A 57,671-nucleotide genomic window follows, 5' to 3' on the forward strand; every position below is an offset into this window, starting at 1 on the left:
AGCGCATGGCCACCGGAGCGTGACCGAGACGCCCGGCGCAGTGCCCCAGGCCTCTTCCCGCACGTGACGGGCCGAATGGTGATTCCCGGTGCGCGTAGGCTTGACCGTTGTGACCAGCCATGACCTGTCCGCCGAACTCCGTGACCTGGACGCCACGCTCCAGACCGTCGAGTCGGTGCTCGACCTCGACTCGCTCAACCGGGAGAAGACCGAGCTTGAGGCGTTCGCCGCCGAGCCCGGCCTCTGGGACGACCCCGAGAAGGCCCAGAAGGTCACGTCACGCCTCTCCCACGTGCAGGGCGAGCTCAGTCGTGTCGGCGCCCTGCGCAGCCGCATCGACGACGCCGGCGTCCTGCTCGAACTGGCCGCCGACGAGAGCGACGAGGGCACGCTGACCGAGGCGCGCGACGAGATCGCGAACCTGCGCAAGCTCGTCGACGAGCTGGAGGTCCGCACGCTCCTGTCGGGTCCATACGACGAGCGCGAGGCGCTCGTGACGGTCCGCTCGGGTGCGGGTGGGGCCGACGCCAGCGACTTCGCCGAGCAGCTGATGCGCATGTACCTGCGCTGGGCCGAGCGGCACAAGTACGCCACGGAGGTCTACGACGTGTCCTACGCCGAGGAGGCGGGGATCAAGTCGGCGACCTTCGCGATCAAGGCGCCCTACGTGTACGGGACCCTCTCCGTGGAGCAGGGCACGCACCGGATGGTGCGGATCTCGAAGTACGACAACCAGGGCCGCCGCCAGACCGCCTTCGCGGCGGTGGAGGTCGTGCCGGTCGTCGAGACCACCGACCAGATCGAGATCCCCGACGACGAGATCCGCGTCGACGTCTACCGCGCCTCCGGTCCCGGTGGCCAGGGCGTCAACACCACCGACTCCGCCGTGCGGCTCACCCACATTCCGACCGGCCTGGTCGTGACGTGCCAGAACGAGCGCAGCCAGCTCCAGAACAAGGCCAGCGCGATGGCCGTCCTCATGGCCAAACTCCTCCAGCGCAAGCGCGCCGAGGAGGAGGCCGAGATCAACGAGCTGCGAGGTGACGTGACCGCCTCGTGGGGCGACCAGATGCGCACCTACGTGCAGCACCCGTACCAGATGGTCAAGGACCTGCGGACCGGCTGGGAGACCAACCAGCCCGACGTCGTCCTCGACGGCGACATCGACGGCCTCATCGAGGCCGGGATCCGCTGGCGCAAGCAGCGCCAGGCCGACGCGGCCGCCGAGGCCCAGGCCGCCTAGACGACGACGGGGGAGGCGCGCGCACGCCTCCCCCGCCCCGTCAGTGCGCTAGCCCGCCGCGATCCGCAGGCAGGTGATCGCCGCGGCGCCCGACCACGCCTGCGGCCGGCAGGCCGCCGGGTAGGGGACCGGGCGGGCGTACTCCTCGCGGGAGACGCCCGAGTGCAGTTCGGGCATGCGGAAGCCGAAGCCCTCGGCGGCGTGCAGGAGGCCGTCGACGACGACCGCCGCCTCCTCGTGCCGTCCGGCGCGGGCCATGCCGTGGGCGATGATCGCCGAGTCGTGGGCCCACACCGCGCCGCCGTGATAGCCGAGGGGCCAGTAGCCGGCGGCGCCCGTCGAGAGGGTCCGCACGCCGTAGCCGGAGCTCATCGAGGGGCCGGTGAGCAGCGCGGCGATCCCCGCCTCGGCCTCGGTGTCGACGATGCCGGTCCCGAGGAGGTGCCCGATGTTGCTGGTCAGCGTGTCGACGGCGTTCCCGTCGCGGTCGAGGGCGATCGCCGGGTAGGTGCCCTCGGGGGTCGTGACCCAGAAGGCGTCGTTGAAGCGTCCGCGCAGGCCCGCGGCCCACGCGCGCCACTCCCCGGCGCCGTCCTCGCCCAGTTCGTCGAGCAGGTCCGCCGCGCCGACGGCCGCCTCGTAGGCGTAGCCCTGGGCCTCGCAGAGCGCGATCGGGCCTTTCGCGAGCCGTCCGTCGCGCCACTGGATCGAGTCGCCGGAGTCCTTCCACCCCTGGTTGGACAGGCCCTTGCCGGTGCGGTCGATGTAGGAGAGGAAACCGTCCTCCCCGACCGAGTCGGCGATCCACGCCAGGGCCGCGCGCAGGTTCGGGACGAGCTCGGCGAGTTCCGCCCGGGCCGTCCCCGCACGCCAGGCGTCGACGAGGAGGCACACCCACAGCGCGGTCGCGTCGACCGTCCCGTAGTAGAGCGGCGGGAGGGTGATGCCCTCACCGGGCATGGTGAACGTCGCCGCGCGCAGCTCGTGCGGGATCTTGCCCGGCTGCTCCTCGGTCGTGGCGTCGTCGCGGGTGCCCTGGAGGCGCGCGAGGACGCGCAGGGTCGAGGCGGCGATGGACACGTCGACGGGCAGCAGCATGCGCGCCGCCCAGATCGAGTCGCGGCCGAAGAGCGTGAGGAACCACGGCGCCCCCGCCGCGAGGAACATGTCCTCGGGCCGGTCGGGGAAGGCCAGCCGCAGCGCGTCGAGGTCGTCGAGGGCGACCTCGGCCCAGCGCGCGAGCCGCTCGTCGGCGCCCACGGTCGACACCGCCCAGCCCGACGGGCGCGACGCCGACCGCACCACCAGGCTCGGGTCCCGCATCGCGATCGACCACATCAGCGTCGCCGAGCCCCGGGGCGCGACCGACACCGGCCACTCCAGGTACAGCGCGTCGCCCTCGGTCCGCCACTCCCCGGCCTCGGCGGCCAGCTCGAAGGAGGCCGCGTCGCCTTTCACGGTCACGCGCGGGCCCTCGACGAGCGCCTCCCAGCCGGCCCCGGAGCCCAGGCCCGACTTGACGTCCTGGAGCGCCCGGAAGTCCGGTTCGACGCGCAGCCGCAGCAGTCCGCCGACCTCCCGTTCGACGACCGAGGAGACCGTGACGGTCTCGCTCATCCGCCCGGCCCGCACGACCCGCGTGCGCGACAGGCTGACGTGCGGGTCGGGCAGGGTGTCGTCGACGCTGCGCACGACCGCTTCGAACACGACCGTCTTGGCGCCGCGCTCGCTCACCGCGATCGTCTCCGGCCGCTCGCCGGCGATCTCGATCTGGAGGCCGCGGGCGAAGCGCCGGTCGCCGTGGAAGAGGCCGTCGACGGCCGCGGTCATCTCGCCGTCGGCGCGCGACCAGGCCTGTGTGGGGGCGTGGAGCGCGATGACGGCGTCGTGCAGGAAGGGCTGGCGGCCGGGGGTCATTCCTTGACGGCTCCTTCGCTTCGGTTCATGATGCGTCGCTGGAAGATGAAGAACAGGACCGCGACCGGGATCGTCATGAGAGCGGCGGCCGCGAGTTTGATCGGGTACTGCGTGCCCTGGCTGAGCTGACCGGAGGCCAGCGAGGCCACGCCCTTGGTGAGGGTCGTCAGTTCGGGCGACTGGGTGGCCACGATGAAGTGGCTCAGCTCGTTCCACGAGCCCTGGAAGGACAGGATGATGATCGTGATCAGCGCCGGGCGGGCCATCGGCAGCACGATCGACCAGAAGACCCGGAAGGTCCCGGCCCCGTCGATGCGCGCCTGTTCCTCTACGGCCGTGGGGATCGACTCGAAGAAGTTCTTCATGATGAACACCCCGGCGGCGTCCACCAGCAGCGGCAGGATCATGCCCGCGTAGGAGTTGTAGATCCCGAGCTGGTTGAGCACGAGGAACTTCGGGATCAGCAGCACGACCGTCGGCACGGCCATCACGCCGACGATCAGCGCGAAGACCAGGCCGCGCCCGCGGAAGCGCAGGCGCGCCAGGGCGTAACCGGCGAGGGAGTCGAAGAAGACCCGTCCGAGGGTCACCGCGATCGTCACGATCGCCGAGTTGGCGAACCACAGCGGGAAGTCGCTGTGCAGGAAAAGGCGCTCGTAGGCGGCGACGGTGAAGGTCTGCGGGAGCAGGGAAACGGCGTTCCCGGCGGCTTCGGCGTCGGTCTTGAACGACGTCGAGACCTGCACCAGGAAGGGGAAGACGTAGATCACGGCGAGGGCGGCGAGCAGTGCGTACAGTCCCGCCGGGGCGAGCCACCGGGCGCGTCTCACGACCGTCCCCCCTTTTCGCGGAGGAGCAGGCGCTGGAGCAGGGTGAAGAAGACGATGATCAGGAAGAGGATGAAGGAGATCGCCGCGCCCTGTCCCCATTTCTGGTCGGCGAAGGCGGCCTGGTACGACAGGTAGGCGGGCGTCATCGTCGTCTTGCCGGGTGCGCCCTGGGTGCCGGTGTAGATTTGGTCGAAGACCTGCCAGCAGCCGATCAGGCCGAGCGTGAGCACGGTGAACAGGGTCGGGCGCAGCTGCGGCAGCGTGATGCGCCGGAAGCGCTGCCAGGCGTTGGCGCCGTCCATCATCCCGGCCTCGCCGAGTTCGGGCCCGATGTTCTGCAGGGCCGCGATGAACAGCAGCATGAAGGTGCCGCTCGTGGTGAAGATCGCCATGAGGATGAAGGCGCTCATCCCGACCGACGGGCCCGCGAGCCAGTCCCACCAGGACACGCCGAGGACGTCGGAGCCGGTCATCGTGGCCGGGCCGGAGTCGACCCCGAAGACCGAGAGTCCGATGTGGACGATGCCGCGCGGGTCGTTGAACCAGTTCGGGCCGCCGATCCCGACCCACGACAGCACCTCGTTGACCACTCCGGTGGTGGAGAACAGGAACAGCCACAGGACGGTGATCGCGACAGAACTGGTCACCGAGGGGAAGTAGAACGCGGTCCGGAAGACTCCGCGCCCGCGCAGGATCGCGCGATTGACCAGGACCGCGAGGAACAGCGCGAGGGCGGTCTGGAGCGGCACGACCAGCAGGACGTACCAGCCGACGTTGCGCATCGAGATGCCGAGGTTCCGCGTCGCCAGCCCGCCCTCGGTGAGGATCTCGCCGTAGTTGCCGAGCCCGATGAAGCCGACTCCCGGGGCGAGCGGGCTGCCGCGCCCCGACCAGTCGGAGAAGCTCACCCACAGCGCCATCAGCACCGGGACCAGCAGGAACAGTCCGAGGATGACCACGACCGGCAGCGTGAACAGCCACCCGGCGGTCCCCTCACCGCGCCGGGAACCGCGTGTGCGGCGTTTCCCGGCGCGGCGGGGCGCCCGTTCGGCGAGGGTCATCTCAGCCTCCGACCACCGGCGCAAGGTTTCCCTGGACCGTGGTCAGGATCTGCTTGGGGTCGCCCGACTTCAGCGACTCCAGTTGCGCGTTGAAGTCGTTGATCACGTCGGTCGCGCCGACGTCGGTCGGCAGGCCCTGCGCGTAGGCGGCGCCGTCGAGGAAGGCGACGAGCGCGGGGTTGTCGGTGCGCCACCGGTCGGCCGCCGACTGGATCGACGGCATCGGGCCGAAGGCCTTGGAGAAGGCCAGCTGCTGCTCGGTGCCCGTGAGGTGCTCGACGAGTTCCAGTGCGGCCTTCTGGTTGGGGCTGTCGGCGGCCATGCCCCAGCAGTTCGTGTACTGGAGGGTGGCCTGCCCGGCGGGCCCGGCCGGCAACTGCGCGACCCGGTACTTCACGTCGGGGAAGTCGGCCGACAGGGCGCCGGTGATCCAGTTGCCCTCGATCGCCATCGCCGCCAGTTCCTTGCCGAAGGCCTCGCCGCCCCAGCCCGCGCCGAGGTCGGCGGAGTAGGCGAAGGTGCCGTCGGTCAGGTGCTTCTTGACGTATTCGAGCCCGGCGAGGTTCTCCGGGGAATCGGCGACGGCCTGGGTGCCGTCGGCGCTGACGAGTCGCCCGCCGGCCTGGGCCGTGAAGGCGCCGACGCGCTGGTACTGGGCGTCGAAGGCGAGGCCGGCGCGGTCACCCTTCGTCAGTTTCGCCGCTGCCGCGTCGAGCTGTTCCCAGGTGGTGGGGATGTCGGCGTCGGTGAGTCCGGCCTCGGCCCACATGTCGGTGTTGATGACCAGCGCGAGGGTGGAGAAGTCCTTCGGGGCACAGTAGAACTTCCCGTCCACGGTGAAATTCCGCACCAGGGAGGGGTGGAAGTCGCCCTTGTTGGTCAACTGGTCGCCGTAGGCCTCGATGGAGCCGTTGGCGGCGTAGGCGGCGATCTGGTCGGGCGAGAGGTAGAACAGGTCGGGCGGCGAACCGGCCGCGAAGCCCTGCGAGAGTTCCTGGTTGAGGTTGGTCGCGGGGGTGGCGGTGACCTGCACGCCCGACTGCGCCGACCAGGCCGCCACCGCGTCCTGGACGGCCTTGGTCTCGGCGTCGCCGCTGGAGCCGAAGAGGATGGTCAGCGGGTCGCTCGACGAGGTCAGCGCGTCGGCGGAGGAGGCGTCGTCGGGGCTTTCCTCGAATCCCTGTCCGCAGCCCGCCAGCAGGAGCGTCGCGGCGAGGGCCGCGCCTCCCGCCGCGAGCGCGGCCCGTGCGGTGGGTTTCACGCTGCATCTCCTTTGACGAGGTGATTTGAACGATCAAATTTTAACGATCAAAATGATAGGCTCCGGCAAAGCGGCATGTCAAGGACGTGAGGGGGCGACGGTGGCCGAGCAGCGCGTGGCGACGATCGAGGACGTGGCACGGGAGGCGGGGGTCTCCCGCCAGACGGTGAGCAACGTCGTCAACCGGCCCGGCATCGTCAAGGAGGCGACCCGGCGGAAGGTCCTCGTCGCGATCGAGGAACTGGGCTACGCGCCCAACGCCGTCGCCCGCCGCCTGCGGCAGCGCCGGAGCTCCACGATCGGCGTCAAGCTCGACGCCTACTCCGGCGGCATCTCCGGCGTCGTCCTCGACCGCTTCGTGCACGCCCTCACCGAGCACGCCTCCTCGCGTGGCCTGCGCGTCCTCGTCTACGCCGCCCGCACCCTCGCCGACGAGCTCGGCTACATCAACGGCCTCGCCGACGGCGGTGAGGTCGACGCGATCATCCTGACCGGCACCGCCCTCGGCGACCCGCGCGCCGAACGTCTCCGCGAGCGCGGCATGCCCTTCGCGGCCTTCGGCCGTCCGTGGGGCGCCGGGGACGCCGACCATCCGTGGGTCGACATAGACGGCGCCGCCGGGACGCGGGCCGCGACCGAGCACCTCCTCGCCCGCGCCGGGGAGCACGTCGCGTTCCTCGGCTGGCCTCCCGACTCCGGGACCGGCGATGACCGCGAGCGCGGCTGGCGTGCCGCCATGGGCGACCGGGCGGCACCCCGACTGGCCACATTGGACGGTGTGAACGAGGGGCGGCGGCTGGTCCGCGAACTGCTGGAGCGCGGGGAGACCCCCGTCGACGGTATCGTGTGCGCCAGCGACGCCCTCGCCATCGGCGCCCACCTGGCCGCCGTCCGCGCGGGCCGCCCGGATCTGCAGATCGTCGGCTTCGACAACACCGCCGCCGCCGAGGCGATCGGCATCTCCAGCGTCGAGCAGCTGCCCGAGCGGGTCGCCGAGGGGATCCTGGAGCTGCTGATGGGCAGCGAGGGCACCGAGATCCGCCGCGGCCCGGCGCCGCAGACCGCCGGGCTGCTGGTGGAGCCGCGGCTGATCGTGCGCTGACCCGCTACTTTTCTTCCATGTCACCGGTCGCCCTCGGCGTGGACTTCGGCACGTCCCACACGGTCGCGGTGTGGCGCAGGGACGACGGTCCCGCCGTGCCGCTGCTCTTCGACGGTTCGCCGCTGCTGCCGTCGGGCGTCTACGCCGACACCGTCGACGGCCTGCGCGCCGGCCGGGCCGCGGCCAACGCCGCGCGCGTCGACCCCGCGCGCTTCGAACCGAACCCGAAACGTCGCGTCGACGACGGTTCCCTGCTGCTGGGCGAGGACGAGTTCGCCGTCGTCGACGTGATCGCGGCCGTCCTCACACGGGTCCGCGCGGAGGCCGTACGGGTCGCGGGCGCGGTCGACGCGGTCGTGCTGACCCACCCGGCGGCGTGGGGTCCGCGCCGGCGCCTGGTGCTGGAGGACGCCGCCGAGAACGCCGGACTCGCCGGCGCCACGCTGCTGCCCGAGCCGGTCGCGGCCGCCCGCTACTTCACGACCGTGCTGGGCCGGCGGATCTCGGCCGGGCAGGCCGTGGTCGTGTTCGACCTGGGCGGCGGGACCTTCGACGCGAGCGTCGTGACGGCCGGTGGCGGCGGCTTCGAGGTCGCCGCCGTCGACGGCCTGGAGAGCCTGGGCGGTGTGGACGTCGACCAGGCGCTCATCGAGCTGCTCGCGCGGGTGCACGGCGAGCGCGAGGGCTGGTCGCGGCTGATGTCGCCGGAGTCGCCGCGCGAGCGCGCGGCCCGCAGGCTGTTCACCGAGGACGTGCGCATGGCCAAGGAGGCCCTGTCGACCGACTCGCGCGCCGAGCTTCCGATACCGCTGCTGGACGTGCCGGCGATGCTGACGCGCGAGGAGCTGGAGGCGGTGACCGGGCGGCTCCTGGAGGGCGCGGTCGCGACGACGCGGGCCGTGGTCCGCGCGGCGAAGCTGACGCCGGAGCGGATCGCGGGCGTGTTCCTGGTCGGCGGCGCCAGCCGGATGCCGCTCGTCGCGACGATGCTGCACCGGGCCCTGGGCGTCGCGCCGACCGTCATCGAGCAGCCGGAGCTGGTCGTCGCGCAGGGCGCGGCGGTCTCGGTTCCGGTGGCCGCGCCGGTCGTCGCGCCCCCGCCGGCACCCGCTCCGGTGCGCCCGCCGCCCGTCGCTCCCCGGAAGCCGAAGCGGCGGCTCGACTGGCGGTGGCGCGCGGCGATCGCGCTGGCGATCCTGCTGGCGGCCTCGATCCTGGTCACCCAGCTGACCAAGGTGAACTAGCGCTCGTCGACGACCCGGCGCATCTTCCCCGCCGAACGCTCCACCCCGCCCACCGCGACGATCCGCACCGCCGCCGTGACCCCGATCGTGCCCTTGATCCGTTCGGCCAGCCGCCGCCCGGCCTCCTCGGCGGCGTCCACAGTGGAGTCGGTGGCGGGCTCGGCCGTGACGGTCAGCGTGTCCAGCGGGCCCCGCTTCCCGAGCACGCACTGGAAATGCGGCGACAGCTCCGCCTCGGCCAGCAGCAACTCCTCGATCTGCGTCGGGAACACGTTGACGCCCCGCACGATCAGCATGTCGTCGGTGCGCCCGGTGATCTTCTCCATCCGCCGCATGGTCCGGGCGGTGCCCGGCAGGAGGCGCGTGAGGTCGCCGGTCCGGTAGCGGATCACCGGCATCGCCCGCTTGGTGAGGCTGGTGAAGACCAGTTCGCCGAGCTCGCCGTCGGGGAGGAGCGCGCCGGTGCCGGGGTCGACGACCTCCGGGTAGAAGTGGTCCTCCCAGACGTGCAGGCCGTCCTTGGTCTCCAGGCACTCCTGCGCCACGCCCGGCCCGATGACCTCGGAGAGGCCGTAGATGTCGACGGCGTGGATGTCGAGCCGCTCCTCAAGGGTCTCGCGCAGGCGGCCCGTCCACGGTTCGGCGCCGAAGACACCGACCTTCAGCGAGGTCGCGGCCGGGTCGATGCCCTGGCGTTCCATCTCGTCGGCGATGGCGAGCATGTAGGTCGGTGTGACGGTGATGATCTCGGGCCCGAAGTCGGCGATGAGGCGCACCTGCCGCTCGGTCAGGCCCCCCGACACCGGGACGACCGTGCAGCCGAGGTGCTCGGCGCCCGCGTGGACGCCGAGCCCGCCGGTGAAAAGGCCGTAGCCGTAGGCGTTGTGCAGGATCTGGCCCGGCCGCGCCCCGGCGGCCCGCAGGCTCCGGGCCATGACCTCGGCCCACGTCCGCAGGTCACCGGCGGTGTAGCCGACGACGGTCGGGCGTCCCGTCGTGCCCGAGGAGGCGTGGATGCGGGCGACCCGCTCGCGCGGGACCGCGAACATGCCGAAGGGATAGTTGCGCCGCAGATCCTCCTTGGTGGTGAAGGGAAGCCGCGACAGTTCGCCGATGCCCCCGACGTCGCCCGGCTCGACGCCCGCGGCCGCGAACGCGGCCCGGTAGTGCGGGCTGTGGTCGTGGGCGTGCCGGATCGTCTCGCGCAGGCGGGCGTCCTGAAGGGCGCGCAGCTCGTCGGCGGAGGCGGTCTCGATCGGGTCGAGCGCGGCGGGCGGGGGCTGGTAGCTCGGCATGGCTCCGATGATCGTCCCGCCCGGCGCGGATGTCCACGGGTTCGGTCAGGCGCTCTCGCGGAGTTCGGCGGTGTGCTCGACCATCCTGGTCAGCGGGGTGACCCCGGGCTTCCCGGTGAGTTTCGGTACCTCACGCGAGCCGGCCGGGCGCATGTCGTAGAGGTAGGAACCTCTCGGGACCTTGCCGTTGTCGATCAGGTAGAGCAGGTGCCCGGCGCCGACCCCGGCGTACCGGACCCCGCGCACGGCCGCCGGGGCGATCGTGCGCGCGAAGCGCATGTTCCGCCAGAGGGCGAAGGTCTCGCCCTGGGCCTCGGGCCCCGTGCGGCTCCGGCCGAGCAGCAGCGTCCGCTCGGTGGCGTCGAGCACGGGATCGTCCCCGATGCGTTCGTACATGACCTCGATGACGTCTTCGAGCACGGATGTCAAGCCCCCCAGCAACAGCGGGTTGGAACGCGCGTCGACCTTGTCGCCGAGGTATCCGCCGAAGTTGAGGGTCGCGACGAAGGGGTCGATCGAGGCGTCGTAGGCCATGACGTTGCCGGCGGCCCGGTTCTCGGCATCCGAGAGCTTCGGTTTCGGCGCGGTCGCGGCCCCGCCGGGCGGAACCGTCTCCACGTTGGCGTCGAGGTCCCTGACGTAGGCCCACGCGATCCGCAGCGCGTACTGGGCGGCGAACCCGAGGGCGCTGCCCCGGCGCATCTCGACCTGCCTCCCCTTGAGATACGCCAAGGTCATGGGAAGCGGGACCGCCATCTTCGGGAACAGCGCGTCGGCGCCGAAGTCGTGCATGCGGGCGGCGTCGATGTCGAGCCTCTGCCTCGCCCCCGCGGTTTCGAGGACGCAGGTCGCGAACACCTTCGAGTTCGTGGCCAGCTTCTCGACGAAGAAGGACTCGTCGATGAAGGAGCGCGTGCCGACCTTCCCCACGACGTCGAGGAGGCGCACGTGGTCGTGCTGCTCGCCGAAGATGTTGAGACCTTGCGGGCTGAAGCGCGCCCACACCCGCCCGAGCGTGCCGGGAACGCTGATCGAGCCCAGATGGTCGGTGTCGCCCTTGACGTGCCGGGCGAGTTCGGCGAGGTTGTCGAAGTCGCGGACCCGGTCGTCGTCGAACATGTGGGCCGGGGCCGTGACCTCGCCTTTCTCCTTGCGAACACCGCTGATGAAGATCATGGCCGACCTCCGGTCGGGAGAGGGAAGAGGCCTTCACGTTAAGCGGGCGGCATTCCGCAATGAACGTCCACAAGGGACGCGAAAAGGGCAGACCCGTCCCGGATCTCGACCCACGCTCTTTACCTCGGCGAAACCGGCGGCAACACGTCACGCACCTAGAGTCACGCCATCTTCGACGACATCGATCCCTTCATCGGCACCGCCGCGACCGCCCTGCCACCGGCGCGAGGGCTCGCGGCCACCTGGTGGTGGCCGAAAGCACAGATCGGCAACACCCACCCCGGTGCGACCTCACCGCTCGGCATGGTCTCGGCCTGCGCCTACTCCGGCGCCTACCCGACCGGCTACGGCCGCTACGCCAAGAACACCGAGGGCCTGCCCGAGGAGCTCTTCGGCCACTCCCAGGCCTCCGGCTTCACCCACTTCCAGCAGTCGGGCACCGGCGCGATCCGCAAGTACTACAACTACCTGCGCGTCACCCCCATGCTCCAGCCCCTCGACGCCCTCGGTGACGCCTGGCCCCTGCACGACGAGACCGCCGAACCCGGCTACTACGCCGCCACCCTCGGCACCGGGATCCGCTGCGAGACAACCGTCGGCGAGAAGGTCGCCGTCCACCGCCTCACCTTCCCCGAACACCACAACGCCCGCGTCGTCGTCGACCTGTCCTGCGGCGGTCTCGCCATCGACCAGGGCCGCACGGTCCCCCTGCGCGCGCACGTCGAGAGCACCGGCGACGCCGCCCACGGCACCGTCGTCGTCGAAGGCGTCCCCCTGTCCTTCCACATCGAACTCGCCGAACCCGGCTGGCGCCAGATGCTCTGGTACGACCGCCGCCTCATCGAAGGCGGCACCCGCCTCGACTTCGACCGCATCCGCCAGACCACCCTGCGCCCCTTCGGGCTGCTCTTCCACGGCCCGGCGCGCACCGGACGGCCCGTCGAACTCCGCATCGGCTTCTCCCTGCGCGGACCGGCACAGGCCCGCGACAACCTCCACCGCGAAAGCGGCGGCTTCGACGCCGTCCGCGCCTCGACGGCCGAACGCTGGCGCGACCACCTCGGCCGCGTCACCGTCGAAGGCGGCACCCCCGCCCGCCGCCGCGTCTTCGCCACCGCCCTCTACCACTCCCTCGTCAAACCCTGCTTCGCCGACGACGAAAGCCCCTTCTGGCCCTCCTCGGGCCCCTTCGCCTTCGACATCTGCACCATGTGGGACATCTACAAGACCCAGCTCCCGCTGCTCGCCGCGATCGTCCCCGGCCGGGCCGCCGACCTGCTCGAATTCCTCATCCGCGTCTGCGAGGAGGAAGGCAACCTCCCCATCGGATACCGCATGGCCCGCGGTGCCGACCGCTTCTTCCGGCAGGCCAGCGCCCTGGCCCACACCGCGCTCGCCGACGCCCAGGCCCTCGGCCTCGGCGACCTCGACTGGAACTGGGCCCTGGTGCACATGGAGGCCGACCTGCACCGGCTCTACGGCGAGGACTTCTACGAGCACGGCGTCGTGCACCCCATCTCCCACACCCTCGACCTCGCCTACGCCCACCACTGCACGGCCTCCGTCGCCCGCGCGCTCAACGACGGGAAACTCGCCTACGACCTCGCCGCCCGCGCCCACCTGTGGACGAACGCCTTCGACCCGGCGACCGGGCTGCTGCGCGACTCCTCGTTCTACGAGGGCGGCAAGTGGAACTACTCCTTCCGTCTGCTCCACGACATGGCCGGCCGGATCGCGATGGCCAGCGGCGACGCGGCCTACGTCGCGATGCTCGACGCGTTCTTCGGCTACGGCGCCTCACCGGTGACGCAACCGGGGAAACGGCCCGACCCGGCGGAGATGGCGATCGGGTACGCCCTCAACCGCTTCGAGGGCCTCAACAACGAACCCGACATGGAAGCGCCCTGGTCCTACCACTACGCCGGCCGTCCCGATCGCACCGCCGAGATCGTCCACGCGGCCCTGACCTGGCAGTTCGGCACCGGACCGGGCGGGCTGCCGGGCAACGACGATTCCGGCGGGCTGAGCAGCTGGTACGTGTGGGCCTCGCTCGGGCTGTTCCCGGTCGCCGGGCAGAACCTGTTCCTGCTCAACGCGCCCGCCTTCGAGCGCGCCGTGATCGCCGTCGGCGAGCGTGAGTTCGTCGTCGAGACCAGCGGGCACCGGCCGTCGCCGATCGGTTCCGACGACCCCGAGGCCGATCCGCCGCCGCGGTACGTGCGGTCGGCGCGCTTCAACGGCAAGGCCCTCGACGTCGCCCACCTGCGTGCCACCGACGTGCACGCGGGCGGGCGCCTGCATCTCGAACTCGGGCCCGAGCCCTCGGCCTGGGGGCGCAAGGTCCGTCCACCGTCACTGTCCGACCCGCACGGGACCGGAGCCCGCACATGAGCAGACCCGACCGCCGCCTCGTCATCGTCGTCCGCGCCGATCCGGTGATCTGCGGCCATTCCGGTGAGGCCCGCAACCTCGCCGAGGTGGCCCTGACCCGCGGTTTCGACGACGTGCGGCTGCTGACCTGGCCGATCCCCGCGCTGCGGGCGGCGGGGCTGCCGCTGAAGCCGCTCGACCGGATCTCGCCGTACAGCACGGGGATCACCGTCGAGCGGCCCGAGCCCGTCGGGGACTACCGCGTCCCCGACGGCCGCTACATCGCCGGGCTGACCGGGCGGCTGGTGGAGCTGCTGGCCGGGGCCGCGTCTGTGGTGTGCCTGTCGCTGTACCTGGCGCCGCACACGGCGGTGGTCGGCGAGGCCGTCGCGGCCGCACGGGCGGCGGGGTACGCGACGGACGTGCGGACCATGGCCAAGGCCGTCGGGTCGGACGTCACGAACGTGATCCGCTCCTGCCTGCGGGAAGGGCGCTTCGGGGCGGCGGTCGCGCTGCTCGCGGGCTTCCTGGCCAACGACGACGTGCTCGCGGTGTCGGAGTACACCCGCCGCGAGATCGTCGCGGCGGCCGAGGCCGTCGACGCGCACTGCGGGACGCGGCTGGCGGTGGAATGCCGCGCGCGCGTGGTCGTGAGCTATCCGCCGATCGACACCGCCGCGTACCTCGATCTCGACCCGGCGCGGGTCGACGCGGTCCTCGCGCGCCGGGGGCTGGAGCGCGACGGGTACGTGCTGTTCCTGTCCCGGGTGGCGCGCGCGAAAGGCGTGTTCGACCTGGTCGAGGCCTTCGCGCGAGGGCGGGCGCGGTCGCGGGTCAAGCTGGTCGTCGCGGGGAACGGTCCGGCGCTGGAGGAGGTCAGGGCACTGGCCGGGGGAGACGGGCGCGTGGTGTTCCTGTCCGATGTGGACGACGAGGAGAAGCCACTGCTCATGCGCGGCTGTGCCGCCTTCGCGCTGCCGACGAGGCCGGAACCGGACTTCGTGGAGACCTTCGGGATCGCGCTGAGCGAGAAGATGCTGGCCGGCGGCGGGCCGGTGATCACGACGATCACCGGCGGTACCGGTGAGGCCGTCGGCGAGACGGCCGTGATCGTCGAGGCGGGCGACGTCGGCGGACTCGCGGCCGCGATCGACCGGGTCGTGCTGGAGCTGTCGCCGGGCGAGCGCGCGGACATGGCGTCGCGGGCGAGGCGACACGCGCTGGCCTTCGATCGCACGCGTGTGTTCGACGAGCTCTTTCAGTCCTCCGAGCGCGTCAGCGGCGCCTGGTTCACCAGCGCCTGAAGCGCGGCGACGTGTCCGTCGAAGGCCGCCCGCCCCTCGGGGGTGAGGGAGACGAGCGTGCGGCGGCGCCGGCCCGCGCCGTGCTTCTCGATGCGCGCGTAACCGGCGTCGACGAGGGTCGAGACCTGTTTGGACAGTGCCGAGTCGCTGAGTTTCAGGGTGTCGCGCAGCAGGACGAACTCCGCCCACTCCGTCGCGGCCAGCATGGACATCAGCGCCAGCCGCGTCGGCGGGTGGATCAGCTCGTCGAAGCCGTGCGGTGTGGTCATGAGCGCCGTCGCCGGAACGCCGCACGGTTGACGGCCTCACTGGTCAGCGCCATGACGGCGACCGCGACGCCACCGAGGATCGTGTGCCCGAAGGGCACGTCGAGCCGCTCGATCAGCCGCACCGCGCCGAAGGCCCCACCCGCGGCCACCACCATCGCCACCCCCAAGACGAGCCAGGTCCGGCCGGTCATCCGCGAACGGTGGACGACGGCGCGACCTCTACGTCCGGCCAGGGTAAAACACACCAGCGCGACGGCCATGGCGCCCACGACGGCGACCAGTCCGAGCGCCTCGGAAAGCCGCACGTCGAGCGACGCGATCGCCGCCCACGCCGCCGCCGCGCCGGCGGCGTCCCAGCCCCGATGCCGTCCGCGCGTCGCGGCCTCCACGACCTCGTCCTGGTGCCTGCCGATCGCGTCGAGGCGCGCCTTGGCGTCGTCGATGTGGGACATGGAGGGCTCCTTCGGTTTGACTTGCCTGGGAGGAAAGTTAGCACTGACTTTCCTCCCGGGCAAGTCAAAAGGAGGACGCGGGTGCGGCGAATGCGGGTTCGCCGGTCGCGGGTGCCGGTGTCGCGGGGCTTCCCGTCGCACCCTTTCCGATCACCGCCCCGAATGATCCCTTCCGCCATTCCCGGGCCAAATCCACGCTAATCCAAAGAATCTTGGCGCACCCCTTGAATTCGCCGTTGTGAGCCGCCATTCTACTAAGCAGTAACGCTTTGACTGGAAGCGCTTTTTTCATACGCGCCCGCTGGTCAAGACCTATCCGCGATCCCCCTGCGGATAACCCGGCACAAGCAGGAGGTGGCTCACTCGTGAGCCTGAGGCTGAGAAGATTCCTCTATTTAGCGGTCACCACGGCGGTGACCCTGGCGGCGTCCGCCGGCCTGGCGGCACCCGCGAACGCACAAGCACCACTCGCCGACGACCAGGTGAAAGTCGACATCCTCGGCGACTCCTACAACTCCGGCGAAGGCATGCGGGGCACCTACTTCGACCCGGAGGACCGGCGGCACCGCTCGCCCTTCGCCTCCGGTTCGCAGGCGCTCCAACGGCTCCAGGACGCCAACCCCGACATCGACATCGACGGCCAGATCGGCGCCTCCTCGGGAGCGACCACGCGCGACGTGTTCGAGACCCAGGAAGACGCCGACGGCAACCCGGTCAACCCGCCCCAGAACTCACTCGTCCGGCCCGACGCCGACGCGGTGATCATGGGCTTCGGCGGCAACGACGCGCAGTTCGCGCAGGTGCTCACCGAGGCGTGGCGGTCGGCGACCCAAGGGCAGAGTTCACCGCGTTTCGACCGCTTCATGGAGGGCCTCGAACCCCTCATGGACACCGACCTGTCGGCCGAGGAGTACCAGCGGCAGGCCGAGTCGACGCCCGGCGGCCAGGCCCCGACCATCGTCGCCCGGCTGCTCCAGGCCATGCGCGAGATCCAGGCGAAGGCCCCCGGCGCCAAGCTCGTCGTCCCGAACTACCCGCTCCCGGTGAACCCGGAGGCGACGTCGTTCTGGAGCCGTTTCAGCGAGTACGAGCTGCAGCGCTTCCGCGAGTTCGGCACCCAGCTGAACCGGGCGATCGCGAAGTCGGTGGAACTCTGCGGCTGCGCGACCGTCGCCGACATGGCGGGCGCGCTGGACGGCCGCGAGGCCTACACCGACGACCCGGCGATCAACGACCTGAACGCCGCGCTCACCGGCCGCCACGACCAATGGAACTCCAACGAACCGTTCCACCCCAACGTCGAGGGCGGCGGGCTCATGTCCGACGCGATCGCGGGCGCCCTGGCCGAGGCCCTCGGGCTGAAGCCGCCGGACGAGGGCGGCGCCACGCCGACCCCGTTCAACGAGCTCCGCGAGGCCCCCGACCCGGAAGGCTTCGAACCGTTGACCCGCGGCCAGCGGAACGACGACGACGAGGACGCCTCCGAGCAGGACGGCAAGAAGGACGACTCGGACGCCAAGGACGACGGCAAGGGCAAGGGCGACGGGAAGGGCGAAGGCGACGGTACGCCGTCGGCGGACCCGATCAGCGCCGACCCGGACGACACCCCCGGCACCTCCGACCCCGGAACGGCCGATCCCGGCACCGAGAATCCGGACCCCGGCACGCCGGATCCAGGTACGGCCGATCCGGGCACGCCGGACCCCGGCACCTCCGACCCCGGCACCGGCACCCCGGACACGTCCACCCCGGACACCTCCGACCCGGTCACCGTCGTCCCGGACTCGCCTCCGTCCGACACCCCCTCCCACGAGGGCGGCGACGGCGGAGACCCGGCGCAGGACCCGACGACCGCACCGTCGGACCCGGCCCCGCCGGACACCCCGCCGTCGAACGACCTCGGCGGGAACCCCTTCGGCGGAGGCTCCGGCGACGGCACCCCGGCGAACTCGTCCGGCTCGCCCGACGACCGCGACAACGGCTCCGACGGCTCGCCGAACAACGACCCCGGCACCCCGGCGAACTCGTCCGGCTCGCCCGACGACCGTGACGGCACCTCCGGCGACACCCCGGGCGGCGGTTTCGGCGACGGCGGATCCCCCGGTTCGGACACCGGCTCGGACGGCGGCGCCCCCGCCAACTCGTCCGGCTCGCCCGACGACCGGGACAGCACGTCGGGAGACTCGTCGGACACCACCTCCGGGGACTCCCCGGGCGGCCCCTCCGGCGGTGGCTTCGACGGCGGTTCCGACAGTGGCGCCCCGGCCAACTCCTCGGGTTCCCCCGACGACCGTGACGGCACTTCCGGAGACACCCCCGGCGGCGGCTACGGCGACGACGGCGGCGCCCCCGCCAACTCGTCCGGCTCGCCCGACGACCGCGACGGCACCTCCGGGGACACCCCCGGCGGCGGCTACTCCGACAGCTACGGCGAGGGCGACGGAAGCTGCGCCTGCTGGTAGACCTCCCTTCCCCCACCCCACCCGCCCGGCCTCCCCTCGGCCGGGCGGGTGTTTCCAGGTCGGCGCGGCACCTCCCGCGAGTGTTAGGTTTGCGCTCCCGAGCGCCCGTCCTGGCGCCCGCACCCCGCGAGAAAAGTGCCCATGAGACCACGCCTGCCCGCGTGCGCGTCCGCCCTCGTGCTGGCCGCCACGTCCTGTGTCCTGCTCACCGCCCAGCCCGCCGCGGCCGAGGACCCGGTCTTCCCCGGTCCCGAGATCTCCACGCTGCTGCCCGCCGGCTCCTTCACCGACCTGGCCGTCGACGACGCCCACCAGCAGGCGTTCATCGCCTTGAAGGAGCCCTCGGCCCTCGTCGTCGCCGGTCTCGACGGCTCGATCCGGCGGACCGTCACCGGCCTCAACAACCCGTCCGACCTGACCGTCAGCCCGGACGGTTCGACCCTCTACGTCATCGAGGAGCGCGCCAAGACCCTCGCGCTGGTCGACACGAGGACCTACACCGTCAGCCGTGTCGCGCTCCCCGCCGACCACTGCCCCGTCGCGGGCACCTTCACCGGCGGGAAACTCTGGTACTCCTACCGCTTCTGTGCCCAGGCCTACGACCCGGCGACCGGCACGTCCGGCGGGACCCCGTTCCGCTCCGAACCCGGTGAGATCCGCGCGCTCCCCGACCGTCCCGACCGCCTCTTCCAGATGGGCGAGACCTCCACGGGCGGCCTCTTCCACGTCTACGACGTCTCCGGTGAGACCCCCGTCGAGGTCGCCGGGGGCGGCAAGGGGCGCCCGTTCTGCGACGACGCCGCCCTCATCGGCGGCGGCGAGCAGGTCGTCGTCGCCGGCTGCTCCATCGAGGACGGCCACCTCGTGTACAACACCGCCGACCTCACCGAGGCCGCGCGTATCCCGTACCACGACATCGCCACCGCGCTCGCCGTCAGCGCCGACGGCCGCTTCCTCGCCGACGTCGGCGACGGGTACAGCCACCCCTACGGCTCCCGCGTCCACATCGCCGAGATCGCCGAGGGCTCGCCGGGCACGCCCGTGCGTGAGTACGGCTACGAGTTCTACACCGAGGTCGTGCCCGAAGGCGTGTCCTTCACCGCCGGCGGTGACCTCCTCGCCGTGACCGAGGACTGGGCCGCCGACCGTCGCCTGTCCCTGCACGTCTTCCAGCGGGCGACCAGGTTCGACTCCTCGATCACCCTCAACGTGCCCGGCGGCGTCGACTTCCGCGGCACGGTCGCCGCCACCGGAACCCTGAACAAGGGCCCCGGCCCGACCACGCTGACGCTGAGCCGCAAGGACCGCACCGGAACCCACGACATGGGCACCGTCCCGGTCGCCGCCGACGGCACCTTCGCCTTCAGCCACACCCCCGGCCTGACCGGCCCGGTGACCTACACGCTCGCCTACGCGGGCGACGACGCCCACCAGGCCGCGACCCTGAGCAGGACCGTCTTCATGCGGCCCCTGCCCTTCGACGTCAACGCCGACGGCTACGCCGAGACGGTCGTGGGCGCCCCGGGCGAGAACCTCGGCGACGACACCGACACCGGCCAGCTGCACGTGCTGCCCGGGACCGCGTCCGGCACGACCGGAAGCGGCAGCAAGGCCTACCACCAGGACACCGCCGGTGTCCCCGGCGACAACGAGGACGGCGACGGGTTCGCCTCGACGACCGCCAGCGGCGACTTCAACGGCGACGGCTACGCCGACGTCGCCGTGTCGGCGCCGAAGGAGAATCTCGGCTCGACGCGCGACGCCGGAGAGGTCTTCGTGTTCTACGGCTCGGCGAGCGGGCTGCGCACCAACGGCGTGAGCGGCCTGTACCCGACGACGTCGAACAGCAAGGACATGCTCTTCGGCTACGCGCTCGCCGTCGGCGACTTCGACGGCGACGGCCGCGACGACCTCGCCGCCGCCGGTCCCGGCCGCTACTCCGGTGAGCTGTGGGTCTATCCGGGCTCGTCGAGCGGCCTGTCGCGCACCCGGTCGAGCCACTTCGTGCAGGGCGAGAACGGCATGCCCGGTGAGGCGCACAGCTACGACCTGTTCGGCTACGCGCTCGCCGCCGGCGACGTGAACGGCGACACCCGCGACGAGCTGGCGATCGGTGAGGTCTACGACTGGGAGGACAAGGACTGGTCGACGGGTTCGGTGACGGTCATGTACGGCACCGCCAAAGGCCTGTCCGTTGAAGGGGCGCAGCGGCTGTCGAAGGAGACGCCGGGCGTGCCCGGGGGTGCCGCGTCCTTCAACGAGGACAAGGGCGACGTCTCCGACCAGTTCGGCAACTCCGTCGCCCTCGCCGACTTCAGCGGCGACGGCCGCGCCGACCTCGCGGTCGCGGCGGCCGGAGCCCCGGTCACCGTCGACGGAGTGCGCAAGGCCGACGCCGGAACCGTCACGATCCTGTACTCGAACGGTTCCCGGATCGCCACGACCGGCGCCGTCCAGCTGACGCAGTCCACCGGCGGGATCCCGGGCGGGCCCGGCGCCAACGACTTCTTCGGCGCGACGATCACGGCCGGCGACGCGAACAACGACGGCCGCGCCGAACTCGTCGTCTACAGCCCCGGCGACGACCTCGTCACCATCATCCCGGGCGCCACCGGTGGCCTGAACTTCGCCGGTTCCCGCTTCGTCACGCAGGAAACCCCAGGCATCCCCGGCGGCACCGAGTCCGAGGACGGCTGGGGTTACAGCCTTCGTTTCGCCGACGTGAAAGGCAGCGGATTCCTCGCCCTGCTCGTCGGCGCCGACGGCGAGAACAGCGGCCGCGGGACGGTCACGGTCCTGCCCGGGACCGCTTCGGGCCCGAGCGGTTCGGGGGCGAGGCTCTTCGACCAGGACTCGCCCGGCGTCCCCGGAAGCGCGGAGAACGGCGACCACTTCGGTTCCTTCTTCTAACCGCACGACAGGCGACGGCCCGTCCACCGCGAGGTGGGCGGGCCGTCGTGCGTACTACCGCCGCCACCACCCCCACCACGCGCGCAGCCGCTCGCGGAAGCGATACGCGAGGGCCAGCGCCCCCACCACGAACGGCACCGAGGCCGGCCACAGTGAGCTGAGGGACAGCAGCGCGACCAGCGCCTCGAAGCCGATGAGCGACGCCGCGGCGAGGTAGGCGGTCGCGGCACCGAGCCGCAGGCGCTCGGTGAGGCGGAAGACGACGGTCGTGACGCGGGTACGAAGGCGTTGCCGGGACATGGAGGCTCTTCTCGTTCGGCGGGACTGATCGGGTCGATCGCCTCGCGTGAACGGAGCAGGCGTGAAAGCGGCGGCGTTCAGGCGAAGGCGTGAACACCGGCCGAGGGCGCGCGGGCGCGCACCGTCCCGGGCGTGCCCGGAGCCACGGGCACGCGGACCTCGGGAGAGCCGCCGGAGAGCCTGGGGCCCGGCGGGCCGTGCGCCGGCGACGACAGCGCCCGCAGCACCGCGCGGACCAGCCCCCGCAACGCCGGGACGAGCACGGTCGCGCTCGCCAGGACGAGCAGCAGGACCAGCGCCGGAACCGGCGGATGCGCCTCGAAGCCGACGGCGAAGACCACGAGCAGGTAGCGCGCGACCATGACAAGTTGGACCGTCACGCCGCACCTCCCGTCGTCTCGTCTCCTGTCGAGGGTAGCGGCGGGTCGCCCGGGCGACCCGGGGTCCGGCCCGCGAGCGCGAAATGGCCGCGTGGCCGATGGCCGGTTCCTGAACGGGCTGTGAACAATCCTTTCGGCCCAACGGAGAACCCGCGTACAGGAGAAGAACTCGTGCCCGACGAGAAGAAACCAGCCGACGACAGCACCGTCGACCGGCGGCGCATGCTGCGCCGCGCCGGAGCGGTGATGGCCGGCGTCGCCGGTGCGACCGTGGCCGGTGCCGCGACGGCCACCCCGGCGGCCGCGGCCCCCGGCGAGGCGGTCCTCCAGGGAGCCGCCAACGACGCCAAGACCGCCGCCACGTCACTGACGACGGCGAAGGCCGACGATGCCGCGCTGACCCTGGCGAACACCGGAACCAACGGCGCGAGCGGCGGCCCGTCGCTGGCGCTGGCACCGAGCACGGCGACCGTCATGTCGGAGAACGCCCCCGCCGGCAGCATGATGCTCGGCGCCAACGGCATGACGATGATCGCGCCCCCGGACGGCGCCGGCGGCGCCCTGCCCAACCACTACCTCTACGACTCCTTCAACTCGACGTTCACCGTCCCGGTCAACGTCTTCCGGACCGTCGACAGCCGTGTCGAGAAGGGCAACCGGCGGCGCCTCTTCGGGGCCTCCTCCAGCTCTTTCGACAGCGCGGGCCGGCTCAAGGCGGGCAAGACCGTGCACCTCGACATCGGTGACCTGGTGTCGTTCTCGCTCGGCGCCTTCGTCAACGTGGTGACCTTCGGGCAGCTCGACGGTGGCTTCATCACCGTCTGGCCCTACGGCACGCCCCGGCCGGTTCCGGCGAGCGTCCAGTTCTACAAGGGTGTCAGCGTCCGCAACACCACGCTCACCCCGGTCGGTTATGACGACGTCCGCACCGACGCGCTGAGCATCTACGTCACCGCCACGACCCACTTCACCATCGACATCCTCGGCGTGGTCATCAACCACTGGGCCTCGCTCAGTGGTTCGCCGATGAGCGCCACCGCCGCGCCCGCCGAGGCGAAGGCCGCCACCGAGGGCGAGTCGCTCGCCGCCCGCCGGCAGGCCGCCTTCGGCGAGAAGATCGCCGAGTGGAGCCGTCAGCGGGGCTGAAAGCCTCGCCGTGACAGGTATGCGGCCCCGGCGCTCATCGGCGCCGGGGCCGTTCGGCGCGATGCCGCCCACATCGACCAGCACCAGGAGAAGCCCAGGCCCGTGCGAACACGCCGCTACGCCACGGCCGCCTGCGTCGCGGCCTCCGGCACCACGGCCCCGAAACTCAGCGCCGGCACCGCGAGCTCACGGCTCGACATCGACCGCGACGGCAAGGACGAGATCGTCGTCGGCGCCTGGCGCGAGACGGGCGGCTACAGCGTCGTCGTCACCTACTCCGGACTGCCGCAACGCGACTACCTCTCCACGCCGATCAGGTCGGGAACCCGGCCCAACTTCGGTGACACGATGACCTCGGCGACTTCGACGCCGACGGATACGCCGACCTCGCCGTCGCCAACCCCGGCGAGCGCGACGCCGCGGGGGTGGCCTTCGGCGGCGCGGTGTGGATCTTCCACGGCGGGGCCACGGGCCTCGACATCGCGAACCCGCGGCACTTCAACCAGGACACCGAGGGCGTCCCGGGGGACATGGCCGGCTACGACAGGTTCGGCGCCTCGCTGGCCGCCGGCGACCTCAACGGCGACGGCTGGGACGACCTCGCGGTCGGCGCGTCCGGTGAAGCGGTCGGGGGCGCCGGGGCGGCCGGCTCGGTCACCGTCCTTACGGAGGTGCGACGGGCCTGACGGTCGCCGGCGCCCAGCTGCTGTCCCAAGGCATCGCGGGCATGCCGAGCCGTCCGGAGAAGAACGACCAGTTCGGCCGCGCCGTGGCCGTCGGCGACATGACCGGCGACGGTCGCGCCGACGTGCTCACCGGTGCCATCGGGTACGAGGTGCGGGGCATCGCCGACGCCGGAGCCGTGCTGCTCCTGCCCGGGTCCGCCCAGGGCCTGACGGGTGCCGGATCGGTCATGCTGACCCAGAACGGCCCCGGGGCGCCGGACAACCCGCTGAACATCCTCGGCCCCGCCGAGACCCTGGACTACTTCGGGCAGTCGACGGCGATCCTCGACCTCGACGGCGTCGGCTCCCTCGACATGCTCGTCGCGAGCAGCTTCGACGGCGCCACCGGGCAGATGGCCGAACTGGATCCCGTCTACGTCACCATGCGTCCCCGGGGCACCAAGCTCGTCGGCCTGGTCCCGGTGCGCGTGTGGACGGGACGAGACCTTGGCGCGTACTCCGCCGGGCACACCCTCCTGCACCGCTGAACCCCTTGGGGGACACCGCATCCGGTGTCCCCCACCACTCGCCCTTTACCTCAACCGAGGTTCGGTTCCTAGGTTGAGCACATGACCACAACGCAGCACGACACCGAACTCGCGGCCATTGCCCAGGTCGTGGCCGCCGTCGAGCACGCCCAGAACAACGAACTGCCCGAGGACTTCGTCGCGCTCTTCCGTGCGGACGCCGTCTGGACCACCGGCGGCGGCGAGCGCCTGTTCGGCCGCGACGCCATCGGCGCGTTCACCCGGCGGGTCCTTCCCGGCGGCATGGCCGGCGCGACCGTGACCTTCGAGGTGGAGCACGTCTTGTTCATCCGTCCCGACGTCGCCGCCGTCAAGGTCCTGCAGACCTACCGGACCGCGGAGGGAGCCGACGTCGGCACGCCGCTGTTCGTCATGTCCAAAGAGGACGGACGCTGGCTGCTGACCGCCTGCCAGAACACCGGCGTGACCGGCTGAGCCCTAGCCGAGGAACTCCGCGACCCGCGCGGCGAACTCGTCCTCGGACAGCACCGTGACGCCCAGCTCCTCGGCCTTGGTGACCTTCGATCCGGCGTTCTCCCCGGCGACGAGGATCGTCGTCTTCTTCGACACGCTCCCCGAGGACGTGCCGCCCGCGTCCTCGATCAGCGCGCGCATGTCGTTGCGGTTGCGCCCGGCGAGCGGCCCGTTCATGCCGCCGGTGACGACCACGACCTCGCCGTTGAGCGGACCGTCGGCGGCGCCCTCGGCGACCGGCTCGACCATGTTCACCCCGGCCGCCGCCAGCTTCTCGATGACCGGACCGGCCGCCGCGATGTGCTCGGCGATCTTCGGCGCGTTCGCCGCCGGGAGCTTCGGGACGCGGGCGAGTGCGTCGGCGTCGGCGGCCCGGATCGCATCCATGGTCCCGAAGTAGCGCGCGATCTCGCGGGAGAGCGTGCGGCCGGTACGGACGATGCCCAGCGAACAGAAGACCCGGCTCAGCGGCTTCTCCTTCGCCGCCTCGATCTGCGTGAGGAGCGTGTCGGCGCGCTTCTCACTGCGCGCGGCGGCCGCGAGCTGCTCGCGGGTCAGGGTGAAGATGTCGCCGACGTCGGCGACGTCACCGGCCTCGACGAGCGCCTCCAGGAAGGTGTGCCCGAGGCCGTCGATGTCGAGCTGGTCGCGGCCAACGGCGTAGGACAGTGCGGCCAGCAGCCCGCAACCGCCGCTCGCGCCGCCGGCGCACTCCCAGCGCTCGCCGGAGGTGTCGATGGGGCCGCCGCACTTCGGGCACGCCGTCGGCAGCTCGATGGCGACGGCGTCGGGCCCGCGCAACGCCAGGACGGGCGCCTCGATGCGGGGGATGACGTCGCCGGCCTTGTAGACGTTGACGGTGTCGTTGATCATGAGGTCGTTCTTGGTGATGAACGCCGGGTTGTGCAGCGTGGCGTAGGTGACGACGCTGCCGTCGACCTCGACCGGTTCGAGGACCGCGCGCGGGGCGATGACGCCGGTGCGGCCGACGTTCCACTCCACGGCCAGGAGTTTCGTCTGGCGCTCGACCGGTGGCAGCTTGTAGGCGATGCCCCAATGCGGGTGGCGCGTGGCCAGGCCCGCGGTCTTCTGCTCGGCGAGGGCGTCGGCCTTGATGACGACGCCGTCGATCCCGAAGGGCAGCGAGCCGCGCAGCGCGGTGACCTCCTCGACGCGCGCCTGCACCTCCTCGATCGTGGCGTGCACGCGCAGGCCGGCGCCGTCGACGCTCGCCGTGGTCTGGACGCCCAGCGCGGCGATCTCGTCCATCACCGCCGAGTGCGAGGCGCCGGTGAGGACGCCGGAGTCGTCGAGGGCGACGGCGCCGTAGGCGAAGAAGGTCGTCGGGATGGCGTAGGAGCGCGACTTCATGCCGCGCAGCGAACCCGCCGTCCCGTTGCGCGGGTTGGAGAAGACCTTGGCCTTGTTCGCCAGTCGCAGCTCGTTCGCCGTCTCGAACTGCGCGGCCGTCAGCAGGACCTCCCCGCGAACCTCGACCGTGACCGGCCGCGCCAGCCGCTCCGGAAGCCCCACGACGGTCCCGATAGCCGCCGAGAGGTCCTCGCCGACCCGCCCGTCGCCGCGCCCGACCAGCTGCACCAGGCGCCCGTCGCGATAACGAGCCGCGATCGCCATCCCGTCGAGCTTCGGCTCGACGGCGAAGCCCCCGGCCACCGGCCCGTCGAGACGGCGCTCCAGCGAAGCCCCCCACTTCACGAGCTCCTCGGCACTGAACACGTTGTCGAGGGAGAGCATCGGGACGGTGTGTGCCACATCCCCGACCGGCGCCGCGCCCCCACCCACCTTCCCCACCGGCGAGTCAGCGCGGACGTGCGAGGGATGGGCCAGCTCATACGCGACGAGCCCACGCAACAGCCCATCGAAAGTCGCGTCGTCAAGAGCACTGTCCCCCTCCCCGTAATAGGCCGCCGAAGCAGCCAACGCGGTGTCGACACCCGCGTCATACTCGGCCCGGGACGAAATGGCAGCAACGGAAGCGATCGTCATACCCACATGATCCCGCATGGGTACGACACTTCCCGCCTGCACAAACACCGCGGACACGCAGACCACGACAGTCTCAGAAGCAGGAAATGCGAACAGGACTCCAGGGGTCAAACAGGCGTAAAATGATACTCGCTACCAAGCCCGACCACCCCCAGGTGCGCTCATCCGCGCACAACCGGGCCTCTAGCTCAATGGCAGAGCTGCGGACTTTTAAGCTCCGGCGCAGGATCCGAGCCCGGTTGGCACATGCACTACGTCATGGCCGATGATCCGGGTTCGTGGCGAACGGTGTCCGATCACCTCAAGATGCGCTTCTAATCAACCTTGACTAGATGTTTCCTCCGCGTGTACTCTGGCCAAGTAATCAAACTTGACTAGCGTCGACCAATCCGTTCGCAACGCCGAGAGAAGGAATCGAACCCATGGGAAAGCTCGCGATCGAGACGAGAGGGCTGAGCGGAGGCGGGCGCGTGTCGGCGACGAAGCTCCTGGTGCTCGGTATCGTGCACCTCTCCGGCGGCGCGCATGGCTACCAGGTGCGGTCCGAACTGCAGAGCTGGGGTGCGGAGAGTTGGGCCAAGATCAAGCCCGGCTCGATTTATCACGCGCTGAAGAAGGCGGCGGCTGATGGCCTCCTCACCGAACACGCCGAGCCGGGCAACTCCGGGCCGGAGCGCGTTCTGTACCGCGCGACAACCCGGGGACGTGACGAGATGGTCGAACTGGTCCGCGACGGTCTGCGGCGGACCCACGACCCGGACATGCTCAACGCGTCCATCGCCATGTTGCCCATGCTGACCAGGACAGATGCCATCGCGCACATTAACGAGCGGGTCGCGCGCCTGGAAGCGGAGCTCGTAGTGCAGGCCAAGTGGCGGGAGCACCCCAATCGGGACACCCCCGAGCACGTCCGCGATCAGGCCGAACTGTGGGCGGGACACGCACGCACCGAACTGGAGTGGGCGAAGAGCCTGAGCAGACGACTGTCTGAGGGCGCCTACGTCATGGCCGATGATCCGGGTTCGTGGCGAACGGTCCACGATCACCTCAATATGCACTCCTAATCAACCTTGACCAGATGTTTCCTCCGCATGCACTCCGACCAAGTAGTCAAACTTGACTAGCGTCGACCAATCCGTTCGCAACACCGAGAGAAGGAATGGAACCCATGGGAAAGCTCGCGATCGAGACGAGAGGGTTGAAGAAGAGCTTCGGTGCGACCCACGCGGTCGCCGGTGTGGACCTGGCCGTGAGTGCCGGGGGCGTGTACGGCGTGCTCGGTCCGAACGGGGCGGGCAAGACCACCACGATCCGCATGCTGGCCACGCTCCTGCGCCCCGACGCCGGAGAGGCGCAAGTGCTCGGCCACGACGTCGTGCGTGACGCCCAGGCGGTGCGGAGCAGGGTGGGCCTCACCGGACAGTTCGCGTCGGTCGACGAAGACCTCACCGGGGTGGAGAACCTGTTGCTGCTCGCCAGGCTGCTCGGCTACTCACGCCGCCGAGGCAGGGAGCGGGCGACCGACCTGCTCGACGCGTTCGGTCTTGCCGAGGCCGCCGAGCGGCAGGTGAAGAAGTACTCCGGCGGGATGCGCAGACGTATCGACATCGCAGCGAGCCTGGTCGTCCCCCCGGAACTGATCTTCCTCGACGAGCCGACCACCGGGCTCGACCCGCGCAGCAGGAACCAGGTGTGGGAGATCGTCAGGGTCATGGTGGCCGAGGGCACCACCGTGCTGCTCACCACGCAGTACCTCGACGAAGCCGACCAGCTGGCCGACCGCATCGCCGTGATCGACCACGGAAAGGTCATCGCCGAGGGTTCGAGCGGCCAGCTCAAGGCATCGGTCGGTGCCGGCTCGCTGCATGTACGCCTACGTGTGCCCGAGCAGCGGGCCGAGGCCGAACGGGTCCTCGCCGGCGTCCTCGACGTGCCGATCGAGCTCTCCGCCGACCCGGTCGCGCTGTCCGCGGGGATCTCCGACCCCGAGCGGGTCGCCCGCGCCCTGGCCGAGCTGTCCCGCGGGGGCATCGACGTCACCGAGTTCGCGCTCGGCCAGCCGAGCCTGGACGAGGTGTTTCTCGCCCTGACCGGTCACCCGGCCGAGGAGCCACCCGAGGAGGATGCCGCATGAATACCACGTCCGCGGAGCAGGCGTCGGTGCTGGTCACCGAGGACGCGCTGCGCAGTGTGCTGTTGGCCGGCGAGCGGCCGGCTCGGCCTGGCCCGGTGCTCACCTCGTTGACATTCGGCTGGCGCGCTCTGCTGAAGATCAAACACGTCCCGGAGCAGCTCGTCGACGTGACCATGTTCCCGATCATGTTCACGCTGATGTTCACCTACCTGTTCGGTGGCGCGCTCGCCGGGTCGACGCAGGAGTACCTGCGGTTCCTGCTGCCCGGCATCCTGGTGCAGGCGAACGTCATGATCACCATGAACACCGGCATAACGCTGAACACCGACATCCAGAAGGGGGTGTTCGACAGGTTCAGGTCACTTCCGGTGTGGCGACCGTCGCCGCTGGTCGGCGCCCTGCTCGGCGATGTGATGCGCTACTCGATCGGGTCGGTGATCGTGATCGCGCTCGGATTGGTCCTGGGGTTCCGGCCGGAGGGTGGCGCCGTCGGGGTGGTGCTCTCGGTGGTGCTGTTGCTGGTGTTCTCGTTCTGCCTGTCGTGGCTGTGGACGATGCTCAGCCTGATCCTGCGCACGCCGAATTCGGTGGCTGGGGTCAGCATGATGGTGATGTTCCCGCTGACGTTCGTGAGCAACATCTTCGTGGACCCGAAGACGATGCCCGGGTGGTTGCAGGCGGTCGTCGAGGTCAACCCGATCACCCACCTGGCGACCGTGGTACGCGGCCTGATGCACGGCTCGGTGCCGGCCGGGGAAATCGGCTGGGTGCTCGTCTCGTCCGTACTTCTCGTCGCGGTCTTCGGTCCCATCGCCATGGTTCTCTACCGCAACAAGAAGTAGATGCCGCTACCGCGAGCACTTGGTCGAATCAACTCCGACAACCCGGCCAACTCGGCCAACGCCATCACCGATACCAGGCCCGGACACGACAAGGAGAGCCGAATGAGCACCATCCCCAAGAACAACTCGGAAACCGTTGCGCACACGCCCGGGCGGGCGAGCAGCATCGGGGTCTGGATTCTGCAAGTCGTGCTGGCGGCGATCATCGCCGGCGGCGGAATCTCGAAGCTCGCCGGCGACCCGGTCATGGTGGACATGTTCGCCGACATCGGGGCCGGCCAGTGGCTCCGGTACCTGGTCGGAGCGCTGGAGGTCGCGGGAGGGGTCGGGCTTCTGATCCCGGCGCTGGCGGGCCTGGCCAGTCTGGGGTTGGCGGCGTTGCTGACCGGTGCTGTCATCACCGATCAGTTCGTGCTCAAGCAGAGCCCTTGGCTGCCGCTCGCCCTTCTCGTCGTGGCGGCCGTGATCGCAAGGGTGCGGTGGTCGCGCACCGAGGCCGTCGTCGGCACGCTGCTCAGGCGCTGAGACAAACCTCTCGAACGGAGATGTGAGATGAACGAGATGGCCTTTCGCGTGACATCAACCGATGGCACCACCATCGCCTACGACAGGGAAGGAAGCGGTCCGGCCGTCATTCTGGTGGGCGGGGCACTCGACGAGGGGGTGGAGAACGCTCCCTTGGCGCCGGCTCTCGCCGAGCACTTCACGGTCTACAACTATGCCCGTCGGGGACGCGGCGCGAGCGGCTTCACCGAGCCGTACGCCGTGGAAAGGGAGATCGAGGACCTGGATGCGTTGATCGCGGAGGCGGGCGGCTCGGCACACCTGTTCGGGGCGTCCTCAGGCGGCGCGCTGGCGCTGGAGGCCGCCGCGGCCGGGTCGGCCATCGACACGATCGCCGTCTGGGAGGTGCCCTACGCGGTCGGGGACGACATACGCCCGCGATTCGAGGAGTACATCGCGGACACCCGACGCGCCTTCGACGCCGGGCGAGACGAGGAGGTTCTCGAACTGTTCATGCGCATGACCGGCGCCTCCGACGACAACATCGCGGCCAGGAAAGCGGCAGGCAAGCAGACGGCGCATTGGGCGCATTCGGTCGCCCTCGCGCCCACGCTGGTCCACGACAGCGTCTTCCTCAATCGCTACCAATTGCCGGCCGATCGACTGGCAACGGTCACCCAACCGGTCCTGGTCACCACCGGAGGGCCGATCACGGTCCCTTATATGGCAGGCCTGCCCTCGGACTTCTTCGACCGCGCAGCCGACGAGCTTGCAGACCTACTACCCCGCGCTCAACGGGAGATCTTCGAAGGGCCGGATCACGTCGTCGACCCCCAGACCGTCGGCCCGCTGTTGCTACGGTTCTTCAGCACCGAACACTGAGGGGCCCGCGAGGTGTTGTGGGAATACCGATGAGGCACCGCGCAAGTAAATCTTCGTCGCGCCAGGGACACGGGGCGGACATACTCGCTGCTCATCGGCTCCGTCGTCGGTCATACCCCGCACTCCGGGCCGACTCAGTACGGCCCACCGAAGCCCTGCGCAGCACATGACCAGGCACCTCGGTAGGGCCAGTCATTCCGGGCTGTGGTCGCATGCGGTCACCGTTTCGCTCTGGGATGTCCAACCGCGCGCTGCAGCGCAAGCACGGCGAAGCGGATCTTCGATCGACCTTGACGAACATGACGGGGCCGGGTGGTGTCGTACTGGATGGTCCGCGTAGACGTCGCCACCCGACGCCGTGAGATTCGCGTCGAGGTCTGACGGGAACCTGCCAACGCGTTCATCCCGCAAGAGCACCTCCCGGGCCGCGAGGCCGAGGTTGACTTCGGCGACGTCGCCATTTGCCTGCGCGGCGAGCTCGTAACCTGTACTCACTTCGGGCCCCGTTTGTTGATCATGTTGGGTGAAGGAGGCGTTTGCAGAGCAGGTCGAGTCCGGCTCGTCCATACGTCTGTTGCTTGAGCATCTTGGTGGGGCTGACGATAACTTCGACGGCGCCCATCGCTCTGACGGTCGGGCGGGCTGCGTTCGACCATCCACAATGGACTTGCGATGGCTCGAAAACGGCTCGGTGGGCGCCCGGACAGCCCGGCACAAGCCGTCACGGCCCGGTATATCCCGAACTCCGCGAACCCCTGACCCGATCTGTGCGTCTCGTGTGCCTGACCTGTGCCGCGGCCCGAAACGGCCACAGAAAACAGGACTTCGCAGGGTAAATAGACACGAAAGCATACTCGGTACCGCCGTCCCGGACCCCCAGGTATGCTCATCGCGCGTGTGCCTGAGGCACGCGCGGGCCTCTAGCTCAATGGCAGAGCTGCGGACTTTTAATCCGTAGGTTCAGGGTTCGAGTCCCTGGGGGCCCACCAAGTTGACCTGCACGTACTCACCTACGTCGTCTCCTGTGTAGACGATGGGTGCCTTGCGGCTTCGTCGGCTTCTCTTCGCCTTGCGGTGTGGTTTGGCCGTTTGGTCATTGCTGTGGCCGTGCCGACTTCGGTCTCGGTGTTCTCAGTGGCTAGTGAGCGCTGCTCACGTAGGCCCCCGCGCAGGTTCGCCACGACCGGTTGCCACACCCGCCGACCGGTGGCTCGGGCGGTGTCGAGGATCAGCCGAGCGGTCGCGGCAGCGGCCTTGTGCGGAGCCTGAGGCAGGATCGAGGTGTAGGTGTCGGCGGGTCAGGACAATGCTGGCGTGGCCGAGCTGATCCTGAACGATCTTGAGGTCCCGCCGGCGCTGTGCGCCAGGCTCGCAGCTCCGTGCCGCAGGTCATGGAGCCGGATCGACGGTAGGTCGTACCGGTCGGAGGGGAGCCGGAACCTGCTGGTCAGGTAGCCCGGGGGATTCGATCGGCCATCTGGGCGGGTGAGCACAAACCCTGTTCCATGCCACGTGTCGCCTGCCGCGAGGCGTTCACGCTCCTGGTACCCGGCGTGTTCGCGCAGAAGTGCGATGGTGTGGCGGTCAAGAGCAATGGTTCGCTGGCTGGCGCGGCTCTTGGGCGGACTGACGTAGATCACTCGACCGAGTCTCGCCAACTGCTGGGTGATCGACAGCTGCCGGCGTTCGAGATCGACATCCGTCCACCGCAGCCCAGCAGCTTCACCTCGACGCAGACCACCGAAGGCAATCAGGGACCACAGCACGTATTGCCGATCATGTTGCATGCTCTCAAGAAACAGCGCGAGCTGCGCCGCGGTCCACACCGCAACCGCCGGGCGCTCACCAGTCCTCCGCCAAGCATCGACTCGGCCGGGCGTCCAGACCACCGCGTGTGAGCGGGTGCGGGTTCGCGAGCTCAACGCGCCGGGCCGGGTTGTCCGTGATCAGGCTCTCCCGGATGGCGCCGTTGAGAACGGCTCGCGGAGTCGCGCAGACACGCTGCAAGGTCGAAGCCGCGCACAGCCTGCCGTATCGGTTGGTTCGAGTACCCAGTTCGGCGAACATCGCCGTCACGTGTTGACACGTCAGTTCGGCGAGACTGATCCTGTCAAGGTAGGGCGCCATGAGGTCGATGTGCTGGGCTGTAGGACCGCGCCGTGGTAAGGCAGATCGTCTTGCGGCGGACATGCGAACCGCGGCCAGCGCGTTACGCTCCACGAGCACCCGGTGGCCTGGGCTTGGGATTGCGCCAGCAGCTCTTCCTTCGCGGAGATCGCCGCGGCACGCGAAGCGAAACCGCCGCGGCGAACACGATCCCTTCCACAACATGGCTGAGCTCGTCGAAGGCGGAGAAGGCACCCTCGCCGACATCGCCCGGGCACTGGTCGAGGACATCCGCAAGAACCTAAGCGTCGACTGGCTCTCCCGGGAACCTGTCGGGGCCAAGCTCCGCACCCGCATCCGCCGCCTCCTCGCCCGCTACGACTACCCACCCGAGGAAGAACGCCAGGCCGTCGACCTGGTCATCAAGCAGATGGAGACCTTCGCCAACGAATGGGCCCTGCTTCGAACTAGTCCACTTCGCTGGGCATCGTTTGCTCGTTGCCGCCAGCCCAGCTGGGCGCCAGATGCGCCGCGATCGCTATATCTGCCCAGTACAGCGGGCGTGGAGGTGGCACTGCTGTGATCGATGGAAAGGGTAAGGACCTGAGATAAACCGGGACACGAGTTTTCGCTCGGGTTGTTGATATTCGCCCGCCTGGGTAGATGCGCCTCATGCATATCCGCGGAGGAAGTCCGATTCTGTTGTGGCTGTGTTGCCAGCCACCTGACGGTGTTGGCGCATTTCACGGTCCGGAGAAGCCGGCACCAGTGACTACGACGACGAGAAATGGGTCTACAGAGGCCCAGAACCCACCGTCTGCACGGGGACCACCGTCGAAGCCCATCTCGTGCAGTTGCGCCCTTGCGGTTGCTAGGTCGGCGAGGACGAGCCGAACCCGCGCGGCTGGAACATCGAGATTGGCTTCCCTCGCCGATGTCTGCCTGATACGGAGCTTCTCGTAGCTGAACCAGTCATCTCCTGCCCTTGCCGGCGCAATCCCGAGTGTTTCCAGAGCTTGCCGCACCCGTTCCAGGTTGACCACTGGCAGATCGACGCTCTCAAGGAAAGAAGATGTGATCGTTTCAGTCGAAGAGGTCACCCGGCTGCCGTCCGTCCGGGGGAGAACGGGTTCGTCCAGGCCCACCACAGACTGCTGGACCTGATCCATCACATAGAGGCTCTGACCATCTCCCGTGAGGAGACGGGTGCGTCGGGCCGTCCAGCCACCACCGGCCAGACCCGCACGACTCTCGATGCGAGACGATCGCCCGTCTGGCAGGAGAACGGGGGCTGAGTCATCACCTGTGTCGAGTTCTTTGCGGAAGCGCTCGCGGGCAGCGGCCGCTTCGGCACGTGATGGAATCCTTGGTGCTGCCGATGATGGACGGAGGAGCCGCTCGGCCAGATCGATCAGCAAGGCCTCGTCCTGCACATTTCGTCCCATGGAACCCAGCCACTCCCGGCCCAGTCCGGCCCCCAGAAGACTTCCAGTCATGGATGCCAGGGTGTCGGTGTCAGCTCCATCTAGGCGCGCTGGAACGCTGATCCCGCGATCTGGGCTGGAGGCAGATCTCGCCGCCAGGTAGATCGCACCCACCGCGCACAGTGTTCCCGAACCGTTAGTTGCCCGTCGGGTCAGGCCATGGGCCTCGAGGAAGCCGGACGGTGAGCTGAGTGCACCGCTATCCAAAGAGATTTGCGCTTTGGTCAGCAGGTCTTCGACCTCCCGTACTGTGGCATCCCAGACCTGCTCATAGCCTTCTGGGTACGCCTTCGCCGCCGCGTCGAGCCAGTTCCCGTCGAACTCCCGCCATACAGGCTCGCGCCAGTCGACAAGGCCTTCGAGCGTGGTCTTGATGAGCCAGCCGTACGGCAAAGGCGCAGGTTGGCGCATGCTGATCCACAAGGCGTATGCATGTACGAGGGCGCCGAGCAGCGCTCGCGGGTGTCCATGTGTGGTCGCTGCATCCCGGACCACATCGACCGCGAGTTCACTGAACGACCCCTGATGATGAACGATGGCATGCGGTGCGATGCGCATTGCCGCACCATTAGCTCCGGCGGCGAAATACTTCTCCTGGTCGTCGGCCCGCTTGCCCCACGCCGCGTCGTTTTTTCCCCAGGCATGGCAGGCACGTTTGACGCTCGCGCCTGCACCCCTCTCGTACTCTAGGAGGAACGGCCATTCGATGCGCCGAAGCCAGGCGGCCCACTCCGTGCCCGCAACCAGCCTGGCTCGAGCAACTGCGATCAACATCTGCGTGTCGTCGCTGTATTCACCCGGACCTATCGCCTCGATGACCGGCCTGAACCGGCTGCCAACCCTGCGCTCCCAACCGAAGAACCGGCCTGGCGTCCGACTTGCCGGAGGAAGAGGCCTGCTCCGATCTCGGCGTTCAAACGGCCATCCCAGGGCATCACCAACTGCAGCCCCAACGAAAGTGCCGGAGGCTCGATCGGTCCATGGGTGTTGCTCAGCGTTCACCGGTCCACTCTGCCAATGTCAGTCAACGGATCGAACGGGGTCTCGGGTGGTCGTCGGCCTGCGCGTACCGCGGAGCTTAGGTCGTGCTTCTTGAACAGCATAGGCGCGACGACCAGCGGCGGCAGTGAGCGCGCCAAGCCGAACTGATCGAGTCGGGTGAACTCCTGCCTGGCCTGAGAGCCGCTGGAGACGATCACTGTGCGTATCGCTGACAGTGGGATCACGCCAGGGATCTGGACCTCGGCCTGGTCGTCAGTTGGCCACCATGCTGGATGGTCTTGTCCGCGGCTGCGCAACACCTTCCGCATTACCCTGGGTGTGAACATGGCGTTGAAGCCAGCCAAGCCATGTTTCGCGCCGGCGCTCCCGTCCGACGCGGCGTTGTACGGACAGAACCGGGCGCCTGGGGTGGAGAGCAGTTCGATGCCGAAGGTGAGCACTACCCAGTCCCTGAAGTTGTCGTCACGGCTGGCTGCGTTCGCCAAATACCAAGCGTTGGGGTACTCCACACTGAGGAACGTGTACTCGGGTGCTGCGTCGAGACGTTGTGTGTCTGCGGGCCGGAACGCGTTCTGCCCTTCCTGCAGTTGAGTCACAGGGCGGATCTCGCGGACGTCAAGGATGTGCGACAGATTGACTGACTTGGTGAAGTGGCACAGGCGCGTGATCCCGCGGGAGCGAGCAGCGGCGAGGATGTCGTTCACCGGTCCACTCGAACATATAGGTCCGACATTTCGTCTGGCAACAGGGTCGTGAGCTTGCTTGAGTGCAGCAAGACCAGCTCGGTTCTGGCCCGTGTCACCGCGACATAGAGTTGTCGTGACTCGCGTGCAGCGGCCTCGGCTTGCCCATGGGCCAGTACCTCGCTGGGCTTCGGCAACGTCGCGCGGTCGCAGAGCGGAAGAATGACAGAGTCGAACTCGAGCCCCTTAGCCGACGAGTAGGTCCCGTAGAACACTCCAGGGCCCTGCGGCCATCTCGACAGGTCGCGATGCAGACGCCACGGCGACACGCCTTCGCTCAGAAGCAGTGATCGGAGCCGCGCTTCGTGGTCCCGAGTCCGAGTTAGGACCGCTACCTGCCTGTCACTCCCGAGCGCGCGCGCCTGTCTCGCTGCCTCACCCAACTGCCGATCGTGGTCGGCAACCTTGACGACGGTCGGTTTAGGGCCATCGGCGTCGAACCCTGTCGGTTCGACCAGGTCCACCCCATCGCGAAAATGGGGCATCGCTGACATAGCTTGCGCCAAGTGCGCGACCTGGCGGCTGTTGCGGTAGTTGTGTGCAAACCTCGCGATTTCTCGCACCGTCAGTCTGAGGGAACGCCAAGACATGCGGCTCCCGTAGATCTGCTGGGCGTAGTCGCCGAAGAAGGTGAGCGAGCCGTTCTCAGGGATGGCCGCAGCGAGGCTTCGGATCATCTCCGGGGTAAAGTCCTGTCCTTCGTCTACGACGATGTGGCGGTAGCGTCGGTTCGTGGAATCCTCTTTAAGGCTTCGCAGGACGATCGAGGCTATATCGTCCCAATCGTATCGATATCCCGCTTCGGCCCGCTGGCGCAAGTAGTCTCGGTAAATCTCGAACACGATTTCTCGGTCGGACTGCTGAAGAGGCTGGCCGCGGCCGATGCGAGGTGTGACGTCCTCCACATAGGAGCCACGATCGGTGACGCCGTGCCCGACCATCCAGTGCAGCTCGTCCATGAAAAACTCGATCGGACGGTCGAGTACCGCTCGTCGGGAACCGTTGGCACGGAGCGCGTCCAGTGAGCGTTGGACTGCCTGTTCCTTGTCCTTGTAAATCCGTACTGGTGGTTGGCGGTTGTTCAAGTAGCCGCGAGCGAACCTGTGATACGTCTCGATCCGCAGGCTGGGTGACACGACGCTGATACCTCTGAGATAGGTGATCAGTGCCTTGTTGAAGGTGACTAGTAGCGTCTGGCCACCTATTTCCGGTGCCTTGGCGAGATAGTGGGCACGATGGACCGCCATGGTTGTCTTACCGCTGCCAGCGGTACCAAGGACGACGCAGTGTCCTTCGGCCTTCAAGCTGACAACGTCCCTTTGGTGGCCCTTTGGTTCCGGTAATGCGATCCCCATGCTCTTATTATGCAGTGTTTGCTGGCAGGTGAGTGGGAGACAGATTTCACAGATGAGCACTCACTGAGTCAGAGTCTGCACAGTGCTGGATGGGCAGTGCCTGCGGTTGCAGTCTTCTTTGGGAGGAGATGGCGTCTTTCCGCTGCTGGACAGACGATGCTCAGCGAGGGCCAGGAGCACCGCGACCAGTCCCTCGTTGGCCACAGCTGCTCCTTAACTGCTCCCGGTCAATTGGAGGGCCGTGGTATAGATGACTATCAACCGACACGGGACGGGGCGGGCTGCATCGACGTTCGGAACAAATAACCCAACCCGATCGACATTGATATCAAAGGCGGCGGATTCCTTCGACTTTTAATCCGTAGGTTCAGGGTTCGAGTCCCTGGGGCCCACCGCCAGATGTGGGGCGCAGGTCAGGCACGAACAGTCCCTGACCTGGTCTTTTGCTTCAGTGTCGCGTCAACCGGGATCGAGTCGGTGGCGTTGTTGCCCGCAACCAGGCACCGTCCGTCAGGCCGCCCCTGCCGTTGTCCTTTAGGCGGTGAGCGTCTGGGGATGAAGCCCACCGCACCTCCGCGCAGCAGAGCACCCCGAACGATGGGTCGCCTTTCCGGACCTCTGGAGACGGCTCCTTCTTCATGGAACTGTCGTGATCACTCATGGGTGCGGCCACAGGTTGCCGCAGCGCATCACCGTGGCTCGGCCCGGTTTCGCCTGAGTGCCGGAAGCGGCAAAGAGCAGCCCTCGACCTTGACTGCTGATCGAGGGCTGCTCCTTCTGTTCGGATCAGAGGAACGCGGCGCAGCCACCGTCATAGCCGGCGTGGCCGGGCTCGTCGTAGGTGAGCTGGTCGGTGGCGCCGTCGCGGATGTTGCTCCACGGGATTCCGTACAGCAGCGTCATGTTCGGGAAGCCCGCGTAGAGCCGTGAGGCCGAGACCCCGACGCAGGGCGGGTTCTCGAAGGCGTCCTGCGGCAGCCCGTAGGCGCCGTTGACGACCCAGCCGTCACCGCCGCCGACGCTGGTGTCGAAGCGGAATGTCTGGATCGCGCCGACACTGCCGTCGGGGTTGGCCTCCCGCGCGACGGTCGTCGCGAGCATGGCGGTCGCCGGGGTCGCGAACGCCGGGTCACCGAGGTTGGCCAGGCGCACCTCGAAACCGAAGGTGTCATTGCTCTCGGCGGTGCCGGTCACGCCCGACACGTCCTGGTTGTACTCGGCGACCTGACTGACGCCTCCGCTCGCCGAGATGAACAGGGTGTGGATCATTCCGGCGTTCTTGCGGGTGTTGGCGTTGACATCTTCGAACGGCACACCGACCGCCACGAGCGTCCCCGTCGCGGTGGCACCAGACGGGCGGTACGGGATCGCGGCGAGCGATCCACCGAACTCGTCGCCCTTCTCCGCGCTGCCGGAGACCTTCGAGCTGTCCTGGTCGAGCCCGGTGATCGGCTTCGGCCGACCGGAGCTCATGGCCTGGCTGAAGATGCTGATCGAGCCCGCGTCGGCGTCGCCGCCGATGGTCTCGGTCGGCGCGGTGACCACGACGTGGGTGTCCGTGGCGGCGATGTAGGTACCGAAGCGGTCGTCGGCCTCGGCCGAACCTGCCACACCAGGTGAGTCCTGGTTGAACGTGGTGATCGGGTACGAGCCGCGCCGGTAGTACACGACGCCTTCTCCCCAGGCGGACTTGAACTTCTCGCCCGGAGCGCCGACGTACAGGTACGGCTCGCCGTTGGCGAGGTTTCCTGCGGCGACGGCGTAGCCGAAGTAGTCGCCGGCCTCGACTCCACCCGGCCAGCCGGCCGAGTCCTGGGTGTACGCGGTGCCCTTGCCGGTCAGACCGGTCGGGCTGCCGTAGAGGACGGTGATGCGACCGGCATCGGTCTTGCCGCCGACGTCCTCGAAGGGGGCACCGACGACCAGATCACTGCAGCCATCGGCGTTGAAGTCGGCCGAGGCGAGGCTCAGGCCAAAGCGGTCCTGGTACTCCGAGGAGTCGGAGACGCCATCGCTGTCCTGGGAGAACTGGTACCAGTAGGTGTCGTTGCCACCGCCGTACTGGAGGCGAACCCAGCCGGCCTCGTCCCAGCCGTCGTGGCCGAGGAAATCGCCGATGGCGATGTCGCGGACGCCGTCGCCGTTGTAGTCGCTGTCGACACCGCCGACACAGGCGTCGGCCTGTGCCGCGGTGGCGGGAATGACGACGAGGGCGGTCGCCGCCAGAGCGGCACCGAAAGTGAACGCGGCCATGCGTGGACCGCGTGGGGGTGTGGGCATGAAGTGGGCACCTCAGAGAAATAGCGTGCCGGGCGACACGCAGTTGGTCATGTGGGTTAACAGGAAACCACAGCGGGCCGAGCGGTGCTGCTCCATATCGGACGGACGACCTGGTCGATCGAGGCTGTCCCGGTGGTGTCGGCGGTGAGCGGTGCGGCAAGATCCCCGGCCCGATCACTGATCGGGCCGGGGATCTTGAGGAAGAGCGGGTTAGAAGAAGGAGCCGAAGCCGTCGTTCTTCTCTTCGGCGCCTGGGACGCCATAGGTGTCCTGCGAGATGAAGTACGCGTCGTGGGCGGTGAGACCCGAAACGCTGCCGTACAGGACGGTGATGGCTCCGGCGCCGGTGTTCTCGCCGGGTGCGCCGACGATGAGCGCCATGTGGCCGTAGCCGTCGGTGTCGGTGAAGCGGAGGCTCGCGCCCCAGCGGTCGCCCGCCTCGGAGCCGCCGGGAACACCGGGCGAGGACTGGCTCCAGGCCGTCGCGCCGGTTCCAGGATTGACGACGTTGTGGCCGGGGATGACGGTGATGAAGTCTTCGCCTGCACCGTAGACGGCGAGTTCGTCGAGACCGTCGTTGTTGCTGTCGCCCGCGGCGATGGTGGCGCCCCAGCGGTCGTCGGCTCCGGGGCTGCCGGGGATGCCGGGGGACTTCTGTGACTGTTCGAACTCAGGCGAGCCGATGTTGGTGCCATCGCTGTAGAACATGGTGACGACCCCGGCGTCGGCCTTGCGCTTGCCATCGGTGCCGGTCACGGCCTCACCTGGCGAGCCGATGGCGAGGTCGTCGTAACTGTCGCCGTTGAAGTCGGCGAGCGCCACGGCGTAGCCGAACATGTCGGGGAGATCGCCTTTCGCCTCGTCGAAAGCGCCGGTTCCCCAGTTGAAGCGCTGGGGGAACGTCAGGCCGGTCGTCGGTGCTCCCCGGTATACGGTGACCGATCCGTTCCCGGGTGCGCCGACGGCGAGGTCGGCGCGGGTGTCGGCGTTGATGTCGCCGGTGTCGAGTGAGAATCCGAAGCGGTCGCCCTTCGTCCCACCTGTCAGCGTCTGGGAGGGCGAGCCTGCCAGACCGGTGCCTGAGCCGGTGTAGATGTACACGGTCCCGGCGCCAGGGGCTCCGACGGCGAGTTCGTCGTGGCCGTCGGCGTTGAAGTCGCCCACGGACAGCGCGGTTCCGAAAAGCGAGTTCGCCTTGGGGTTGGCGGGGTAGATGCCTTTGGCCCCGTTCGTTTTGAGCCCGGTCGGCGATCCGTAGAACACGAAGACCTCGCCGACGTCCGACGTGGTCCCGATGTTCTCGCCGGGCGCGGCGACGGCGATGTCGCCGTACCCGTCGCCGTTGAAGTCGCCTTGGGCGTTGGCGTGGCCGAAGCGGTCGCCGTCCTCGTTCGAGCCGGGGACGCCGGTGGTGTCCTGGTGGATCACGGTGTTGCGCGCGGCGGTGACGCTGCCGCCCGCGCCGTAGAGCAGGTGGATCTGGCCGGTGTCGGCGTCGTCGCCGATGTCCTCGCCGGGAGCTCCGACGACCGTGTCGTTGTAGTCGTTGCCGTCGACGTCCTCGACCGGGCCGCCGACGACGATGCTGTCGGTGGCGTACGCGGATTCGTGGTCGGCGTCACCCGCGAAGTCGGCCCGGTAGGTGACGATGCCGTTGACATCCGGTTCGTCGATGAACGAGTAGAACCCGCTGTTGTTGACGGTGACGGGCGGCAGCTCGTGCGAGCCGGACTTGTCGGTGCGAGTCACGGTGAGAACGGTTCCGGCACCCGGGCCGCGGCGGATCCAACCGTGGACGCTGACATCGTCCGACGGCTTCGTGAGGAACGCCTCGATGCTGAGCGACGTGGCGGCGACGGTGGCGTCGCGGAGGATGTACAGGCTCTTGGCGCCGCCGCGTTCCATCACGGCGACCAGCCTTCGGTCGCCGGTGAGCGCGAGCGACTTCGCGCGCAGGGCCGTCGCGCCGAATTGCGTGAATCGGATCTCTGCCCGGGAAGCGGTGTCCTTGATCGAGATCGTGAAGCCGACGTTCTGCTCGTGACCGCCGACGGCGAGGAAGCGGCCGTCAGGGCTGACGGCGACAGCGCGGGCCTTGGTGGGGGACGAGAAAGCCGCGCCGTAGGTCAGGTCGGCGGTGTTGTGGACCGGGACGCCCTGGTCGTCGCATGCCATCGCGACCTTGTCGCCGCCGGCGAACAAGGCCGCGTCCACGCAGCCGGTGTACGGCCATGGATTCCCGGTGACGACCTCGTTCAGGGATCCGGCGGAGACGTCGTAGACGCGCATGACGCCGGGGTCGAGCGTCCCCTCCATGGCGAAGAGGCGGTCGGGGCGCTCGGGCAGGACACGCAGCTCACCGGGGGCGAAACCCTCCTCGCCCGCGGCGAACTCGCCGGTGACAGGGTCGTAGGAGGCCAGGCCGCCGACCACCGAGGTGCAGCCGAGGTAGGTGTACCAGAGCTTCCCGCCGGCTTCGGCGGTCGTGTGGACGCAGTGCTCGGCGGGCAGGTCGAGGCGGGTCGTGGCAAGGCTCTCGGTGTCGATCACCGCCAGCGACGGCTGATCGTGCTCGGCGACGTAGACCGTGTCGCCGTCGGCGCTGATCGACAGGTCCTGTGGGCGGGTGAAGCCCGTGAGGGTCTCCAGAACGGTGCCTTCGAAGTCGGCGACGATCACCGAATCCGGGCCCTGCATGGAGATGTAGATCCGTTCGCGGGCCTCGTCGACGACGAGGTCCATGAACGTGGTGCCGGTCAGGGCGGTGGTGGTCGCGGGGGCATCGGCGACGGCGGGCTGGGCGGCCAGGACGGCACCGGTGGCGGTGAGCGCGCAGGCGAGGGCACCCGCCAAAAGGCGTCTATTCATATGTGTGTTGTCCCGTGGGGTGTGGGCCGGGTGGGCTCCCGGCCGCGTAAAACTACCACCGGATGATCACCCGTGCGGTTGCCGACCAGCACGCGCGGTGCCGCGATGTCGCCGGCTACCAGGCATCGCGGGGTCCTCTCCTCACGGAAGACCATGAGTGCCGCGACGACCGGACAGTGGAAGTACCAGATTCCATGCCCACTAGGTCTTGGGCACTTCCTTTTCAGTCGCTTCCCGGGCGCGGCGCTTCGGCATCCGCAGCGTTTGAAGATCACACCCTTACCGGCCGTGACGTCCCCCAATTCGAGCAGGTCTCCCCTTTCAAGGGCGCGCTGATCGAGCAGCGGAGGGATGGCTTTCAGATCTTCACCGTGGCCTCTGTGCACCCGGCATACTTGCGTGTCGCAGGGCTGCGGTGTAGTCGGCCACGTTCACCAGCACTCTGGAACCCAGAGCCTCGCGTTCGAGGTCGTCGACGGCCCGACAGGAGACAAGGAACCTGCCCGCAAAACGCACAGCGGGAAATCGCTCTGCTCGTGCTTCGCGTGACAGCACAACCGAGGACACGAAGCAGCCGTGCGGCTGCGTTCAAGACCGGGAACGGCTTGCCTGTCGGTGATGTCGATGGTCCGACCTGTGGCGCAGTGAGGCCACGGGAGCGGGCGGTGAGAGCGCGGCTGCCACGCCGGTCTGTCGAGGGGTAGATCAGACGACCGTATCTGACAACTGCAATCGGCATGAGCGATGTGTGTTCTCGACGCCGGGTTGGATCACCTCAGCGGGTGAGGTCGGCGGCGAGGTGCCGGTAGTCGCGAAGTCTTTCCTGGCCGACGATCTCGTTCCAGGCGTCTTGTTGTTCCGGGTGCTCGCTTGCGGCTACGGCGGCGTGCATCTCCTCGAATGCCACGTGGTAGACGGCGTCGATCTCGCCTGTGCCGCGGGCCAGGGAGGCCAGGCGGGTGGGAAGAGGTTCGGCGGTGACGGCGATCAGGTGGGGAGTACGACCCCGTCGTGAGGCGATGAGGGGTTTGAACTCGTGCCGGACGTTTTGGGCACGGTCGGAGCGCAGGGTCCACTTGCAGGAGACGACGGCATGGAGGTAGCGACCCCGGTCGTCTTCGATGCCGACGGTGACATCGGGTTTGATCTGGTAGTCGGTGCCGAGTGTGACTCGCAGCGTGGGTTGGTCCGCGAGTAGTTCCTCGAGTCCGCCGAGGTGTTTGTATTGTTCGAAGTGTTTGACGTCCTCGGCGCCGATCTGCCAGGTGCGGTAGGAGGCGGTGGTGCTCAATGACTGTCGGAGATCGGTCTTAACCGCGGCTTCGAAGTCGGATCCGGCCTTCTGCCCCGATGGCGCGTCGATGTGGCCGTCGGTGCCGTGGGTGACGCCGAGTTCACGCAGGACGCGGTGTGCGATTTCCAGACTGGTGTCGCTGCCTATGTCGGCGATGCTCGGGGCGGCGGGGTGACCGGTGATCGCCAGCATGCGTTGGCGCTGTGCCGGTGTCTTGACCTTCTTGTACAGGAGAAGGCCGGCAAGCCAGGCTGGTGCCACGGTGGGGTCCCTTCGCGGTTTTGGTCAGTACTTGCGGGTAATGGGGTGCGCGGGGTCGTCGGGATGAGCGATGACCAACTGTTCTCCGTGGATGCGGGTGGCGGGGCGATTGTCTCCGACTGCGGGGACGAGTCGCGCGGATATCCATTCGCCTTTGGCGGGGACGGGCAGGTTGAGGTCGCGTGCGATGCGCGGATGGTCTTCCTGATGGCCAAGGATTACGATCCCTGCCAAGCGCAGGTGGAGGCGGGCGTCTCGGACGCGCTTTGCCGAGTCGGTCTGCGCGGCGATGGTGACCACGGTCTCGCGCTCGACGATGCGTTCTTGGACGACGGTGAACAGCATGTCGATGCCGGATTGCCCGAACCCGGCGGCGAGGATCCTTTCTCGGTCGACCGGCTTCATGTGGAGCAGGGCGTTGATAGGGAGGCGACCGTCGGGCACGAGCCATCGGATGGCAGCGCGTCCGGCCTTGGAGACGGTACGTTTGCCGTCCTGGTTGCGGCCCTGGTTGAGCACATCCTCGGTAATGTGCAGTAGCCCGACCGTGAAGCGTGACCGTGCGTCGTCGGCATGCATGAGCAGGCACAGGTGGTTCATCGCCTCGCGGGGGATGGTCCATCCGAACGGGCTCAGGGAGAACTTCGCGTCGACCTCGTGTCCGGCGATCAGATAGTCCATCCTGGCGCCCCTGGGCAGCTCCAGGAAGGCGCGCACCACGATCTCGACCTTGGTGCCGAGATAGGTCTTCTCGGTCTTCTCCAGCTGGTTGATGTCGTATCGGCTGGTGCGCTGCCCGTCGAGTACCTCGTCGATCGACCGGCGGAGGGCGTCGCCGAACCGCTGCTCGATGTCGGTGAACCCCTCCAGCCACCAGGCGACCTCTCTCAGCCCGGGGTCATCGGACACCGGTGCCGATGGTGGTGCGGGCGGCTCGGCGTCGGAGCCGAAGTCGAGAGGTTCCTGCATGCGGCAACTCTGGCACAGCCGCAGAACAGGCGGGGCCGGTCAAGGTTGATTCCGCAGGGCACGGGTCCTGAACAGGTTGGCGCGTCTCGCCGACTGTTTCGACTTGATTCGTCGGACCCCGGTCGTATGGTTACAGCGTTGTCATTCGCCCGGGAGGAGTCGGTGTCGTGGCCGATCAAGTGATCCGGACGGTCGACCTGTTCGCCGGTGCGGGTGGGCTGAGTCAGGGGTTTGCGATGTCCGGCCGCGGGTACGAACCCGTGTTCGCCGTCGAGGTCGACCCTGCTGCGGCCCGCACCTTCAAACGCAACTTCGGTTGTGATGTGTACTCCGGGCCCATCGAGATGGTCACCGAATACCCCGAGGCCGATGTGATCATCGGAGGCCCCCCATGTCAGGGCTTCTCCCCGCTTGGCCGGGACCGTGACGACGAGTCCCGTTCACAACTCAACGAACTGTGGCGGCACTACCTCACCGCGGTGCGAGAGATCAGGCCCAAGGTGTTCGTCATCGAAAACGTTCCGGAGTTTCAACGCTCGGCGCAGTTCGCCCGGCTCCTCGAACTCATGGACACCGACCCGGTCCTTCGCGACTACGCCCACGGCCACGGCGTTCTGCACGCCGCCGACCACGGAGTCCCTCAAAGCCGCAGGCGGGGCATCTTCATTGCCGTCCGCGACGTCGACGAGGTTCCCTGGCCGCCACCGGCGACCCACGGACCTGACACCCGCCAGGCCTATCGCACGGTGCGCGACGCGATCGCCGATCTGCCGGTCACACCGATCCGCGAGGAGATCGGCTGGGACGGCGACCAGCAGGACCTTCACCTCAAACGCAACCCACGCCCGACGTCGCTGGAGCGGTACCGGGCGATTCCCGAAGGCGGCAACCGCTTCGACCTGGCCCGCAACCGTCCTGACCTGCTTCCGAGGTGCTGGGCCGAGAAACCCACCGGCACCACCGACGTGATGGGCCGCCTGTGGTGGGACCGTCCCTCGGTGACCATCCGCACCGAGTTTTACAAACCCGAGAAGGGCCGCTACCTCCACCCGGAGGCCGACCGCCCCATCACCCACCGCGAGGCCGCACGCCTTCAGTCCTTCCCCGACGACTTCGTCTTCGAAGGCACCAAGATCGAGGTCGCCCGCCAGATCGGCAACGCCGTCCCCGCACTCCTGGGTCGGGCCATCGCCGAACACGTTCACGACATCGCCTTTGAACCCTGAGGCCGCCGGATCCATGGCCCGTGGACACCGGCGCCGACATTGACCTGGGCGACCGAAGCGTGACGGTGGTATGAGAAGAACATGACCCGAGAAAAGTCCTGGGCGTCCAGCGAGGGCGTCAGGCGCAGCATGAAGTCCAACAAGGGACGCGATACGCGCCCCGAACTCAAGTTGAGACGTGCCGCCCACGCCCTAGGGCTGCGCTACCGGGTCTCCACTAGACCAATACGCTCCCTGCGACGCACCGCGGACATGGTCTTCACCCGCGCCAAGGTCGCCGTCTTCCTCGACGGATGCTTCTGGCACGGCTGCCCCGAACACCACACTGTCGCCAAAACCAACGCGGCGTTCTGGGCCGAAAAGATACAGCGCACCAAGGAGCGCGACATCGAAACCGACACCGCCCTCAAAGCCGCTGGCTGGACCGTGCTGCGGGTGTGGGAACACGAGGACTCCGACACGGCAGCCACCAGACTCGCACGGCTGCTGAAAGCCACCGGCCCAGCCGCACCCACCCCGTCGAAGAGGTCCGCAGCGCCGCCCAAGACGACACGGTAACGTCCCGCCCTACAACGCGACCGGAGCCGGAACGGCTTTTGACTGCTCGGGACTGTCCGCACCAGGCGACGAGACCGGCGGAGTCTCCCCCTCGGGACCGCTGAACGGCCCCCATCCGGAGGCAAGAACCGACTCGAAGAAACCCTCGTCCAGATCCCGCCCCAGCGCCGCGGCGAGAACATGAGCCGCCAGGCGGGGCGGGATCGCATTGCCGATCTGCTGGGCGACGTCGGCCCCCGACCACGGGTAGTCGATCGGGAACGTCTGCAGCCTCCCCGCCTCGAAGTTGGTGAACCGGTCGAGCTCGGCGCCGGCGGGCGACACCAGCCGATTACGGGAGATCTTGCCCGTGACGGTGGCCGACGGTTCCTCGCTCGTGCGCCTGCCTCTCGCCTTGGGGTCACCCCCCGTGCCGTAGTTCGAGATCACGACGAACGGATGCGGCCGCTTCAGTGCTGCACCCATCGTCTCCCAAGGCAACAACCGTGTTTCCCCAGCGGACCTCGGCACACCCTTGCGGTAGCGGCGATGCGTCGGCTCGGGCAGCCGAGGCTGACGGTCACGTCGGGCGATCAGGATCGCCCGACGACGGGTCTGTGGCACACCGAACTCCTCGGTGTGCAGAATTCCGCAGTCGACCTTGTAACCGACGCCCTCAAGGGCCTCACCGACGGCCTTCCACACCGGCAGGACCGCCGGCACCTGTTCCAACACGACCGTCTCAAAGGGCTTACGGTCATCCGCCCGCACCGCCTCCAGCGCCCACCGCAGCGGCTCCAAGACCAGCCCGGTGCGTTCGTCGTCAAGGTCTGCAAGTTCTGCGGACACGTCCTCGCCAGCGGCCATCGCCTTCACAAATGCCAGAACCTGGTCTAGGGCCCGACGCCCGGCACCTGACCCGGCCACCGTGAACGTCTGACAAGGCGGACCGCCTGCCAGAACATTCGCGCTCTTGAACTTGAAGTCGCGAGGCCCGTACTTGCGGACGTCGCCCTGCTCGGTCCCCAGCCCGGCCGCCCGCCGAGTTGCGCAGGCATTGGCATCCCACTCGATCCCGTCCACCCCGACACCCAACCAGCGCGCCGCCACATCGAGTCCACCTGGACCGGCGAAGAGATCCACTATGTGGATCGGCGCAGGTGAGGACGGCCGCGCCTGTTCAGGGATCATGGAGACAGATTCTATTAGCCGGTCTCGGTCGACCTTCAGGAGGCTGAGGTCTCCCGGCGGCGGTGTCGTGCGCACATCACCGGATACCCACCCCCCGATTACGCCTGACAGAATGTGAATGTTCGTCGCCTGTGCCCGCCCTCTGTCTCGAAGAGCCGTTCTGATGGCAAAGAGCCGGGGTGTCGCTCGTTCCAACTACGCTCCGTAGTGATGCGGTGGGTCATGCGACGAGCTGTGGAGGGAAACAGGCAATCGAACTTCAGGAGCCACTTGGATGCGGATCTTGCAGGGGTGTATTCCGGTCTCGTCGGCGACTGGGGAGGCGTAGCCGTGACGATGAAACGTGCCGAGTGGGCCCCTGACGCGGGGATGGTCGGAGAGGTTGACGATCTATTCGAGCGGGCGGTTGACGCGTACCGCGCCAATCCGAACCTGATCACCGAGCACGCCAATCACGAGGAGTCCATCCGGGTTGGCGGATACTCCAACCGTACGCTGCTCGAACTGGTACAGAACGCCGCCGACGCGATGTCAGGGTCGGACGAGCACGCCGACGGAGCAGGACGGGTCGAGATCGTCCTTGACCTCGGCCACCGGACGTTGTACTGCGCGAATGTAGGGCGCCCGTTCTCACGGAGCGGCCTGAACACGATCGCCCACGCACACCTCAGCGGCAAGAGAGGCGATGAGATCGGACGATTCGGGCTGGGGTTCAAATCCGTGCTCGCCGTCACCGATTCTCCGCAGGTCTTCAGCCGATCGATCGCCTTCGAGTTCAACTCGCCTGAGTCGAAGGCGGCGATTGCGGCGGTCGATTCGACCGTCAAGAGGTTGCCGGTCCTCAGAACCGCCACGCGGATCGACGCGGAAGCAGAGTTCACGGAGGATCCGATCCTGGCGGAACTCGCGGAGTGGGCGGTGACGATCGTCAGGCTGCCGCTCGCGTCGAAGCTGGACAACCTCACGAAGGAGATCAAGGAGTTCCGCTCGGAGTTCCTTCTGTTCGTCAACGCGGTGCGGGAGGTCAAACTCCGCATCGTCGGGGCGGGTGCCGACTTCGTGACAAGCCATGTGTCGCGTGATCTCGGAGACGGTCGGTTCCGGATTGAGCGACCAGGTAGTGATCACGATGTGTGGCACGTCAAGAACGAGATGCACGCACCCAGCGCGAAGGCTCGGGCCGAGGTCGGCGAAGCGGTGTCGCGTGACCAGGTGAAGGTCACGGTCGCGGTACCCGCACGCTTCGCCCGACTGAGGGTGGGCGAGTTCTGGTCGTACTTTCCCCTCCAGGACAGGACGTCGGCGTCCGCGCTCTTCAACGCGCCCTGGAGCGTCAACGACGACCGTACGACTCTTCTCGAGAACAACTACAACCGAGAAATCCTGGTCACCCTCTCCGAGATGTTCGTCGGCAGCCTCCCGAAGATCTCCTCCACCGACGACCCTGCCGCCCACCTTGACTACATGCCCGCGCGTGGTCGTGAAACACACTCGTTCGGTGACGAGATCCTTTGCGCCTTCGTTCCACAGATCGGAGTCGCGAAGTCCCTGATCCCCGACGCGACGGGCATCATGCGTACCCCGGGAGAGCTTCGCCCCCTCGACTTCGCTGTCGGCAACGAAGTCGAGGGCCGGGATCACGAGGCGTGGATCAAGTCGCCAAACACCGGTGACGACGTTCCCCACTGGCGTTGCTACGCCAACGGCCAGCGGGTGACCCGCCTACGCGATCTGTTTGTGAACAGCGTCTCCTCCGCCTTCTCGGATCGACGTTCCAGGGACCAGTCGAAGGCCTTGGAACACATCCCCAAGAGGGGCGTCCTGTCCTGGCTGCGTGAGTGGGCCGAAGGAGCCGATCTCGGTTCCGCCGCCAAAGCCCTCGACTTCGTCTTGATGCACCCCGGGATCGACCACATCGGGTCGGCGAAGGTCATCCCGACAACCGACGGGATGCGGTGCCTCAGGGACCACAGCGAGGTGTTCCTCAAGCGCGTGGACGACGTCGACATTGAAGGAGCGAGCTTCGTCGACCCGGGATTCCTTGGCCTACCCACTGTCGAAAAGAAGTTGAGCGGCCGAGGCTTCCGGAATCTGGATCCACTCGCGATCCTTCACGCCAGGCTGGCCAGGCTCTCCAGAGAACCCGGTGACGACGAACTCGCGCGGTTCTGGGACGCCGTTCTCGACGTGCCTGTGGCGCAGGCCCGTGAGCTGGTATCGCGGGACGCGACGGACCGGATCAAGGTCCCGACATGCGACGGTCGCTGGTCTTTGCCCAGGCAGGTGCTGGACATTGATGGACTTGGTGAATCCGCCCCCCATCGAAGATTGGACCGATCGAGGTGTGTGCCGCAGGTCGCGCACGAGGCAGGGGTCGTTCATACCCCGGTATCCGCCTACTCGATGGAGGACGAGGTCCACTCCGGGGAATACCGCCAGGATGTGCTTGAGGAGCTCAACCGCAGGCGTGGGCCCGGAGAACGTGCCATCGAACGGATCGAGTTCGACAGGATCGAGGGGGCCGGCCCGTTCTCGGTGCTGCTTCTGTTGCAGGAGGCGCAGGCCCCAGGCCGGGTTCGTGAGAAATGGACGGTCGAACTACTCAGGCTGGCCGAAGGCAACGACTGGACCTGTGAGGACCTCGACACCGCGCAAACACACCGAGTCGACTCCCCGGTGCGGTGGGCGGTGCGGCGAGCGGGACTACTGAACTCGACCCGCGGCTACCGCGCCCCGGACAAGGTCGTATCCGCTTCCCTTGTCGCGTACCAGGACATGCTCCCGCTCTTCCGCGGGGAGCGCCGCATCGAGGATGCCCTGTCGCTGCCAAGGGAACTGGACCAGGTACCGGCGGACGTCTTGAGGGAGGCGCTTGAATCGACGCTGATTCCCTCGCACGTCAAGGAGCACACGCTGACAAGGTTCGTCATCACAGCAGGTACGGTGGCGTTCCCAGACTGCCATCCGACGCTCATACCCACCCGGGTCGGACGCGGCATCGAGGTGAGACGTCCTGACACCGTATACGTGGCCACCACCGCGGAACAGGACGAGTACCTCTCTTCTAGGCAGAAGCCGTATCTCCTGGCGACACCGGACGAGGCGACCCTGCTCGTCGAAAAGATCGGCTGCCGCAGGTTCGAGGACAGCTTCTCCTTCTCCGTGTCGATCGAGGGGCAGCAGGAGGCGGAGCACGTCGTCGACCTGTATCCGGGCCTCCGCTCGATGCTGAATGTGGACGAGGTCACGAACGTGACCGTGGCGAAAGCCGTCCACATCACGAAGCGAGTGACGACGGAAGGCGGCGTCGAGGATCAGTCACTCGACCAGCACCTGGAGGGATTGACGTTCGTCGTCCGCGCCGACCTTGACGAACGGCGGGTCCTGGAGAACCTCAACGAGACGTTCGACCTGAGGTTGACGAATGCCGACCTGAGCCGTGTCCTTCAGGCGAGTGTGGACCATCGTCTAGAGGTACAGCGGGAGGCCGCCCGTGCCGCGTCCGGCGATGTGGAGCGTCTCACGATCTTCTTCGGGGACGACACCCTCAAGGAGAACCTGCCGAATGGACTCTGGCAGGCCCTTGAGGATCAGGCGCTGGTGGACGACTCGACGTCGGTCGCCGAGCTGTTCCTGACCGTCTACGGCAGCGACTCGATCAAGCAACTCAAGGACCAGTTCAGCATCGAGGGGCACCCGGATGTGCCGAAATACTGGGCAGGAGGGCCATCGACGATCGCCTGGCTGCGCAAGATGGGTTTCGGCGCCGAACACGCCGGGCGTCGCGATCAGCGCCAGGACAACGAATTCGTCGTGCCCGGTGCCGTCCGGCTCGACCCTCTGCACACCTTCCAGGAGCACATCGGCGGACAATTGCGAGACGTTCTGACGCTGCAGGAGGCTAACGGTCGCGCGCTCAAGGGCATGGTCGAGCTTCCGACGGGAGCCGGCAAGACCCGCATCGCCACGGAGACCGTGCTTCGGCTCTTCATCGACGGCCGCATGGATGGAACGGTGCTCTGGATCGCACAGTCGATCGAGCTGTGCGAGCAGGCGGTGCAGACCTTCAAGACTGTTTGGCGTGGCCTCGGTGATGAACGGCCCCTGACGATCGGTCGACTCTGGGAAGGCAACACCGTTCACGAGCCCGACACCGAGTTCAGCGTGATCGTGGCCACGGACGCCAAGCTCGCCACCCTGATCGACGCTCCCGAGTACGAGTGGCTGAGCCAGGCCTCCGCCGTCTTCATCGACGAGGCGCACCGTGCCGGCGGCTCGACGTTCTACACGGGAATCCTGAGATGGCTCGGGGTCGACGGCCACAGCTGGGAACGTCCTCTCGTAGGCCTCTCGGCGACTCCCTTCAAGGGGAACGCGGACAACGGTGAGCCCACCAAGACCCTGGCGGCTCGCTTCGGTAATCGCAGAATCAAGGCGTTCGAGGGTAATGCGTACCAGGAGTTGTCCAGGCTCGGTGTCCTCGCACGGGTCAGACATGAGGTGCTGCGCGGCGTCGACGTGGCCCTGAATCCCGAGGAGCAGAGACAAGTGCGCTCCACGCGCAAGCTTCAGTCCGGAGTGCTCGACCGAATCGGTCGTGACCAGGCAAGGATGAGAGCTCTCGTGAACCACATTCTGCAGCAAGATCGCGATTGGTCGATCCTTGTGTTCACGCCCAGCGTCCTGTCCGCTCAGGTACTTGCCGCGACACTTCGCTATCGGCAGGTCAAGGCCAAAGCGGTCAGCGGTCAAACCGGACGGCAAGAGCGTCGTGAGGTCATCGAGAAGTTCAAGAAGCGCGAGATCCAGGTTCTGACCAACTGTGACCTGTTGATCCAAGGCTTCGACGCCCCAGGCGTACAAGCCTTGTACATCGCGAGGCCGACGTTCAGCCCCAGTGCATACATCCAGATGGCCGGTCGCGGGCTGCGCGGCCCCGCGAACGGTGGCAAGGAGGAGTGCCTCATCGTGGACGTCGCCGACAACTTTGGAGCGATCAACGACATACTCGGCTATCGCGACTATGAGGAACACTGGTTGAGGCGTGGCGCATGATCCTCATTCCGGATCTCGCCGACATCGAGATCACGACCACCAGCAACGCTGAACGTCGGGTGGCGCGCCTGCTTCAGTCGATTGCCGTGTCCCGTGATGCGGTCGCCTTCTACTCGGTCAAGTTGCGCAGTCACGCGGTCAAGCAGCAGGGTGAGGCGGACTTCGTCGTCCTCTGGGACGGGGTCGTCATCCTGATCGAGGTCAAGGGTGGCGGCGTGAGGAGGTACGACGGTGTCTGGTACAGCATCGACCGTCACGGTGACTGGAGGAAGCTACGCGAATCCCCTATGGACCAAGCGAAGTCGGCGATGTACGCGCTGCGGGCCATCCTGCATGAGGACGGCGTCGGATGGTTCGCCACCGAGGCCGTCGCGGTCACCCCCGACATCGACGCGCCCCCTCCGGCCGTCGAGTGGAAGGACAGCCACTGGTGGGCCAAGGAACAGATGAGCATAACCGCGATGACGGAGGCTTTCGAACGGGTCGCCCGCGGCGCGAAAGCGGCCCCGTACGGGGCCAGGATCGCGCGGCCGGATGAGCTGCGGGCACGCCTGTTCGGCCAGTTCACCCGGATGCCCGTCATCGACGCCCAACGCGGTGCCGTCATCGAAGAGCAGAACCGGGCAACCGAAGGTCAGGCACGGGTCCTAGCGGCGCTCTCGCGCAACCCCAGGATGCTCGTCTTCGGCGGTGCGGGCACCGGAAAGTCCCTTGTACTGGCAGAGGGCGCCAAACACGAGGCGGCCGAGGGGAAGTCGGTACTCATCACGTTCCGCTCGCCCTCCCTGGTCGACTTCTTCAAGCCCCGGATCGCAGGACGAGACATCGACCTGATTCCGTTCGCCGAGCTGTCCGGTGATCGACGGTACGACGCCGTCTTCGTCGACGAGGCACAAGACCTCATGAACGCCGACGGAATGGACGCACTTGACACCGTGATTCGTGATGGCCGCGCGAGCGGCCGCTGGCGAATGTTCCTCGACCCCAACAACCAGGCGCACATCGACGGCGAGTTCGATCCCGATGTCTTCGAACTGCTGCAGGAGGAGGCGCTCCAATGCGACCTCGACAGGAATGTCCGCAACACCAGGGCGATCGTCCACGTCGTGCAGGAGTACATCGGCGCCGACATAGGTGATCCGGGCATCGTCCACGGTGACCTGGTGGCGTGGCGTTGGTCGGGCAGGACGGCCGATGTCGATGCGGCGGAGGTGGTGGCCCGCGAACTCGTCGCGAACGGGGCTCGTCGTGGTGACATCTGGATCATCTCCGTCTCCTCGGACTCCGCGCCGCGAACGAGTGCTGCGGGCCTCCACGTGACGAGCCCGCGGTTTGCCAAAGGACTGGAGGCCGAACACGTCATCGTTTGTGACCTGCCGCGGGAGTATGACGACCGGGGACTTGCCGCGTTCTACGTGGCTGTCACGAGGGCCCGCGTCACGCTTCACGTGGTGGCCTCGAAAGAGGACAAGAAGCGGCTTCAGGACCTCCTGCGGAAGCAGGTCGGCCAATGAATCTCACTGCAGCCCAACAGGCGGCGCTGGACCATCTCCGCGCGTCGTACGTCGGGCCTGAGGCGGGGGACGACGAGGATACGACCAACCTGCCCAACAGGCAGTATTCCGTGGGCATGCTGTTCCCGAGGGAGGCCGCGGAACATTCATCCCTTGAGGACGCCAACGACACGATGTTCGCCGACGTGCCCGACGGTGATGTCGAGGAGGACGGCGCCGCGGTGCCATTGGCAGAGGACTGGCGCCCCTCGTCGGTGGCGATATCCTTCGTCACCGACGGCGACTCCGTCGACGTCGACTTCTCATGCGGCACATACGCGGCCGTCACCGCCGACGGACCGCCACGATGGTGCCGTTCACAGTTCGGCGACGACGGCATTGTGCTGCGCCGAGGAGAAGGCCCGGTGCCGCTCTCCGTCAAGGGCGTTTCCGTTGAGGTCGGCGCACGCTGGCGCGAGTTCGGCGACGACCGGCTGGTGACCGTGCACGTCCGAATTCTGAATGAGTCAACGGGTGACGATCGGCTCGACATTGCCCGAACGCTGTTCCAGGTACGCCTGGCGGCGGTCCCGTCCGCCGGTGCGCAGATACTGGAGTACGACACGACCCGATCGTTCGACGTGGACCCGGAGAGCGCGGAGTTGCGTCTGCGATACCGCGGCCGAAAGGTGTACGCGGTCGGGCACGGCATGGCCGCGGACTGGGAGTTGACGGAAGGGCGTTGTACCAAGGTCTTCCTCGATCCGGTACCGGCGTTCGTGGTGCCCGCGGTCGAGACGACGGGATTCGTCGATGGGACGGCTGCCGCGAAGTGCTTGCTTCTGGCGCACCTCAAGCGCATTGACACGGATCCGGTCGAGGTGCTCAGCTCACTCGACGCCTTCGTCGATACCTTCGCCCGTTGGGCTGCCGAACAGAACGGGCGCGCGGAGTCCTTCGCCCGGGACAAGGACGTGGCGGTTCGCATCGCCGCCCGTTCTCTGGATGCCGTCGACAGAATGCGGGAGGGGGTGAGCCTTCTTCGGGCGCCCGAAGGACGGAATCTGCGAACGGCCTTTTCGCTCGCGATGGCCGCCATGCGCATGCAGTTGCGGCAGGGCTCGGTCAGCCGGGGGACGTCGTCTGAGGACGTGACCGAACCGCAGTGGCGACCGTTCCAACTCGGGTTCCTGCTCGTCTCCCTGGCATCCACTGTGGACGGCGCGCATGAGCACCGGGACCTCGTTGACCTGATCTGGTTTCCGACCGGCGGAGGCAAGACCGAGGCGTACCTCGGCCTCGCCGCGATCGAGATCTTCCGTCGGAGGCTCGAACACGGGATTCCCGGCGCGGGCACCGCCGTGATCACCCGATACACCTTGCGGCTGCTGACCTCCCAACAGTTCCAGCGCGCCGCGGGACTCGTGTGCGCGATGGAACGACTGCGGGTCACGGACGAGCGGGCGAAGGGGATGGCGCGGTTCTCCATCGGCCTTTGGGTCGGCAGCGACGTCACCCCGAACACGCGCCGAGAGGCGAGAGACGCACTCGAGCGCCTCCAGAAGGCCAGGCGCCCGGAGGAGGCGAACCGATTCCAGGTCGAAAGCTGCCCGTGGTGCCTGACACCGCTGCTGCCGACTACCAAGAGTGACAGGCCGCAGGACTATGGCATGCGGATGGTGGGCAACGACGTCGTGCTCCATTGCGTCGACAACTCGTGCCCCTTCAATGAGGAACTCCCACTCGCGGTCGTCGACGATGTTCTCTACGACGAACCACCGACAATCCTGCTCGCCACCGTCGACAAGTTCGCGCGCCTGCAGTTCATGCCCAAAGCAGGACGACTGCTTGGGATCGGCACCACCTTCAAACAGCCGAACATGGTCATCCAGGATGAGCTGCACCTGCTCTCAGGTCCGCTCGGCACCACGGTGGCCGCCTTCGACGCGGTCATCCAGCTCCTCGTGAGCAGATCCGGCACCAGCCCGAAGATCATCGCGTCGACGGCCACGATCCGAGCCTCCGAGGAACAGGTGCGCGGACTCTATGGGCGGGAGGTCGCCTTGTACCCGCCGTCCGGATTGGATGACGACCGCACCTTCTTCTCCCGTCCCGTGGCGAGTGGAGAGGGACGCCTCTACGTCGGATTGATGCCGCAGTCGGTCTCTCAGACATCGGCCGTCATCGCCGCGGTCACCCCGATGATCGAGATACCTGAGGTGCTCTGCGCCCGGACTCCGGCCGCTGCGACCCAAGACGCGTTCTGGACGCTGGTCATGTACCACAACAGCCTTCGCGAACTCGGCCGTAGTGGAACTCTTGTCGTCGACGACGTCAACGGCCGCCTGGAGGTGCGCGCCGACCGGCTCGGCATTCCACTGCGGACCGTCAAGGCCGGCAGGGTTCTGGAGCTGACGAGTCGTCGCGGGGCCGAAGAGCTGCCGAAAGACCTTCGCGCGCTCCGTGTCAAGGTCGAAGATCCGTTGGACGCCGTGGACGTGGTCCTCTCGTCGAACATGCTTTCTGTCGGCATCGACATTCCGAGGCTCGCGATGATGCTCATGGTGGGGCAGCCGAAGACCACGGCCGAGTACATCCAGGCAACCAGCCGTGTCGGCCGCGGGGACGTCAACGGCGTCGTCGTCACGCTCTTCAGGTCGAGTAGGGCCCGCGATCGCTCGCACTTCGAGACCTTCCGCGGTTACCACGAGGCCCTCTACCGCAGCGTGGAGCCCACCAGCGTGACTCCGTGGTCATTGGCATCACGCGACCGGTCTCTCGCCGGAGCCCTCGTCGCGTTGCTGAGGCACTCGGTCGGTCCGCTCGCCGAAAACGACGCCGCGGAGCGGCTCGACCTTGCGGATGACCGGCTGAACAAGATGGTCGACGGACTCCTCGAGCGGTTCCTCGGGTACGTAACGCGCGCCGACCCCCTCGAAGCAGAAGAGACGCGCGATGCGTTGCGGCACCTCCTCGAGGATTGGGACCGC

At 68.1% G+C, this 57,671-nt stretch carries 43 protein-coding genes, 1 tRNA gene and 1 pseudogene (2 of these 45 cut by a window edge); 25 read left to right on the forward strand and 20 right to left on the reverse strand.

The annotated features are described in order from the left end of the window. Together HNR73_RS19635 and prfB are read left to right on the forward strand one after the other, a co-directional pair. A protein-coding gene (locus HNR73_RS19635; RefSeq protein ID WP_184788983.1) for a TrmH family RNA methyltransferase crosses the window boundary here: on the forward strand, positions 1–23 show its end. It extends 802 nt beyond the left edge of the window; 23 of the gene's 825 nt are visible here — the last part of the coding sequence; its start codon lies off the left edge, out of view; the stop codon is at positions 21–23. An 86-nt stretch (positions 24–109) separates the two neighbouring features. Continuing rightward, positions 110–1,243 (forward strand): peptide chain release factor 2, encoded by a 1,134-nt coding sequence (gene prfB / locus HNR73_RS19640; protein WP_184788984.1) that lies wholly within the window; start codon positions 110–112, stop codon positions 1,241–1,243. A gap of 48 nt (positions 1,244–1,291) precedes the next feature. Here the strand turns inward: prfB and HNR73_RS19645 are convergent, their stop codons facing one another. Genes HNR73_RS19645 through HNR73_RS19660 form a run of 4 tightly spaced genes read right to left on the reverse strand, consistent with a single transcriptional unit; the run spans position 1,292 to position 6,312 of the window. Next, on the reverse strand, positions 1,292–3,160 hold the full coding sequence (locus HNR73_RS19645) for a glycogen debranching N-terminal domain-containing protein (protein ID WP_184788985.1): 1,869 nt from the start codon (positions 3,158–3,160) through the stop codon (positions 1,292–1,294). Beyond that, positions 3,157–3,990, reverse strand: a complete 834-nt coding sequence (locus HNR73_RS19650; protein WP_239122138.1) for a carbohydrate ABC transporter permease — start codon at positions 3,988–3,990, stop codon at positions 3,157–3,159. Before HNR73_RS19650 ends, HNR73_RS19645 begins: the two co-directional genes overlap by 4 nt. Beyond that, on the reverse strand, positions 3,987–5,051 hold the full coding sequence (locus HNR73_RS19655; protein ID WP_184788987.1) for a carbohydrate ABC transporter permease: 1,065 nt from the start codon (positions 5,049–5,051) through the stop codon (positions 3,987–3,989). Before HNR73_RS19655 ends, HNR73_RS19650 begins: the two co-directional genes overlap by 4 nt. A gap of 1 nt (position 5,052) precedes the next feature. Continuing rightward, positions 5,053–6,312, reverse strand: coding sequence for an extracellular solute-binding protein (locus HNR73_RS19660; protein WP_184788988.1), 1,260 nt, complete (start codon positions 6,310–6,312; stop codon positions 5,053–5,055). Between the two features lie 100 nt (positions 6,313–6,412). Here HNR73_RS19660 and HNR73_RS19665 point away from each other — a divergent pair, with 100 nt between their 5' ends. Together HNR73_RS19665 and HNR73_RS19670 are read left to right on the forward strand one after the other, a co-directional pair. Further along, entirely contained in the window at positions 6,413–7,414 is a 1,002-nt protein-coding gene (locus HNR73_RS19665) for a LacI family DNA-binding transcriptional regulator (RefSeq protein ID WP_203686252.1), read from the forward strand. 17 nt (positions 7,415–7,431) lie between these two features. Next, positions 7,432–8,658, forward strand: coding sequence for an Hsp70 family protein (locus tag HNR73_RS19670; protein ID WP_184788990.1), 1,227 nt, complete (start codon positions 7,432–7,434; stop codon positions 8,656–8,658). Here HNR73_RS19670 and paaK read toward each other — a convergent pair. Further along, positions 8,655–9,953, reverse strand: a complete 1,299-nt coding sequence (paaK, locus tag HNR73_RS19675; protein ID WP_184788991.1) for a phenylacetate--CoA ligase PaaK — start codon at positions 9,951–9,953, stop codon at positions 8,655–8,657. The two genes, HNR73_RS19670 and paaK, sit on opposite strands and share 4 nt — an antisense overlap. 45 nt (positions 9,954–9,998) lie before the next feature. Beyond that, entirely contained in the window at positions 9,999–11,129 is a 1,131-nt protein-coding gene (locus HNR73_RS19680; protein WP_184788992.1) for a hypothetical protein, read from the reverse strand. A 192-nt stretch (positions 11,130–11,321) separates the two neighbouring features. On the opposite strand from HNR73_RS19680, the gene HNR73_RS19685 reads away from it, so the two are divergent. Both HNR73_RS19685 and HNR73_RS19690 read left to right on the forward strand, forming a co-directional pair. Next, the gene (locus HNR73_RS19685; RefSeq protein ID WP_275414566.1) at positions 11,322–13,520 is read left to right on the forward strand and encodes a glycoside hydrolase domain-containing protein; all 2,199 of its coding nucleotides are present in this window, start codon (positions 11,322–11,324) and stop codon (positions 13,518–13,520) included. Further along, a complete protein-coding gene (locus HNR73_RS19690; RefSeq protein WP_184788993.1) occupies positions 13,517–14,803 on the forward strand; it encodes a glycosyltransferase in 1,287 nt (428 codons plus the stop codon). The genes HNR73_RS19685 and HNR73_RS19690 overlap by 4 nt, the downstream gene beginning before the upstream one ends. On the opposite strand, the gene HNR73_RS19695 is transcribed toward HNR73_RS19690, so the two are convergent. After that, complete coding sequence (locus HNR73_RS19695; RefSeq protein WP_184788994.1) at positions 14,758–15,072, reverse strand: winged helix-turn-helix domain-containing protein; 315 nt, start codon at positions 15,070–15,072, stop codon at positions 14,758–14,760. The two genes, HNR73_RS19690 and HNR73_RS19695, sit on opposite strands and share 46 nt — an antisense overlap. Further along, positions 15,069–15,524, reverse strand: a complete 456-nt coding sequence (locus HNR73_RS19700) for a hypothetical protein (protein WP_184788995.1) — start codon at positions 15,522–15,524, stop codon at positions 15,069–15,071. The genes HNR73_RS19695 and HNR73_RS19700 overlap by 4 nt, the downstream gene beginning before the upstream one ends. 365 nt (positions 15,525–15,889) lie before the next feature. Here HNR73_RS19700 and HNR73_RS19705 point away from each other — a divergent pair, with 365 nt between their 5' ends. Continuing rightward, entirely contained in the window at positions 15,890–17,986 is a 2,097-nt protein-coding gene (locus HNR73_RS19705) for a hypothetical protein (RefSeq protein WP_184788996.1), read from the forward strand. 141 nt (positions 17,987–18,127) lie between these two features. Continuing rightward, positions 18,128–20,896 carry an integrin alpha gene (locus tag HNR73_RS40790; protein ID WP_184788997.1) on the forward strand — a complete coding sequence of 923 codons (2,769 nt, stop codon included), beginning with the start codon at positions 18,128–18,130 and terminating at the stop codon, positions 20,894–20,896. Between the two features lie 54 nt (positions 20,897–20,950). Here HNR73_RS40790 and HNR73_RS19715 read toward each other — a convergent pair whose 3' ends face one another. Together HNR73_RS19715 and HNR73_RS19720 are read right to left on the reverse strand one after the other, a co-directional pair. Continuing rightward, the gene (locus HNR73_RS19715) at positions 20,951–21,196 is read right to left on the reverse strand and encodes a hypothetical protein (protein ID WP_184788998.1); all 246 of its coding nucleotides are present in this window, start codon (positions 21,194–21,196) and stop codon (positions 20,951–20,953) included. Between the two features lie 77 nt (positions 21,197–21,273). Then, the gene (locus HNR73_RS19720; RefSeq protein ID WP_184788999.1) at positions 21,274–21,576 is read right to left on the reverse strand and encodes a hypothetical protein; all 303 of its coding nucleotides are present in this window, start codon (positions 21,574–21,576) and stop codon (positions 21,274–21,276) included. Positions 21,577–21,747: 171 nt separating this feature from the next. Here HNR73_RS19720 and HNR73_RS19725 point away from each other — a divergent pair, with 171 nt between their 5' ends. After that, on the forward strand, positions 21,748–22,722 hold the full coding sequence (locus tag HNR73_RS19725) for a hypothetical protein (RefSeq protein WP_184789000.1): 975 nt from the start codon (positions 21,748–21,750) through the stop codon (positions 22,720–22,722). Between the two features lie 296 nt (positions 22,723–23,018). On the opposite strand, the gene HNR73_RS39950 is transcribed toward HNR73_RS19725, so the two are convergent. Further along, positions 23,019–23,180: a hypothetical protein gene (locus tag HNR73_RS39950; protein WP_239122139.1), complete on the reverse strand. Its 162-nt coding sequence runs from the start codon at positions 23,178–23,180 to the stop codon at positions 23,019–23,021. Between HNR73_RS39950 and HNR73_RS41210 the strand changes: the two are divergent. From HNR73_RS41210 to HNR73_RS19740, 3 genes and pseudogenes are all read left to right on the forward strand, one after another. Next, positions 23,118–23,408, forward strand: a pseudogene (locus HNR73_RS41210) (FG-GAP repeat protein); the annotation flags it as partial. The gene HNR73_RS39950 and the pseudogene HNR73_RS41210 sit on opposite strands and share 63 nt — an antisense overlap. A 41-nt stretch (positions 23,409–23,449) precedes the next feature. Beyond that, the gene (locus HNR73_RS19735; protein ID WP_184789001.1) at positions 23,450–23,935 is read left to right on the forward strand and encodes an FG-GAP repeat protein; all 486 of its coding nucleotides are present in this window, start codon (positions 23,450–23,452) and stop codon (positions 23,933–23,935) included. Between the two features lie 81 nt (positions 23,936–24,016). Further along, positions 24,017–24,409: an SgcJ/EcaC family oxidoreductase gene (locus tag HNR73_RS19740; protein WP_184789002.1), complete on the forward strand. Its 393-nt coding sequence runs from the start codon at positions 24,017–24,019 to the stop codon at positions 24,407–24,409. A 3-nt stretch (positions 24,410–24,412) separates the two neighbouring features. Here the strand turns inward: HNR73_RS19740 and ligA are convergent, their stop codons facing one another. Beyond that, on the reverse strand, positions 24,413–26,473 hold the full coding sequence (gene ligA, locus HNR73_RS19745) for an NAD-dependent DNA ligase LigA (protein ID WP_184789003.1): 2,061 nt from the start codon (positions 26,471–26,473) through the stop codon (positions 24,413–24,415). 404 nt (positions 26,474–26,877) lie between these two features. On the opposite strand from ligA, the gene HNR73_RS19750 reads away from it, so the two are divergent. The 8 genes from HNR73_RS19750 to HNR73_RS39965 all read left to right on the forward strand — a co-directional run bounded on the left by HNR73_RS19750 (position 26,878) and on the right by HNR73_RS39965 (position 33,506). Further along, positions 26,878–27,519 (forward strand): PadR family transcriptional regulator, encoded by a 642-nt coding sequence (locus tag HNR73_RS19750; protein WP_203686256.1) that lies wholly within the window; start codon positions 26,878–26,880, stop codon positions 27,517–27,519. A 104-nt stretch (positions 27,520–27,623) separates the two neighbouring features. Continuing rightward, positions 27,624–28,589 carry an ATP-binding cassette domain-containing protein gene (locus HNR73_RS19755; RefSeq protein ID WP_184789004.1) on the forward strand — a complete coding sequence of 322 codons (966 nt, stop codon included), beginning with the start codon at positions 27,624–27,626 and terminating at the stop codon, positions 28,587–28,589. After that, positions 28,586–29,431: an ABC transporter permease gene (locus HNR73_RS19760; protein WP_184789005.1), complete on the forward strand. Its 846-nt coding sequence runs from the start codon at positions 28,586–28,588 to the stop codon at positions 29,429–29,431. The genes HNR73_RS19755 and HNR73_RS19760 overlap by 4 nt, the downstream gene beginning before the upstream one ends. Positions 29,432–29,533: 102 nt before the next feature. Next, the gene (locus tag HNR73_RS19765) at positions 29,534–29,956 is read left to right on the forward strand and encodes a DoxX family protein (RefSeq protein WP_184789006.1); all 423 of its coding nucleotides are present in this window, start codon (positions 29,534–29,536) and stop codon (positions 29,954–29,956) included. Between the two features lie 27 nt (positions 29,957–29,983). Further along, positions 29,984–30,817: an alpha/beta fold hydrolase gene (locus tag HNR73_RS19770; RefSeq protein WP_184789007.1), complete on the forward strand. Its 834-nt coding sequence runs from the start codon at positions 29,984–29,986 to the stop codon at positions 30,815–30,817. A gap of 914 nt (positions 30,818–31,731) precedes the next feature. Continuing rightward, positions 31,732–31,806, forward strand: a tRNA-Lys gene (locus tag HNR73_RS19775). A gap of 516 nt (positions 31,807–32,322) precedes the next feature. Next, the gene (locus HNR73_RS19780) at positions 32,323–32,715 is read left to right on the forward strand and encodes a hypothetical protein (protein ID WP_184789008.1); all 393 of its coding nucleotides are present in this window, start codon (positions 32,323–32,325) and stop codon (positions 32,713–32,715) included. A gap of 431 nt (positions 32,716–33,146) precedes the next feature. Beyond that, a complete protein-coding gene (locus HNR73_RS39965) occupies positions 33,147–33,506 on the forward strand; it encodes a type I restriction enzyme endonuclease domain-containing protein (protein WP_239122140.1) in 360 nt (119 codons plus the stop codon). Between the two features lie 160 nt (positions 33,507–33,666). On the opposite strand, the gene HNR73_RS19790 is transcribed toward HNR73_RS39965, so the two are convergent. The 7 genes from HNR73_RS19790 to HNR73_RS19820 form a co-directional block, all read right to left on the reverse strand. Next, complete coding sequence (locus HNR73_RS19790; RefSeq protein WP_184789010.1) at positions 33,667–35,409, reverse strand: ADP-ribosylglycohydrolase family protein; 1,743 nt, start codon at positions 35,407–35,409, stop codon at positions 33,667–33,669. After that, on the reverse strand, positions 35,406–36,113 hold the full coding sequence (locus HNR73_RS19795) for a DarT ssDNA thymidine ADP-ribosyltransferase family protein (protein WP_184789011.1): 708 nt from the start codon (positions 36,111–36,113) through the stop codon (positions 35,406–35,408). The genes HNR73_RS19790 and HNR73_RS19795 overlap by 4 nt, the downstream gene beginning before the upstream one ends. After that, the gene (locus HNR73_RS19800; RefSeq protein ID WP_184789012.1) at positions 36,110–37,507 is read right to left on the reverse strand and encodes a UvrD-helicase domain-containing protein; all 1,398 of its coding nucleotides are present in this window, start codon (positions 37,505–37,507) and stop codon (positions 36,110–36,112) included. Before HNR73_RS19800 ends, HNR73_RS19795 begins: the two co-directional genes overlap by 4 nt. Before the next feature lie 786 nt (positions 37,508–38,293). Beyond that, positions 38,294–39,787 carry an FG-GAP repeat protein gene (locus tag HNR73_RS19805; protein WP_184789013.1) on the reverse strand — a complete coding sequence of 498 codons (1,494 nt, stop codon included), beginning with the start codon at positions 39,785–39,787 and terminating at the stop codon, positions 38,294–38,296. A 210-nt stretch (positions 39,788–39,997) separates the two neighbouring features. Beyond that, the gene (locus tag HNR73_RS19810) at positions 39,998–42,655 is read right to left on the reverse strand and encodes an FG-GAP-like repeat-containing protein (protein WP_184789014.1); all 2,658 of its coding nucleotides are present in this window, start codon (positions 42,653–42,655) and stop codon (positions 39,998–40,000) included. Between the two features lie 775 nt (positions 42,656–43,430). Then, entirely contained in the window at positions 43,431–44,210 is a 780-nt protein-coding gene (locus HNR73_RS19815; protein WP_184789015.1) for an NgoMIV family type II restriction endonuclease, read from the reverse strand. A gap of 24 nt (positions 44,211–44,234) precedes the next feature. Then, positions 44,235–45,179, reverse strand: a complete 945-nt coding sequence (locus HNR73_RS19820; RefSeq protein ID WP_184789016.1) for a NaeI family type II restriction endonuclease — start codon at positions 45,177–45,179, stop codon at positions 44,235–44,237. 167 nt (positions 45,180–45,346) lie between these two features. Between HNR73_RS19820 and HNR73_RS19825 the strand changes: the two genes are divergently transcribed. Further along, positions 45,347–46,405 (forward strand): DNA cytosine methyltransferase, encoded by a 1,059-nt coding sequence (locus HNR73_RS19825; protein WP_184789017.1) that lies wholly within the window; start codon positions 45,347–45,349, stop codon positions 46,403–46,405. A gap of 81 nt (positions 46,406–46,486) precedes the next feature. Continuing rightward, positions 46,487–46,963, forward strand: coding sequence for a very short patch repair endonuclease (locus HNR73_RS19830; protein ID WP_184789018.1), 477 nt, complete (start codon positions 46,487–46,489; stop codon positions 46,961–46,963). 9 nt (positions 46,964–46,972) lie between these two features. Here HNR73_RS19830 and HNR73_RS19835 read toward each other — a convergent pair whose 3' ends face one another. Continuing rightward, on the reverse strand, positions 46,973–48,133 hold the full coding sequence (locus tag HNR73_RS19835) for a DNA cytosine methyltransferase (protein ID WP_184789019.1): 1,161 nt from the start codon (positions 48,131–48,133) through the stop codon (positions 46,973–46,975). Positions 48,134–48,343: 210 nt separating this feature from the next. Between HNR73_RS19835 and HNR73_RS19840 the strand changes: the two genes are divergently transcribed. The 3 genes in view from HNR73_RS19840 to HNR73_RS19850 are tightly spaced (each overlapping or abutting the next) and all read left to right on the forward strand, a layout consistent with a single transcriptional unit that may run on beyond the window. Then, a complete protein-coding gene (locus tag HNR73_RS19840; RefSeq protein WP_239122141.1) occupies positions 48,344–53,188 on the forward strand; it encodes a DEAD/DEAH box helicase in 4,845 nt (1,614 codons plus the stop codon). Then, on the forward strand, positions 53,185–54,702 hold the full coding sequence (locus HNR73_RS19845; RefSeq protein WP_184789020.1) for a nuclease-related domain-containing DEAD/DEAH box helicase: 1,518 nt from the start codon (positions 53,185–53,187) through the stop codon (positions 54,700–54,702). Before HNR73_RS19840 ends, HNR73_RS19845 begins: the two co-directional genes overlap by 4 nt. Further along, positions 54,699–57,671: the 5' portion of a helicase-related protein gene (locus tag HNR73_RS19850; RefSeq protein WP_184789021.1), read on the forward strand. The gene runs 201 nt beyond the window's last position; only the first 2,973 of its 3,174 coding nucleotides appear in the window; the start codon lies at positions 54,699–54,701; the stop codon falls past the right edge of the window. The genes HNR73_RS19845 and HNR73_RS19850 overlap by 4 nt, the downstream gene beginning before the upstream one ends.

The organism is Phytomonospora endophytica, assembly GCF_014202425.1.
In the GTDB taxonomy this organism is placed as follows: domain Bacteria; phylum Actinomycetota; class Actinomycetes; order Mycobacteriales; family Micromonosporaceae; genus Phytomonospora; species Phytomonospora endophytica.

What these genes read in the sequence shown, in the direction of transcription:
- HNR73_RS19645 (WP_184788985.1), bottom strand. Translation starts at nt 3,160, where the DNA reads ATGACCCCCGGCCGCCAGCCCTTCCTGCACGACGCCGTCATCGCGCTC.
- HNR73_RS19655 (WP_184788987.1), bottom strand. Translation starts at nt 5,051, where the DNA reads ATGACCCTCGCCGAACGGGCGCCCCGCCGCGCCGGGAAACGCCGCACA.
- HNR73_RS19670 (WP_184788990.1), top strand. Translation starts at nt 7,432, where the DNA reads ATGTCACCGGTCGCCCTCGGCGTGGACTTCGGCACGTCCCACACGGTC.
- paaK (WP_184788991.1), bottom strand. Translation starts at nt 9,953, where the DNA reads ATGCCGAGCTACCAGCCCCCGCCCGCCGCGCTCGACCCGATCGAGACC.
- HNR73_RS19680 (WP_184788992.1), bottom strand. Translation starts at nt 11,129, where the DNA reads ATGATCTTCATCAGCGGTGTTCGCAAGGAGAAAGGCGAGGTCACGGCC.
- HNR73_RS19690 (WP_184788993.1), top strand. Translation starts at nt 13,517, where the DNA reads ATGAGCAGACCCGACCGCCGCCTCGTCATCGTCGTCCGCGCCGATCCG.
- HNR73_RS19695 (WP_184788994.1), bottom strand. Translation starts at nt 15,072, where the DNA reads ATGACCACACCGCACGGCTTCGACGAGCTGATCCACCCGCCGACGCGG.
- HNR73_RS19700 (WP_184788995.1), bottom strand. Translation starts at nt 15,524, where the DNA reads ATGTCCCACATCGACGACGCCAAGGCGCGCCTCGACGCGATCGGCAGG.
- HNR73_RS40790 (WP_184788997.1), top strand. Translation starts at nt 18,128, where the DNA reads ATGAGACCACGCCTGCCCGCGTGCGCGTCCGCCCTCGTGCTGGCCGCC.
- HNR73_RS19715 (WP_184788998.1), bottom strand. Translation starts at nt 21,196, where the DNA reads ATGTCCCGGCAACGCCTTCGTACCCGCGTCACGACCGTCGTCTTCCGC.
- HNR73_RS19735 (WP_184789001.1), top strand. Translation starts at nt 23,450, where the DNA reads ATGCCGAGCCGTCCGGAGAAGAACGACCAGTTCGGCCGCGCCGTGGCC.
- HNR73_RS19740 (WP_184789002.1), top strand. Translation starts at nt 24,017, where the DNA reads ATGACCACAACGCAGCACGACACCGAACTCGCGGCCATTGCCCAGGTC.
- ligA (WP_184789003.1), bottom strand. Translation starts at nt 26,473, where the DNA reads ATGCGGGATCATGTGGGTATGACGATCGCTTCCGTTGCTGCCATTTCG.
- HNR73_RS19750 (WP_203686256.1), top strand. Translation starts at nt 26,878, where the DNA reads ATGGGAAAGCTCGCGATCGAGACGAGAGGGCTGAGCGGAGGCGGGCGC.
- HNR73_RS19755 (WP_184789004.1), top strand. Translation starts at nt 27,624, where the DNA reads ATGGGAAAGCTCGCGATCGAGACGAGAGGGTTGAAGAAGAGCTTCGGT.
- HNR73_RS19760 (WP_184789005.1), top strand. Translation starts at nt 28,586, where the DNA reads ATGAATACCACGTCCGCGGAGCAGGCGTCGGTGCTGGTCACCGAGGAC.
- HNR73_RS19765 (WP_184789006.1), top strand. Translation starts at nt 29,534, where the DNA reads ATGAGCACCATCCCCAAGAACAACTCGGAAACCGTTGCGCACACGCCC.
- HNR73_RS19770 (WP_184789007.1), top strand. Translation starts at nt 29,984, where the DNA reads ATGAACGAGATGGCCTTTCGCGTGACATCAACCGATGGCACCACCATC.
- HNR73_RS19780 (WP_184789008.1), top strand. Translation starts at nt 32,323, where the DNA reads ATGCCACGTGTCGCCTGCCGCGAGGCGTTCACGCTCCTGGTACCCGGC.
- HNR73_RS39965 (WP_239122140.1), top strand. Translation starts at nt 33,147, where the DNA reads ATGGCTGAGCTCGTCGAAGGCGGAGAAGGCACCCTCGCCGACATCGCC.
- HNR73_RS19800 (WP_184789012.1), bottom strand. Translation starts at nt 37,507, where the DNA reads ATGGGGATCGCATTACCGGAACCAAAGGGCCACCAAAGGGACGTTGTC.
- HNR73_RS19805 (WP_184789013.1), bottom strand. Translation starts at nt 39,787, where the DNA reads ATGCCCACACCCCCACGCGGTCCACGCATGGCCGCGTTCACTTTCGGT.
- HNR73_RS19810 (WP_184789014.1), bottom strand. Translation starts at nt 42,655, where the DNA reads ATGAATAGACGCCTTTTGGCGGGTGCCCTCGCCTGCGCGCTCACCGCC.
- HNR73_RS19820 (WP_184789016.1), bottom strand. Translation starts at nt 45,179, where the DNA reads ATGCAGGAACCTCTCGACTTCGGCTCCGACGCCGAGCCGCCCGCACCA.
- HNR73_RS19830 (WP_184789018.1), top strand. Translation starts at nt 46,487, where the DNA reads ATGACCCGAGAAAAGTCCTGGGCGTCCAGCGAGGGCGTCAGGCGCAGC.
- HNR73_RS19835 (WP_184789019.1), bottom strand. Translation starts at nt 48,133, where the DNA reads ATGATCCCTGAACAGGCGCGGCCGTCCTCACCTGCGCCGATCCACATA.
- HNR73_RS19840 (WP_239122141.1), top strand. Translation starts at nt 48,344, where the DNA reads ATGCGGTGGGTCATGCGACGAGCTGTGGAGGGAAACAGGCAATCGAAC.
- HNR73_RS19845 (WP_184789020.1), top strand. Translation starts at nt 53,185, where the DNA reads ATGATCCTCATTCCGGATCTCGCCGACATCGAGATCACGACCACCAGC.